Below are 57,671 nucleotides of genomic sequence, written 5' to 3' on the forward strand. Positions count from 1 at the left end.
CTCGCGATAAGCTTAAGCGCACAAGCGCATCGCCAGCGCGCGAGTGCGTGCGCTGGTTCACGATTGCAGCGTCGACTGCGTCCTAAGTCCTAAGGTCTACGAACCTTGATGGAGTCGATCGTCTGGCACGAATGATCAGAAGCAGCTCAAAGGCCAGCCCGGCTGCCGCTACCCGCTGAGAGCTGATCAGTTCGAAGTGATGGTTCGATGCTGGGTATCGATAAGCCTTCGTGTCCGTGGGGTTGCCAGGCTTCGAGTCGCTGCCCTTTGCATGCAAGATGTTTAGTTCGCTGAAAGTCAGCGGTTTGAGATGTGCTTAAGCCTGTACTTGTTGCCTGCGATTGCTCTCAGAGCGCGATTTTCAAGAGGGCCGACGTACTTTCAGGTCTCGTTCCGCGGGAGCGTCACGGCGATTGCTGCGAAGCGGGCGCAGCCATTGCCAATCCGGTTTGATCTCAAGTAGTGTCGTGACGGGGATAACTTCTAGGGGATTGCCGTGATCAACGCGGCCTTACGCTTGTGTCTGCTCGCCTGTTTGTTGCTTGGTCTCCCGGCGTGTGGGGGCGGCGGGTCCAGCGGCACGTCCATCAGCATTTCGCCGAAGTCGCTCACGTTCAATGCAGCAGTAGGCCAAGCGGCACCAGCACCGCAGATCGTGGCGGTGCACTTTTCGGGCGACGGCGTGATTGTGGGTTATCCGCCAGGAACAGCCATTCCGGCGTGGCTGATGATTCAGCAGCAGGGAGATGCGTCTGCCTCCGCAGTAAGCTTTGCTTTCTCCGTCGCCGACGTCGGCGTGGCCGGGACTTATTCCACCACGGTGCGCTTCGTTACCGGCCATGAAGATGGCAGCAACCTTAAAACGGTTGACATGCCAGTGACCCTGCAGGTGGTGGTGCCCTTTGATGCGACGGCGCCGGCGATGTCCTTTGGGGCGGTGCGCAAGAGTGCTGAGGTGCCAAGCCCCAGTAGCGGTTATTCGATCAGTATTCAGGGATCAGAAGCCAGTTGGACGGTCTCTGCCTCGCAGCCGTGGCTCAGCGTGTCACCGACGTCCGGCCGGGGTGCGGCGGCCGTCAGCGTGAAGGCGAATACCAGCGACGTTGCGGTGGGGGCAAACCAGGCCACTGTGACGGTGACGGATACCACCTCGGGAGCGAGCCGCGTCTTCGATGTCAGCCTGGATGTGCGCGCTGCCAAACTGGTCGTATCGCCACAGAACTTTGCCTTTTCGGTCGATTCGAAAACCACCAGCCAGGCGATGACCCAGGCTGCGAACTTCTCCGATGAACTCGGTGGCACGCAGACCAGTGAGTCGGTGAACTGGCAGATCACGTCTGTCGACGCGGCTTGGCTCAAGGCCACGCCGACCAGCGGCGGCAGTGCGCCGGCGACGTCGGTCAGCCTCAGTCTGGTGCCAGAGGTCGTGGCGACATTGCCGAACGGTGCTTATCAAGCCGCAGTGACCGTGCGTTATGACAACGACGATGCAAGCGCTCAGACCGTGGTACTGCCCGTCAGCCTGGATCTTCGCTTGCCGAGCGTCAATTATGTGGGTCCGTATCTTGCTCTGGCGGGAAAAGCCGGATCGTTGTACGTGCGGGGTCAGCATTTTGCTGATCAAGGCGGCCCGCTAACGTTGATAATTGGAGCTTCGTCGACGGCTCCGATTGCGCCCGACAGCGATACGCAATTGCGTTCCAGCTATCCGGCCCTTGCGGCGGGGCGCTATCCGGTGACGGTGAACAGCGCATCCGGGCTTCAGCGTGGTCAAGCCGAACTGGTCACCGTTGCCGAGCCGGCCTATGCGTACGCATCGATTCCAGTGGCAGGTATACGCTCGCGGCTGATCTACGATGCCGAGCGCCAGATGTTATGGGCAGTGAATCAGCCTGACAGCGGCTTGGAGCGCTACCAGTATCAAGGCGGGGGATGGACGACTTTGCCGGAATTCATTCTGGCGGGGTTGACCGACGCTGCGGTGGCGCCCGATGGCAAGCGTCTGGTCATGACCACTCGCAATGCGATCCAGACTGCCGATCTCACGGCAGATGTGCTGATCGCCCAAGAAAAGCTCAGCAACCCCGATCCCTTCTGCGGCGGGTACTTTAATCAGCTGGCCGCTCTCAACGACGGCAAGTTCTTCATCGTCTTCGACCTGGCGGACTGCAGTGGTTTTACGCCGTCCTATTTGTACGACGATGTGGACGGCACGCTGGTCAGCAACACCTACTTCGATGGCTATCTGTATAACGGCCTGGCGGCTGCTAGCCGTGATGGCAGCCGCGTCTATGCCGGCAGCAATGGAGTGAGCCCCGCACAATCAGTGTTCTTCATGAATGCCCTTAATAACAGCATCAGCACCGGCTCGGCCAGTGCCAATCTATCTGGGGTAAGTGTGAGCGGGACCGCGTCGAAAGTAGTTCTCCAGAACGCCGATGTTTACAGCGGCTCCTTGAGTCTGCTGGGACATGTGCCAGGCGGGGGTGTGGCTCTGGCGTCGAACAACGGGGCACGCGCTTTTGTTTATGTCCAGGACGATAAAGGCAATGCAGCCATCGAAGTCTATGATCTCAATGGTACGTTGACGCCGGGTGCGGTTTACCCGCTGCTCAAGCGCATCGCGTTGGCAGATCAGGCTAGCGTCTCGTTTAATACTTATACGATCAAAATGGCGTCATCTTTGGATGACAAAACGGTGTTCGTTGCCGGAGATCAGCGGATTCTGGTGGTGCCGATCAACTAACGCTGACTCAGGACCATTCATCAATAGCTACGCGTTCTGCGATTTGGAAAAGCAGGGAGAGGCGAGCCGCAGATCCATAGAGTGGGTCGAACTGCACCCGTATGAGGTGATGTTTATGGAGCAGGTCCCGGCCCTGCCCGGTGACCGAGCGGGGAATCTGAAAAAATCGATTGAGGGCATCAAGAGTCGGGCGGAGAAGGATGCGCAATATCTGGCCGACCCGAAAAATCTTGAGGCTTTGCACCAGGGACGGCTGGAGCGGCATGTAGACGAACAGTTCTGCTGGAAAGAGTAGGGCTGTCGCCGTTCTCGCATCAGCTTTATGCGTAGGGGGGAACACTATGGAACGTCACATCAAGGTTGCGCGTGCGCACCGGGCGCTGTCCTGGTTTTACGGGGTTCTGGTCATCGGTCTGGTGATCGTGATGTTCATCCCGACCGGGAAGCCGGTACCGGCCGCCCTCTGGGGCTTCGTTGGCGTTCTGGTATTGATCGGCTTCGCCCATCACGCGATCGCCCGAGGGGCTAGGGAACGAACGCCGGGCGCGCGAGTCGGTTCGATCCTGATCTCGATCTTGCTGCTGTGCGCTTTTCCCCTGGGCACGCTGATCGGCCTCTACCTGCTCTTCAACACGGCAAGCCCCTGGGAGCCGATGTTTCCAGTGCGTCGCGACGCGAAGGTCGAACCTCAACTCTGAATTCCAAGCGGCGTCGGCCTTCGGCTCACCTCGCGCATCCCTAATGTTTACCGTCTCCGGGCCGCCGTGGCTGCGCCTTCGCATAGGCGCGAGGAATAATTGATGGCACAAAAGAAAGGATGGTGGGGACCGTGGTACGTCGGGGCCGTCACCGTGTACCTATTGATCGCGGGCCTGTGGACATGGTGCGGGGTGTGGTGGGCGGTTCTGATCGATCGCATGCCGTTGATGTGGGCATCCGGCGCAGCGCTCTCCGCGTTGGCTCAAGCCTTGTGCAGCTTCGGAGCGGCCTACGGCGTTTACCGCAAGTCGATTGGCGCGCTGCTCCTGCTCCTCGTCGTCCTGGCACTGCAGTGCCATGCCTTCGCCCAGCTATATCCGACCGAGATGAATCTGCAGGATCGGAGTTTCGATCTGGACTATCTGCGCGGGCTTCCTCGCCAGCTTCAGCTGAGCATCGGCGTGTACCTCGGAATTGGACTCTACCTGCTCATGCTGCGTCGTTTGCGGCGCTTCTGAGACAGCACGGTGCATCAGACTGACCGCAAGAAACACGTCGCGACCGCATCGCCCCGATCCGGTATGGCAGGCGCTGCCACTTGGCTTGTCATCCTCCTGGCGACGGTCAGCGGAAAGGCGGCGGCGACCGCGGATGTCTGGCCATTCGGGGCGGAAGGACGCGAGCACTTCGAGCAGCAGGTCGATACGGCGCAAGCGGCCGCGTATCAGCGAATCGTGGCGGTCTACGACGCGTACCTGCGGGCGCATCCAGACGACGGAATAGCCGCGGTCGAGCGATGTCGCTTCATCGACCGATTCGCTCAGGTGGAAGACCTGACCATTGAATCGGCGCCGGCGGATGCCGAGCGCTGCCGCGAGAGCTTGAGTGTAGGCCGGCTCGCGGGTAATTCGGCGGTGAAGCTCTTCCTGCTCGAGGGGTCGTGGGATGAGGATGCGATTCCGCGCGCTGAACTGCTTCTCAGGGAGGCCACGTCCTGGCCAGTCGATCAACAGGCCAGACTCCATGAGTGGCTATCGCAGCGTTACGCCCGGACGGATCCGCTCAAGTCCGGGGAGCACGCCTTGCGAGCGGTGCAATTGAGTTCAGCGTCCTCACTTCGGTTGTCCGCCGCCAGATATCTTATCCAGATCGGGGCCCCGGCTCAGGCCAGCACGTTGGTACGGCAGATTCCGCCGGAGCAACTGAACGTCTGGACCCTGCGCGGCGCAGTATCGACGCTGCTCGACCTCAATGAACCTAAAGCGGCCTTGGATCTGGCTCGGAGCAAAGATGCCCTGAAGCTCGATGACGGGACGCGGATGCGACTGGCTCGGGCGTTGATTGGCAGCGGATATGCAGAGGACGGCTCCGCTCTGCTCAACGCGCTCCGGGCTGAGCCCGTTGTCTCCTCGAATGCCAACCCTAGCGTGGCCCGGGAGTTGTTCCTGCTTCAACTGAGCCAGGGTAGCCTCGAGGAGGCCGAGGCGGCCTACCGAAAGCTGCAAGGGCAAAACCGAAGAGGCGATCCTTGGGGCTATTTCCGCTTGCGGCTGGCGGTCCGTTACCCCGCCGTGTCGTGGCAGTGGTCTGATATCCGCGGCCTCGCCGCTTTGGGATTGGTGATGTTGACCATCATCCTGTCCCCTGCGCTGATCGTGCTCCCGTTGCACTATGTGATTCTGATTCGGCGCGCTCGTGGGTGGGTGCCGCCGGTTCAACCGAGTTGGGGTTTAGGGCACCTGTGGTACGGACTTACTGCCTTCTTGCTCAGCAGCAGCATCCCGTTTTACCTGCTGTGCTACGGACAGTTCGAGCAGGCGCTTGGCGCGTTCAGCAACGCTCGACCGTCCATCGAGGTTTCCACCGCGAGTGAAGAGACGCTCGCCCAGGCATTCCTGCTGGCGAACGTGCTGGGGTTGATCGCGCTGGTACCTCTCTTCGGCCGTGCGCGATGGCGCCAGTTCTGGACGGGCAGGTGGAGTGTCCCGCAATCAATTTTCACCGGCGCCGCTCTCGGGTTCGCACTTCTGGTGCTGGCCAACGTCATCCAGCGTGCGGCCTCGACAATTGCGGCGCCTGGATTGGCCTTGGGCAGCGACACGATTCGAGCGACCCAAGGGATATATGCGTACTACGGTTGGGGGCCGATGCTGATAGCGACGGCGTTCCTCACGCCGCTGATCGAGGAAGTCATTTTCCGCGGCGTCTTCCTGCAGGCCGGAACGCGCTACTTCGGCTGGCGGACCGCGGCATTGATGCAGGCCGCCGTATTCGTGGTGCTGCACGACCAGCCCGGAGCCTATCTGTTCCTGACCGCGCTCGCTCTGATCGCGGCGTGGCTGGCTCGCCAAAGCGGCGGACTACTGGCGCCGATGGCGCTGCACGTCATCAATAATGTTTTCGCCTGTCTGTCCGTTGTCGGTGTGACCCGCTCGCTGACAGTGACACCTTGATCCATCTCGTGAAATCGTCTGCGACATCAGGTGCGATGCGCGACGTGTTTACATCGAAGGCGTCTTTAGAATGAGCGCGAAATCAAGCGCCCGGTCCGTATCCGAGCCGAGTTTTTGTTTCCCATCCAGGAGAGAACATGATTGCGGCATTCATCACGTGCGGGATTCTCATGATTCTGGTGCGCATCTTCGAGCGCGAGCGCAACCTCGACTTCATGGATGTGTCAGGCATCGTCATCGCACCGCTGCTCGCCTCGCTGGTCGTGGGCGGCATCGCCTATGTGTTGGACGCCGGCCTCTGGGGTCAGTTTGCGAATGCCGCGATCTTCGCCGGCCTTACCTTTTACATGCTTAAGGGGCTTTTGGCGTTGCCGGCCGCGCGCGCGGCGATTTACACCTCGGTGGTGATCGTTGTGAACATCGGGGTTTCGATACTGCTAGCGCTCTTTAGCCATCGGTGATGTTCCTATGATCTTAGCTGGGCCGACAAGTGCCGGTTGTCACAGTGCTGCTTCGGGCGCTTGCGAGGTATGGCGACAATGCCTGCTTATCGGGGGTGGGGAAGGGGGGCTTGTGCCGTTAGACTGCAGCGCAAGTACCTCGGGTTTTTCTACAGCCTCCATCGCCATGCTGATTCGATTCCTGCTCCTGAAACTTCGAAGAGTTGGCGCCTGCGTGCTCGCCACAGGTCTCGCCGCCTGTGGCGGTGGCCAGTCGACCGATACCGATGCGGCGCCGGTAACGCCCCCGCTGCCTCCGGTGACAGTGGCGCTGACTTCGTCCGCGGCGCGCATCACCAGTGGACAGTCGGTTCACCTAGTCTGGACCTCCCAGAATGCCGAACTTTGTACGGCCAGCGGCGCATGGTCTGGCGCCCTGGAGACTAGCGGCGAGCGGACGGTCGGACCCTTGACCGCGACGGGCACCTATACGATCACCTGCAGCAATGCCGCGTCGGGTAGCAGCAGCACGTCGGTCGCCGTGGCAGTAGTTGCGGTGTCGGACCGTTACGCCTTTGAGGTTTCCGACAACGCGGTCAACGATGCGGCTTGGGACTCTCGCGCGCAGGTGCTTTATCTGGCGGTGGGCTCCGATGCGCCGGTGGGTCCCAATTCGATCCTGGCCTTCGATCCGGTGAGCGGCGCAATCACGGCCGACATTTGGGCGGGCAGCGAGCCCAGTTCGGTCGCGATTTCGGACGACGGACAATACCTATACGTGGGCTTTAGCGGCAGCGATGTCGTAAAGCGCTACCGCCTGCCGGGGCTGCTGCTCGAGGCCACATATCCCGTGAATTCGCAATTGCGCAGCAGTCACGACGGTAAGCCGGCCTTTGCGCTGCAGATGTCAGCGGCGCCCGGAGCTCCGCTGACGCTGGGGGTTGCGACGATCAGCTACCGGACTCTACCTCCGACGACGCAATTGCGCGTTTTCGACGGGGCGTCCCCTCGAACACTCACCAGCAGCCCGTACTACACTTTTGATAGCTACAACGTTGCCTGGAGCGACGATTCTGGAACACTGTTCACTTCGGTCTTCGGGGGCGCGGTCAACCGTCTGGCGCTGACCACTCCGTACGCTCAAGTCAGCGCTGCGAGCCAGCCGAGCGGAACCATCTCGGCCGACACCGTCTACTGGACCGCCTACGACGGTAGCCGCGTCTACGATTCCCTGGGCGGAGTTTTCGATGCCACCACGCTGGAGCGCATTGCTACGCTGCCGACCAGCGGAACTGTCACCGTCGATCGAGCGAACCGGCAGTTCTTTGTCGTGAGCCTGGGCGACAGCGGGAACGCCGTGATCACCGCCTACGACCTCGACACGCTGGCACCGCGCGAGACCATTGACGTGCAGCGCGAGGACATTGAAAACCAGATATCCATCGTGCCCGGCCTGGTCCGGCGGATGGTGCGCTTCGGTGACGACGGTCTTGCCCTGGTCGGCGCATCCGGGCGGCTCACGACGCTGCGGGGTCCTTTCGTCGCGCCAGGAGGACGCACGGCACCGATCGCCAGCATTCCCACCGACGCCTGCTGCCAGGCCCACGTTGTACGGTATACCCCCACGATGACGCCGACGGCGGTGGTGGCGAACGACATCGTCTGGGACAAGACGCATGGGCTGCTGCTGGCTTCGATCTCCATGGAGGCGCCTGAATACCCAAGTACGATCGCGGTGATCGACCCAAGCACCGCCGCAGTAGTTTCCCATGTGCCCACCGAGCCCGAGCCCGGCGCGTTGGCGGTTTCGGACGGCGGGCAATATTTGTATGTCGCCACGTCCCGCAAGCTGCAGCGTTTCCGGTTGCCTTCCCTGGCGCTGGAGGCCACAGCCGATCTACCAGGCAACGATTCGACGCCGCCAGTGGCTGGATCAGCTCCGAAAAGCCTGGCCGCGCGGCCAGGCGACCCCGCCACGGTTGCGATCGACGGAGTGTTCCTGATGCGTGACATGGCACTGCTGTCCGGTGCCGGCGATAGCGCATCCTGGTCGCGCTGGAGCGAGGACGGCGGCGCGCTGTATGGCTTCAATGCCCAAAGCACGGGTATGACTTTGTGGCGCTGGCCATTCAATTCGTCGAGCGCAGTGACACAACTGGGATCGCCGTTCGACTACGCCTTTCCGGTGAACGCCGGGTATCCATTCGACATCACCTTCGCCGTAGGTGGCGGGCTGCTCTACGCCGATACCGGCGCCGTGTTTGATCCGGCAACGGGTGGATGGCCGGGAACGCTGCCGCTCGCCCGTCTTTCCGGCATCTCCAACCCGCTAGACAATTCCTTCGCGCTGGCCAGCCTATCGATCGAACCGGACCGGCGCCGGGCCTATGCTGCCGTGTGCGAGGCTTACGCCGTCCAGGCTTACTGCGGCAACTCGCTCGTATCGTTCGACCTCGACACCTATCTGCCAGTTGCGACCGGCGAAATGCCTAGTGTTCAGGGCTGGGCCTATCGCATCGAGCACATCGACGCTCAGACCTTCGCGATTCTGCAGGCGGACCGCCGCGTGGTGCTGGTCAGCGCACCGGAGTTGCAATACTGAAGCGCTGCTTCGGCTCGGCCGCCACATGGAGGCAACGATTTGGACTCGCCGAGAAATGGATGACGTACTGGTGCTACGCGCCGGCGAGCGATCAGGATCAGCCGCCATAGGCTTCCGGAAATGGCGGCGGCACAGTGTCATTTGATACAAACGTAGTTGGCCGAGCAATACGAGCACTGATCACTGCCAGCACTATACCGGCAAGCCAAAACGCCGGAAAAAATGCAAAGGCCTTGGCGCCGAATGCCAACTTCAGCATCGACCAGTCCTTAATGGCCACCACTAACAGCGAGATAAGGTCGGGGATCGAAATGGCCAACAGGGCGCCAATGGCGAGCTCACCATATGAGAAGCTGTCTATGCAGCGGCGCAGCAGACCTGCTGCGGTAATCCAGCCCAGTACAAGTGGAATGAGATTGATCGCAATCGTGTACCAGTCGATACCCACCAGCACCATACCATCGGGACGATACGGGGGCGTGATGCCCAAGAGCTGCACGACAGCATTGAGCACGAAGGCATACAGCAGTTGTGCACCGAGAAAGGTGAAGATGAAGAGCGTCATCCTCGCAAACGAGAATCTCGGAAATGATACCGCGTAACCTGGATTCTCCTGGGCAATGCGGCGAAAGCGCAGCGTTTCAAACTGCCGGAATATCCCCGTAGCGAGAGCCGTCAGCGCGACACCGGCGACGCCCGCGACCTCCTTGCCCACTAGTGCTCCAAGCGCGGCGACGATGAGAGCGTACAGCAGACCAATTGCGCTCGCGGCGACGACGAACTTTCTGTCGAAAAGTTCACGATCTATCCGATTCGTTGTGTCTACCATGACTATCCTTTTCGCGAAACCTAAGGGCGAACCTTGCGCCCGCCGACTATGATACTTCCCGAGCCATGATGCCCTAAGGCGGGCAGTAGAATATGCTTAGCCATGCAATTCGCTTACATTGACATATGGAGTGGACCCGGTTTTCGAATCAGGTGTTAGGGACTTCGACCTTATCTGTGCTTTATCAAGCATGCTTCGCTGTCGTTCGAGGCACTGCTAGGCGATTTCCAGCCTTTCGGGCTCATGCACATACTCGAACGGACGGACACGAAATTCCCCTGGCTTCGAAACACCGCTCAGCGCTACTAGTAAACCTTTGCGTCGATCGGCCGCATCCGCAGTACACAGCTGCCGCTTACGGTACTGAAGGGCACAACAATTTGCCCTTATCGTGGGTAGCCCGCTCTGCGAGCTTCGGAGTCTGATCTGCTGACGACAAATGAGCTGCCCCTCGAATTTCGTCTTCCAAGGATCGATGCGTAGTATCGATGACTGAGACGAGACGAAATGAAGAAGATACCGAAGCGAGAGTACACGGCGGAGTTCAAGGAGCAGGCCGTGAAGCGGGCTCGGGAAGTGGGCGTAGCGCCTGCTTCGCGAGAGCTGGGGTTGTTGGAGCAGACGCTGCGAAACTGGTCCAAGGCGTCGCAGACGGGCACGTTGGCGGGCGCCGGCAGCGGCAAGCCGGTGACACCCGAGCAGATGGAATTGTCGCGGCTGCGTGCGGAGAACGTCCGGCTGAAGATGCACGTGGAGATCTTAAAAAAAGCGACGGCGTACTTCGCCAAGGATGCGCTGTGAAGTACGCCTGGATGGAGCTGGAGCGCCGGCAGTTTCCGCTGCCCGAGATGTGCAGCGTGCTCGATGTGAGCGTCAGCGGCTACCGCGCCTGGCTCGGGGGCGGCACGCCGGGCTCGGTGCGTCTGAGCGACGTGCAGGCGGTCGTGGTGATCAAGACGATCCATGCCGAAGTCCGCGGCGCCTACGGCTCGCGGCGCATGCATCGCGAGCTGCAGGGTCGGGGCCATCCCGTGGGGCTGAGCCGCGTCGAGCGGCTGATGCGCGACAACGGGGTTCGGGCGCGCCACAAGCGGCGCTACAAGGCCACGACGGATTCCAAGCATGCCCTGCCCGTGGCGGCCAATCTGCTGGACCGCCAGTTCTCGCCGGCGGCGCCGGATCGTGTGTGGACCGGCGATATCACGTACATCGCGACCGACGAAGGCTGGCTGTACTTGGCGGTGGTGCTCGATCTGTTCAATCGCGAAGTGATCGGCTGGTCGATCAAGCCGCGCATGACCGCCGACATCGTCACCGATGCGCTGGCGATGGCCTGGTTCCGGCGTAAACCGGAGCCGGGCGTGATCTTCCACAGCGACCGCGGAAGTCAGTACGCCAGCCACGTCATGCAAGCCAAACTGGCCGATTACGGTATGACCGCGTCGATGAGCCGCAAGGGCAATTGCTGGGGCAACGCGCCCACCGAAAGCTTCTTCAACAGCCTCAAGAACGAACGCGTTTACAGCACTCGGTACGCAACGCGCGAAGCTGCCGCTGCCGATCTATTCGAATACATTGCTGTCTTCTACAACCGGAGACGCCGCCACTCCACGCTGAACTACTGCTCGCCGACTCAGTTCTTGCATGACTGGATCAGTCAGCAGAATCAGCAACCAAAGGCAGCATAAGAGCGCTCCGTTGGAAGACGAAATTCAGAGGGCAGCTCAAAATCATGAAGGCGCTGCCACCAATAATCTAAGCAGAGGCAAGGTAGGAGCAGTCCGTTAGAAGATCCATGACGTCACGCATGCCATCGACATCGATTCCTCGTCGCAGTCCAAGCTTAAAAGTTGCCCGACCTGAATAAAAGATATCGAGATGGTGCAACGGATGTAGATGCCCGTTCTGGCGCTCACCATCACACTCGTATCGTAAATACCCATCGTCGTACGTAAGGAGATCGAAAAATAGAGGCCACAGTGCTGTATCCCCGGCGACCTCTTCCTCAAAGATACCGGCTAAATCAAGTGCACTTGTGCAAGTTAGTACAGTATTTGAAGTAACCAAAGCTAATAGAATAGAAGTCACGCGACTATCAATATCTCCATACAATTGGCTACGAAAGAAGACGCCTTCTTCATTCGTTTCCGTAAAAAATGGAAAGGCTAGCGAGATAATCTTGCTTTCGCACGAAAAAAATAGCCTGCTCATTTTTGACACAGAGAGCACTAGCTCGCCTGCTACAAAATCATCTGGAGGAGGCCGATTCACGATCATCAGTTTTATCGCGTTCATTAAAAGAGTAATCACGTCGCCGCGACGGCGGACGGGTGAAAATATCCATTCCGCCTGTACTGTGTCGTATGGGAAGCGAAATAGCTTCACTTCTCTCGCTCCAGTAGCTTTTTGTAATTAAATGCGACAATTTCACTCACGTTTTCTCTATCGAAATCCTCGCCCACGAGCTTCTTTACCAGATCTGTCATTGCCTCCCTGTGGACGGGAAGGACATTTATCTCGTTGAATATTCCGTTAAGAAAGTCAAAGAATGATTCAGCCGCGGTCGCGTATTTGATGCCGGTCTTGATTTGTGCTCGCTCATTTTCACTGGGAACAGCTACTTCGATATAACCACGTCCGTTAATTGTCTGAAGTCCCGGCTCGATAAACGGAAATAGCGATGCGTTGGAGTCTCCGGAAAGCACAAGATATGTCTGTACAAATGATCGAGTGAGGGTCATGTACAGGGCGTTACGATACGAAGGTGAGAACTGTATTCGTGCACAGACACAAATTACAAAAGGGAACTCAAGTCCTTTCACATTGTTCCGGTTGCTGATGAATAGCGTACCTTTTTCGCGGCGCTTCGATTCATAAGCCTTATTGACGTCAAAACCGAACTCGCGTGGAACGACCTGTTCAAGTTCGTCCGCCACCCGATAGACAGCCTGCCCGGAATCGAGAAATATCACACCGATATCGTCCGGGAATACCGTCGGATTATTTTCACGAATCTGCCTGATGAGTCGAACGATTTCGGCGGTCGCCTCGGTGTAGAACGGCGTTGGAACCTTTACAAGCTCGACACTGGAGACGTTCTCCCTATCGATGTCCTCAAATCTTCTTAATGGCTCTCGCTTAAGTCGGTAGGTACCTCCGCTATTGACTTTCTCAACGATGTACCCGCAGGCTTTCCATTGATCATCGTCCAGCCAGCGGAGCTTGCGAGGTTCAAACAAGCCCATGCCAAGCGCGTGAGCAAACATCAGAGTTTTTGGATCAGTTCTATAGCATTTGCTCAGAAGATAGTCCGAGTCTACAGTTCTCGGCGCGTCGTCGAATATGCTCTGAAAAATATCTCCCGCGATGTAAACAGTGTCGTGAGTTACTTTGCAACACAGATCAAAAAATGATTCTGGGAAATCCTGGCTTTCGTCTATCAGCATGAAATCGAAAGCGTATTCGTCGCTGGATTTAAAGCTAATGGCTTCTAAAGCCGCTTTGCATGCGGCGTCGAAGCTACCAACTGCTCCAAAAGGAAAAAATTGGATTCCATAAAAGTGGCAAATATAACGGTATGTTCCCGAGTGTATATTGGAGAAGCCGCCCCACGCATGCATGCACCATAAGTTTTCCTCCCATGCAATCTGTTGTTCAACCTTCATAAAGTTGAAAAAATCGGGAATTCTCCGTCGCATGCTGTCGGCGAGAATTCTGTTATGACAGGTAAATGCAATACGAGAGGCCGTGGTGCCTACATACAGATCTTTAAGCTTGTGAAGGAGAAGTTCGGTCTTTCCTGTACCAGACAGTCCTTGGATACGGATAGGGGAGTGCTCTGGCCGTTGATAAATGAAGCGCGTTTGATCTCCGTCAAATAGAAGGATCTTCTGCTTGACTCTATCAAGCAATGTGTCAGGGATATCGGCTTTTACCTTTTCCACATCGTTGATGCTTCCGGTAAGTAGAGAAATTAGCAGTTCACACACTCTCTGACGTCGAGAGTCAACTATTCCAGTCTCGGCTATGAGGTCTCCGACGGAAACAGAGGTGGCATACTTTGCAATGAGATCATCTCTCCAACTTCTGGGGCGGCCGATGACGTCTTTGTACTTGTATTTATCGGAAAGCGACCCCAGATCTTCGAGGAAATCATCTACAAACTCGTCGAAGATCGAAGATTCACCTGCGAAATCGATAAAGCTAATTTTCTGCTGTGGCATCAATACGACAATAGAGTCGCGTTGAGCGTAGTTATATCTTGTATCACCCAAAGGGCGGCTCACGACATAAGCCTGCTTCTTTTTTGAATTGCAATACGCTTCTAATTCTTTTAAGAAGGAGTGGTTACGCGCGGTTTCTTCCGCCTCCAGGTAAAAAAAACTACTCATCCCGAGATCCTCTATTTGCTTACGACCGGACGCTCTGCAAGGAGCGCGACTTCACTTTCGAACAGTTCCCCCGACCGGTAATACCCCATTACCGTTCCAGCCTGACGATGCTCCGTCAGCGCCATAATGTCACCAAGCGGTATTTTCCTGCGACCGGCCTCCGTTACAAAGCCAGATCTCAAGCTGTGTCCTGCCCAGTCGCCTTCAATCCCAGCGCGCGCCGCGCGCCGCTTCACGATATCGGCGACCGCGGCGGGCGTGATGCCGATTCCAACGCGATCCTTCCACAGGCGTCGGAATAATGGCCCGTCCTTGATCCCGGCGGCAGCCAACCACGCACTCATCGCTTCGGCAGCCTTCCCGCGAAGCGGTTTATCGCTGGTTTCCTTGCCGGACTGGTTCGTTTTCGAGCGATGCATTCGATAGAGGTAGAGATCGTCAGCAACTTTTCGCAATTGCTCCACGGTAGCTTCGGCCACCTCCGAACGACGGCGCCCGCCACTGGCCCAGGCAAAGAGGAGTAGAGCCCGGTCACGGATTCCTTGCAGTGATCCATCGCACGTTGCGAGCATCATTTCGAGCGGTTCCCGAGTTGCTGCAGTTTTTTTGGTCGGCATTTCGCCACGCTTCGCGGCAGCTCGCTTAGCCCGCGAGATCAGATGCCGAACGTCAGCGTCGTCGCAGGGGTTGGCTACGTGTTTGAGCTGATGAAGTTTCGATAGCGTGTACAGGCGATGCGTCACGGTGGCCATCTTCAATGGCCCCAAAGCACCTTTGAATCCGGCCTCGACGAGTCGCTCGTCGATCTCCTGTGGCAGCTCGATCACGGTTTCACCGGCCTTGGTCCGAGCGGTGTGATCGACGATGAACTGCACCACAACTGGCACTGAAACGGGCAGGGTGAGCGGCATCCCATATCGAGCCTGGATCCAGGCCGCCCAGTACCGCAGCGCACTGCGGTAGCTCTTGAGGGTGTTCTCGGCCTGGCCGGCCAGCAAAATTTCCTCGGCCGCCTTTCGCGCCTGCGCACCGAGTTCGGTCGCCGACAGCGGCGTCGACGTCAGAGCAGGGGAGATGGCCGACGGCTTCTGAGGTTTGACGACTTTGCGAGCGGAGGCCATATCGACATAATTCATATGTACGACGTACTAAATATAACAGAATTTTGCGTTGACCGACGATAACCAACAATTATCGTGGGTAGAGTAGGGCATACCCTAAATCGGAATCAGGAGGTCTGCAATGCCACGCGGAATCACGGAACAGGACGTCTTTCAGGCGGCCGACCTCCTTCTGGAGCGCGGCGATCGGCCCACCATCGAACGCGTTCGCCAGGAACTCGGAACGGGCTCGCCGAATACCGTTAACCGACACCTCGACGCCTGGTGGTCAACGCTGGCGAAGCGAATGGCCGGCAAATTAGATGCCGAGAACTTGCCGGCGGCGTTGGCGGACCTGTGCCGCAAGCTCTACGACGGCATCCGCCAACAAGCAGGTCGGGATGCCCAGGAGGCGTTGGTCCCGGATCGCGATGCCCTCGCGCGTGACCGGGAAAGGCTTGCGGCCGAACGGCTGGACCTGGCCCATGAGAGATCCAGCGTCTCCGCCCTGATTGAAACTCTGAGGACCGATTTGGCCCACGTTTCAGCTCAGAACTCGACCTCGGCCGGCCGGATCGCGGCTCTCGAAACCACCCTGGACGCCGAGAAAGCCCGCACCCGGGAGGCCGAATTAAGGGCCCAGACCCTGTCTACCGAATGGGCTCATTCTAAGGATCAGTCGGCTCGGGAGATCGAGCGCATCCGTGGGCAGTGGGAAGGCAACGAGCGCCGTTGGTTGGCCGAAATTGATGAACTGAGGACGGCGGCAAAGCGCGCGGCCGCTGAGAAGGAGAAAGAGTTCAAGCTGCTTCGGGCGACGATCGACACGTCCGCGAAGGATCTGGCGAACAAAGACGTGCGGCTGGCCTCCCTTCAAGCCAGTATGAAGGGGCTAGAGATAGACTTGGCACGAGAACGTGAGAGTCGTATCGTCGCTGAGGGTGAACTAGTCGGCCTTCGCCGATCCTTCGATGGACGATCCGGCCCGGCCAAGCGGCAGAACCGGGGAATTCAGAAGCGAGCTCGCGTGTAGTTTCGCAATAGTTAACCAAACACGCATTTTTCAGACTGGGAGAACTGGATGGAGTCTGTGACTGCGAACGAAGACGAACCACCGCCGCCTCCATCGGGCTATGAGAGCTGGCTGGATTACGCCGTTGAGAATTTCGATACCCGTGATATTTGGCTGGAGTCGATGTTCTCCGACAATAGCGCAACGTACGAACGAACGAAGATGCGGGACGCTGCGCGTTCTGAGCTTCGGGATTTGCGGGCTGCGGCACTTGCTAGGAAATAGGTTTGGCTGAACAACTTAGAACCCGGGATCATTTCACTAGAGGCGTCGCCGGTCGTCAGTGAGATGGTTAGCGAAATAGCGACGTCTTTTGAGACGCGTCGACAATTGCGTACTCACCGCTCGGTGCGATGAGCCTGGACGCCCGACGATCTACAACCAACGGGACGAGGTCCGATTCCTAAGCCGAAAGGCGCCGAAGACCATCATCTGGCGCGCCCAGATCATGACAGCGAAGAAGTGCTTCTGGGACACCGCGGAACGCATCGCATCAGATCAGGCTTGGTCGATGTTGTCCGACGCCGAAATCGCTGCGCGACCCAAGATCCGACTCGAGGTGTGCGAGAGGTCGCCGACCGGAAAAGCGCTGAGCTACACGATTGCCGCCCGCTCCGATCCACCCTATGAACGCTTCGAAGGCCGGACACTTGCCGAGGAGACGCAGCGCCTCGAGGGCGAGATTTGCCGCTCTGGCGAATTGATGACCTTTGAGGAGTTTTCGGTCGATCGGGGATTCGAGGGAGCGATCGGCCTGCATGCGGTCGTCGACGCGCCGAGCCTCACGCGGGACGTGGTGAGCGGCTTGATTGAGAGATTCCTGGCCTTGGGTGAAGTGAGCTGGCGTGCCGAACAACCCGTACCGAGGAACAGGTTGCCGGAGACAACGTACGAGCAGGCGCTTCGTTCGGGCGAGGAGGAGGAGTCGACGTCTCGGGCTTTAACGGCGCGTAGATGAGCGCGGAGGTTGAGCCGATACGGCGTAAATTCCGCATCGATCGGCGCGGATATTGAGCAGGCGATGCAGTGCAAGGGACTGAAACCGCGGAGCCTCTGAACTTTCGGCCCATCCGAAATTCAGCTTCGTTGTTCGATGCAGTACACAAGCAGGAGAAGAAATTTGTTCCCGTGGCCTGCAATTCCGCGGCAGGTAGGTCAGAGGCCCATCGAACAACAGGTACATCAGGACCGGGGCAATCCGCCATGGGGTGAATGTCGAAGACGATGCAGTTGTTTGAGCAGTGATCTCGGGTGCGTCGAGGCCGCAGTCCGGAAGATTTGTCTGACTAGGCTGCTGTCGACCGCTGCAGTTGATTTTCCGGATTCTGCGCAGAATCAATGAGAAGAGCCCTCACGCTCTACGGTCTAACTCCCGCGTCGGGTGACAGCGCAGACCTTAGTTCGATACCGCGGTCGATGGACCAAAGCGGACACCAGCCGCTCGGCGGCCAGCTCGCGCATCTGCTTAACATCCCAGACGGGTTGGTAGCTTTGGAAGTGCGAGAAGAGGTTTCACCTTGCGTTGAGAGACTTTCAAAATTGGGTGAGCGTTGCCCAAACTTTCCAGGCTCCGTCCGCAAGATTCTCACTTTTATGCGACTTACATCCCACCCAAGAACAACTGAGTGACTTACGCGGATCCTTTGTCCCTAGCCGAATCCATTATTTAACATAATATACAATGCGTCTTATAGAACACGGTGGTGAATACGGCGACTAGCGTTCCCGTCTGCGCTAGCCGCCTAGCTTTTCCCAGCCAGAATTCCTTGTCTTCCGATCGTTGTTCTAGGTTTGCCAGTGCCTCGATGATGTTCGGTAGCAGCGGCTCTTTCAGCTCTGCGGATAGTAGCGCTGCGTGTTTCGCTTGCAGTTTCCGTTTGCCGGTTTTGATCTGTGACATGTACGGACCGCTTACACCCAAAAAATCGGCGACTGCCTGTAACGTTCCAAAGTGAATTACCGCTCGTTCTACTAGGTTCATCCGTCTGTCCCCGAGGTTTTCAGTGTCTGTTCTAAGCATACCCTAGCAACTTGCTATGGTAGGTAGCAGTCTGCTAGGGTCGTCCTCAATCTAGCTGTTAGCTAGCATTGCCTGGGGCGGGTCATGACGTTGCAACTGTTCGATGTCAGCCATTTGGTTGATCCGTTGACTGATCCGCTGCCGCTGGCTCCGATCTTCACGGCCGGTTTCACCCCCTGCGTCAAGTGCGGCGGCTATGGTCTGGTCGACAACGGCGACGCTTTCGAGGTCTGTCAGCGCTGCAACGGTGACGGGGCTGAGACATGAGCCTTGATCAAGCGATTGATCTGGTGTGCCGGTCCGTCGTTGGCCTGGTCGTCGTTTCGATGTTCATCCCGGTGACCCTATGACGCTCCGCGTTGTTCAGGTCACGGCTCAGCTCTGGCATGGCGTCATCGAGGCCTATGGCCGCGAAGTGCGCCGAACCCCTCCCTATCGCTCCCAGGCTATGGCTCAGAGTCACGGCGACCGTCTTCTGCGGCTGTTGGCTCGATGAACATGGCCTCGGGCTTCCTCTCCCTCTCGATTCGTCGTCAAGGCAGCCTTGACGGTAAAAGCCGGCGTCGTGTGGTCGAGAACAGCGACTACCGGCAGATGGTCGGCCGCATGCTTCAGTCTCTCGGTCGGCGTGTCGGCGGTGGCGATCCAGAGGATCTGGCTTTGTTGGCCTCGCTCGCTCGTGAGGTCGACGAGCTGCTACGGCAAGCGATCGATGCGCAGCGCCAGCGCGGTGAAGTCAGTTGGTCTCAGATCGCTTCCGAGCTGGGCGTCAGCAAGCAAGCAGCTCAGCAGCGCTTCGGCAGGAAGCTATGAGCCTCCGCCCGGATTGTCTCTGCAACGACTGCCTCGCTGGCTTCGTCGGCATCGTCGATTCAAACGGTGTCATAGCGTGTCCGCAGTGCGGCGGCGAAAGCTGCGATTGCGAGGGCTGCCAGCTGACACTTCACCGGCTGCGAGCTGGCGAGCGTGACCGCAAGGCGCTCGGCCTGCGCTATCCGGGTAATGAGGTCACGAATTGGACCGAAGTGGAAGGTTGCATGCCGCTACGTCAGGGGGCTGAGTCATGAGGCCCGCCTACTCTGGCGTCGGCTTTGGTGAATCCGGCTTCGCTGCGGCTCGAGCCCGGGCTCGGATGGCCTCTCGCGATTTCTTCGATCGGGAAGCGCCTTCGGAACCCGTCCAGCCTCCCGACTACTTCGCGCCGGCCGGCATCGTCTGTCCGGCCTGCCCGCGTAACGCCGACTGCTGCCAAGCGCCGCCGCGAGTCTCTGACCGGCCGGTGGTCCTGGCCGTCATCGCGGATATCGAGGCCCCTGCCCTTGCCCGTCGTCAAGCCCATCTGGATGAACTCGCAACATACGCTTGGGAGTCAGAATGAACGGTCGCCGGCCTAGCGAAGAGCGAGGAGGAACGACGAGCGAGGAGCGTAGCCGGTGGCCGTTTCGGCTTTACGTGTCAGTTACACGTAAAGTTAGTCCCAATATCGGGACTGGGACCGATCCGAGGCCCGTCTCATGACCGGCCAAGTCCTGGACTTCCCGATCCGCTACAAGGCGGAAGTCCAGGGTGTCGTTCCCGAGCTTGAGAACGAGTGGCCGATGTTCGTCGACTGGCTGACGATCCGGCAGGCCTACCCGGGCGGTGGGCTCCCGCTGGTCGCTGAAGGCTTTGCGACTCATACCGATCTGTTGGATGAAGTCCAGTTTCGGACCGTCAAGCGCTTCCAGTGCGAAGGCTCGTTTGACAGCACCATGTATATCCGGTGCGACGGGAACGTCGTCGAGTTCCACGGCAACATTGCCCGTTGGTCGCGCCAAGACAACGTTTTCGGCTACGGCTGGGACGAAACCATCCGGCGGGTAAACCGGGTGCTCGGTACGCATCAGCTCCCGCCCTTCGTCGCTGGCGAACGTTGCCGCTTTCACGATACCGGCGTGGTCTGGACCGGCGCTCGAGTGTCGCGCGTCGACATCACCACGAACTACATGACCGGCAGTGAAGCCGACGCGCAGCGCGTCATTCACCTGCTTGGCCAACACCATGTCGGCCGGCAGCGCGGATCGGTCACGCCTGACGGTGCAACGGTGATTTTCGGCACCGGCTCAAAGTTCGTCTACGGCAAGGTCTACTTGAAGCACGTCGAGTTGATCAATCACCGAAAAACCAAACACGGCAAACATGTCGATCAGGAAGTGATCGATTGGTGTCGTGACTTGGGATTGGTGCGCGAAGAAATCGAATTGAAATCGCGCTTCCTCACACAGAACGAGCTGTGTTGGCTCGGCGAAATATCCGTTGATCGCTTGCATCGGATTTATCGCGAAAGGAGTCAGTTCAAGCGATTGCGAGAGTTAGAAGTGAAAGACACGTCGAATTTGAGTGCGGGCGCTCGCGGTGTTTTGGCGCGCTATGAACAGGGTGAGCCGCACGGGGTCAGTCGGTCGGCTTATTACCGGTATCGCCGCGAAATCTTGCAGACCAGCGGCATCGACATTTCAGTTCCGCGCAACGTCGAAAAGGTCGTCTTGCCCGTGCGTGTAATTGAGATACAAGCCTTAGTCGCACCGGAGTGGTACCGCCGCAAATACGGCTGAATTTTTCAACGGCTCCGAGTGCGGCCGATCTCGGGTAAAGCCTCAACGGGCCATGAAAGGAGCAGCAGATGGATAAAGTAAAAGTGAGCGGTGTCAGGTGGTTTCTCGGCAACATCGATGGCAAGGACTTCAACACCGGCACGGTGTTCGTCGAAGAACGTCTCGACGATCGTCGTGGCACCGCCAAGGGCAAAGCGTCGACGCCGTACAAGCTCGCCAACAGCGCCGCCGCAATCGCGCTTTCGAAGCGTGAATTTCCGTTGACGTGCGAAGTCGAGTTCGAGCGCGTGACCAACGGCAAGGGTGAAAGCGAAACCTTCATCGTCGATATCCGCCCGATGGAACCGGCGGCCGGTGACAAGTTTCTGGACGGCAGCAAAGCGCCGTTGGCCGCGGTCAAGTAATGAAAGGCCTTCCCCGCTACGTCGTCTATCGCGTGATTGGCGCCCTTGCCGTAGCGGGCGCCTTCTACCTCTTGCGTCACCTCGTTTGAGGCGACGATGAATCAAAAAATCAACATGAGCTACCGGCGACTCGTGGGGGTGTTGTTCGTGGTAATCGCCGGATATTTGCCCGTACCCGCGTTAGCGGTCACGTGTGCAGCGGCAACCGAAACAGGTGCGGTGACGACAACCAGCGAAAGCCCGTCACAGTGCGCTGAAAGCGTGTTGCTGTCCCAGTCTGATTACGACGCGCTGCGAAATCCGTTCGGGTTAGACCCAGATTTCAGCGTCGTCTACTGGTCAGCGGGACAAACGTTGCTCCTGTGGGTGATTGGCGTGGGTGCGGGTGCCATCTTCAATGTTGTGAGAAAAGGAAAGTGAAATGAACCAGTACAGCAAGAAGTTCCTGAAGTACTCCGGCGTCGGTGCTCTGATGCTGGCCGCCGGTCAGGCGATGGCAGATTCGGGCGCAATCTCTGCCGCTGCCGTGACTGCTGCCGGCGATACGGCAGGTGACGTGTCCACGGTTGCGGTGGCAATCGTGGCTGTTGTCGCGCTGATCGCGGCCGCGAGCTTCATCTTCTCGATGCTGCGCAATTAATACCGCGCCGTGTTCGAGTATCTGCTTGGCGCCATCTGGATCATGGCGTTCATCAATGGGGTTGATGTCGCCAGCAGGTGGTGAACTTAAAGGCCCGAGAAATCGGGCCTTTTTTCGGGGGCTAAAGTGAATCGTGCGCTGATATTCTTTTTATTATTTTTTTCGATGGCCGGTGCTGTGCATGCATCGGCGCCGGTGAAAATGTGGGAAGTAACATCTTCGTCTGCGGCGTCTACTAATAAGCTGTATGGAACGCTGCCGTCAGTTGGGACGCGTTATTCGACATCGGCGGCTTACCAGTCGGCTGCGACGGCGGTCGCTCCTATAGGGAGTGAGTGCCGCGATGGTTGGAGCGGCTATTACTACGCTCAGTCGGGCTCTCAACCTCCAGATTTGTCTACAGCATCCGTTGCCCAAACTTTCAACTTGGTGATTGGTAATTCGACTTGTGGAAACGTACAAGTTGGGGCAAAGGTTATTGTCGACTGTCCAGCTGGCACTACGAATGTCGGTGGTGTGTGTATGTGTCCTAGTGGGCAGGCTGCACAGTCAGATGGCTCATGTCCCGTTCCCTGCACGCATCCGCAGGACGAGGTTCTAGGGTTGGTTAAGGCGAATTCAACGGCGGGTGATTCCGCTTGTGTGCAGAGCTGTTTAGCAAATAAGTTTCTGACGTTCACCGCGAGCATTGCAACGGGGGCTATGAGTCAGTCGGCATATGAATGGCATTCGACGGGGGCCGTGTGTCCTGCACCGGGCATGTCGCAACCGACAGATGGAAGTCAGACATTAGTCGGGACCTATACGGTTCAAGCCGGCAATTATTTGTCTGCCACTGTCGAGGGTTGGGGCCAAACCTACGCGGCAGTCATGGCGGCTTACAAGCAATCGTATGCAGTGACACGGACATCGGTTGCTCAGACGAGTGGTTCGCCTGCACCGAAGCCAGATACAGGGTCGTCAGCGTCGATCACCTACGTCGCTGGCGGTGGCAACACCGTCGTGAACTATCTGAGTCTCAGTCCGACTGTCGTAACAACGGTGACGACGCCAGTGTCCACGACGACCAGGCCCGATGGCAGCAGCACAACTTCCAATGGTCCGGTGACGACCTCTACAACGACGAATTCGACGACGCCTACTAATACGACTGTAACGACGACCAACACGACGACGAACACAGACGGGTCCACGACGACGACCGTTACGAACTACAACACGACAGTGAACAACAATACGAATTACGTGACAAATAATTCGGGGGGACCTGCAGGTGGCGGCGGCAACAACACGACTCCCGCGCCAGACACTCCAGACAATCCACCGGGTGGTCCTGCTGTCGACGATGGCGGCGACGATGGTGGCGGCGATTGCGTCGATGATCCGGCGACCTCTGCCGATGAGTGCGGTGCCGGTGGCGATAGTTTGGGTGACTGCCCTGCTGGTCAAGATTGCGGTTTCCACGCGCCGACACCCGGTGCCGGTTTCGCCGAGCTGGGCACCGATATCGATGCGGCTCAGTCAGCGCTAGCCGCGAAGTTTGCAGAGATTCGGGCCGAGCTGGCGCAAATGACCGGCACCGGCATCGACGGCAGTGGAGCCGGTTCATCCTTGCCCTGTACCTCGTTCACGATCTGGGGCCATGAAATCCCGTTCTGTTTCACACAATATCAAGCGCCTCTAGCTATCCTCGGCTTGGTCGTCTTCGCTATCTGTGTCTTTCTTGCTGCAATGATCATCATGGGGGCATGACAATGGGCACTCGATTTTTCTCAATCGTGCTACTGATCGTTCTCGGGTTCAGTGCGTCCGCTTTTTATACGACATCCAGTTTCGGAATTGAAAATTGCGGCATCGTCGATGGCCAGACGGTATGCACTAGTGGCCCTGGCCACAATCCGTGCGATATCGTGAACGGTGAAATGATCTGCATCGATCCGCCCGGCTGCGGCTACGTCAATGGTGTCTACAACTGCGGTTCCGCAACTGCATTTGTGCCGACGCCTGCATCAGCGGCGGGTTCGACTCTGAAGCCGGCGGTCTATGACGCGGCAATCCGCGACGGGACTCAGTGGATGGCCAATTACGTCAATTCCCTGAGTACAGAGGGTGAAACCGGCCCGTTGGGTCGTTTCGGTCGTTGGCTTATCCAGAAAGCCATGACGGGTTACCTGAGTATGAAGCTGCAGGCGTTGACGATGGCCTGGGGCATTGCGAAAGGTATCCTCGAAGATTTCAGCATCTTTCAGCAGTTGGCTAGCGCCTGGTCTGGGTTGCCGTCTGATTTTCTGGCCGTCGCGAATTTTTTTAAACTTCCGGCCGGCCTCAACCTGCTGATCAACGCGGCCGCGACGCGGTTCGTGCTCAAGTTCATGCCGAGCTGGTAGCCATGCCCGTCAAAATTTACTGGGGACCGCCCGGCAGTTACAAAACATCGTCGGCGGTGATGGATGATGTCGCCACCTGCGCAGCAGACGGCCGCGTGCTGATTACGAACGTTCGTGGCTTAAGCGAGGCTCTGATCCGCGAGCACGCGCCCAAAGTCGCCAGCGGCTTTGAGGTCATCCACCTACGCAACGACATACCCGAACAGCTCGAGCGTCTCCGGCGTTGGTGGCACTGGGCGCCGCCCGGGGCCTTCATCGTTTTGGATGAAGTACAGGCGGTGTATCCGCCCGATTGGTCCAGGTCTGATCTTCGTCAGCTCGACATGAAAGAGGATCGGGTCATCAACGGCAACATTCTACCCAAGGATGTTGCGTTGATATTCGACATGCACCGGCATGGCAACTGGGATCTGACGTTCACTACTCCGAGTATAAAAAAGGTCCGGCCCGAAATTCGAGCCGCGAGCGAGTGCGCTTACAAGCACAAAAACATGGCAATCCACGGCGCAATTTTCCGTGGAAAATTTCGGCAAATGCAGCACCTGGCAGAAGATAATGGCAATCCAAGTGACATCTACGTCCAGCGAACCAGGGTCATTAAGCCCTGGGTCTTTAAGTGTTACCAGTCCACCGCAACCGGCACAGTCTCCGACACGAAAGTTGGGCTATCCCTTTTGGCGAGCCCTAAGTTACTGGGGTTGGTTGTCGTGGTCGTATGTGCGATTAGTGCTCTCGTTGTTGTGGGGCGGCCTAAAGCCCTTGGTGGTGGCAAGCATAAAAGTGATTCAGTGGCTGCTGAAAAAGCTGATTCTGCGGGTAGTAATGCTGCTGTTGGTAACAAAGCTAATGGGGTTTCTGCTGCGCAGTCTGGTCCTGTGAAGCCGAAGGAAACCGACTACCGGGTTATCGGTGCTTACCAGTCGGCGACCGCGCGCGGCTACGCGGTGCTGTACAGCGAAGGCACCGGGGATTTGCGCGTGCCGATCGGCAAATGCCGACGCGACGACTATGCCGGGTGGTGGTGCCAGTTCGAGGGCGCTCTGGTTACTGAGCGCAGTGGAAAGGCACCGCCGCATATCGAGCCGAAAGAGTTTTTGGCTGTTGTTTCGACGGCTGCAAGTTGATGCGGTATCGGGGTGATTCAGGGTGTTGGTTTTTTGAGTGCGTCAGCGAAGTTGGTCGCCGTTGGTGGGAGCTGCTGTGTAGCTCCGACGCCGATTTGTACCATCGCCTTCGGAAGTTGCTGGGCTACAATTTTCCCGAAATTTGGCCGGGTTTGGGTGTGTCGGGTTGTCGCCAATGTCGGGGCACCGGGTTCGGTGGTCCGTAACGTTCCAGCCTCGAGGCCTTGTTCGCACGGTTGATCTTGAAAAGCCTTTTCCTTGGTCCCTGGTTGTTTACACACGTAGATCGTGTCGGCTAGCGCCGGCATCGCTAGAATTGATCCAACCACAATAAGAACGTGTCGCATAAAGCCTCCAATTGAAAAGGGCCGCATCATGCGGCCCTTTTTCATTCTGCGATCTCTAGCCGTCGCTCGATGCGTTCCATTCTTTCGTTCATCCGGTCGAGTCGGCTTTCGAAGTGTGCGGCGCCTTCTGCGTCGGCGGCCTGATCACGGCGGAGCCCGGCCATCGCAGCCTCGATGCGGGTCAGTCGGTACCCGTGGTCTTTTTGGGTTTCGCGCATCGCGGCTACGTCGCTGCGGATGGCCCGCAGATGTTCTAGCACCAGGTTGTCGGTTTCAGCCATGTCAAGCTCTCCGTGAGGGTTTCAGTGTAGACCAGGACGGTGGGACCTGGTCAATGTGGCTGAGCGTTAGGGCCGGCCGGGGCCGATCCTAAATTTTCTGAATTAGGATCGGTGCTGAGCATCTAGGCTCCTCGCAGGATTGCAAAGCTAAAAGGCCGATCCTTTCGGACCGGCCTCTCTGCTAAGCCAGAAACCTAGACGATCACTGGTTCCTGTCTGGGCCAGTATTGAAACACGATCATCATCCCGTTGGCCCCGTCGACTGTCTTGGTGAGCACCCGACCCTCGGGCCGCTCTCCGCTGTCCTTAGCCGGCATCTCGATTTTGATCCAGTCAGCTTCTTCCACGATCACCATTACCGTCTTGCCGTGTGCGCCGATCCATCCGTTCATGTGACTGCTCCCGATAACCAGCCGTCACCCGTTGTTGGGCTCTTCGCTGTACGCGGAGCTGCTGGGGGTACGGGGGATAACGGGCGATGTGTGCCTGCCCCGAAGGGGTTCGACGAAGGAGAACTCGTCGGATTCGGGGGTATGAATCCGTCGAGCGGGCATGCAGCGCTCGTTCTCCCCCGTAAACTGACCCTACCTGCGAAGAGCCCAAAAAAACCCGCGGAGCGGCATTTGTCGGACCCGAGTCCGACACGCTTCATTGGAGCGGAGCGACTCATCGTACTGGCAGCTTGAAACCGGCCCGGAATGCGCGGTTGCGGGTCCAGATTCGGCCGCGGCGCTTGCTCTCTGCGTCACGGGCCTTGCAGCGGCGCCTGTGGGCCTCGATGACGGCTTCCTCAAGGTCGGGGCGCCAGTCCCAGCGAACCGCGCTTCGGCCTTCGCTCAAGCGCCCGCAAAGGGCGGTGCCGTGGGCTACCTGGTCGATGAGTGCGCAAGCGTGCGGCGGGACCGCTCCGAGCCGCTTCCATCGCCTCACGGTGCAGATGGAAACGCCTGCCGCGATTGCCGCGAGGTCGGTGCGTTGGTAGTGGTGGGCCATCCACCAGGTGAGAGCGTCTGCCGGCGTCATCATCGCGCTTCCCTGCGTCGAGTGAACCGGCATTCTGCCGCGAGGATTAAACGGAAACCGTGATTTCCGTCACGGTAGAAAGGCGATTTTTATCAGCGGCCTATAAGCTCTGCTTAATCCATTTTATACAATGCGTCCAATTAGTCGCCAGACCGGTCAGCGCGGCTACGCCGACCAGCGCGCCGGTCTGCGCTAGCCGGCCGGCTTTTCCCAGCCAGTAATCTCGGTCTTCTTGCAGTGGTTCCAGTCCGGCTAGGATCGGGAGAACATGGTCAATCCAGCGCATTCCGAGTTTTTCGGCTAGTCGTGCTGCCTGGATTGCTTGAAGCGGCCTGCCGCCTTCTTCTCGTTCCGGACCTTTCATCAGCTTTGTCATTTGTCCATCGGATACACCTAGAAAGACGCCGACCGCGCGCTGAGAGCCGAATTCTTTGACTGCTTTTTTAAGTAGTTCTACCTGTTCCTCGTTTTTCACGTTGACTTCCTCAATTGTTACCGCTTGTCAGCTCGTAGTGTGATCTGGTGTTGTCCCAATTGACAACTATGATCCCAACGGGACAACCTGCCGTCTGTTATCCCAATGGGACATTCAGGGGCGGTTCATGGCGGACAGATCAGCGGAAGTCTTTTTCCAGTGGCATTCGTTGCGCCCGGCAAAGGTCTTCGGGGGTGCAACGAAGGAACGTGAAAGCTGCGCAACGCAGGTATTCCTCGTTGATCGTCCGGCCGGTTTGCGCAAAGCAGAAAGCTGTTCCCTGGGATTGTTTGTAAGCCCTCTCGTAGTGCGCGATCTGCGGGGCTTCGATCTGCGGTTGTGGATGGCTGGACGGGACGGTCGTTTCAATTGCCGGGAAACGCATCGGTGTGCGTTTCGACATCGCCGCAATGGTTCCGGCTGCAAGCGCACAACTTCCGGCCCACAAAATGAACGCGCCTAGGACTATGCCTGTGGCGATCACCAGAATCACGGTTGATGGGCTTTCGTACCACTTCGATCGAATCGGATTCATAGGCGGTTCTCGACATAACGAGCCGCATGATTCCGGTTCATCGGATGTGCAGGTTTCCTCTTGCGCCGGACGATGTGCCTCGAGTGACCAGCGGCCCGCGCCGTCGTTCTTCTCAGCCAACTTCACGCCGTGCCATCGCTGCGGCGGCTACGGCCTGGTCGACAACGGCGACGCTTTCGAGGTTTGTCAGCGCTGCAACGGCGATGGGGCCGAGGTATGAGCCGCTTCTCCTGGGTTCTGGACGTTTTGTACCTCTTGTAGCTCTGTGGGTTGCTGCTTGAAACCGGGCCGGAATTCGCGGTTGCGCCGCCTGATTCTGCCGCGGCGGATGATCGGGCTGACAGTTGGGCTGAGACATGACGCTCCGCGTTGTTCAGGTCACGGCTCAGCTCTGGCACGGCGTCATCGAGGCCTACGGCCGCGAAGTGCGCCGCACCCCTCCCTATCGGTCGGCGGCGATGGCTCAGAGCCACGGTGACCGCTTGTTGCGGCTGCTGGCTCGATGAGCGCTCCGGCAGTTGGTCAAGCCTTGCAGGCCTGGTCGTCGTATTACGACCATTTCCGGGTCGACCACATTCTTCAGCGCAAAGCGGCCGACATCGCCTATACGGCGCGGTGCTGCCTCGAAGAGGGCGAGCTTGGTCCTCTGCGTCCAGTATGGAGACCAATACGTCGCCGCGGCTGTCCTGCTCTTCGAGTACCTTTTGCCGGATCGCGATCTCGTGGAGACGCATCTCCTCCTCGAGAAGCCGAAAGTCCTGCGATAAAGAAGCCGCAAGCGTGTAGAGATGCCGGACGCGCTCACGCTTCTGAGTGCGGGTGAGTTCTTCGACATGGCCTTCTAGCAAGCGCTTTTTCGCCTTCTCGAGGGCGTCGATCTGTTCCTCGAGGAGCCGCGAACGTTCGCCGATGTCGGGGCTCAGCTCGACTAGCAAGCGCCCCATCTCTTGGTTGACCGTCTCCAAGTGTGATGCGGTGACCATCATATCGCGCCGGCCGATGCTTTCCACGAACTGGAGCGCAGTCTGCGTGACCGAGGTCATGGTGAGCTTCTGCGACTGCTCACGCAGGTAATTCGCGTTTACCCATTGATTGATGAACGAGCGGGCCGCAACAGCCGGCCCTGCTTCACCTGAGCCATGTTTGGAAAGATAAATCTCTAGCTCGGTCTTGGCCCGATCTATCGACACTTCAGTGACCTCGGAAAATAACTCACCGAGAAAGGCCAAGATCAGCGGTGCAGTATCCGCGCGTAGCAGGCGCCATGCGGTCCGATCATCCCGCAACCACTGGTAATGACGATGGCGCTCCTGAACCTTGAGCATGCGTTAAACGATCTTCCTGACGGGAAGGCACAGCAACAGGTGGACCGAGGTCTGGACATGCTTGTTAGTCCGGGTATTCGGCAGCGTCGCGATGCGTCTGATTCGATCAGCTTTCATTTCGAGAACGCCCCCTTTATTCATTGCTCGTCCAGGCGTTCCCAGCGTCCAGGGGTCGATGCTGCCTAGGCCAACCGGGGGAAGCAAGACCGCCGCCTCAACTGACCGACCGCTATGGGCTGTCTGAGACGGTCGGCCCCTGCTCTACCGACGATAACGGCAGATTGTCGTCGCGTTTATATGCCGATGTCCGGATTACTTCCAATGCTTAGAGTAAGCGGGACTGTTTCTGACTAGCGAAACGCAAAGCTGACGGAAGTGCCAGGGCGTGAGATCAAGCGCCGGCGGCTTCGGCGCATCGATCACGAAATCGTACCGATCACGGTGCCGACCACGGCCGTTTCACCGGCCGCGATCGCGATCTTGAGCGTGCCGGCAACCGGAGCCGCGATCTCCTGCACCGATTTCTCGGACTCCAGCGAATACAGCGGCGCGCCCTGCTCAACGGTCGCGCCGTCGGCCACCAGCCATTCGGCGATGGTGCCTTCGTTCATCGAGAAACCCAGTTTCGGCAGCAGGATATCGGTGCTCATGTGGTCTTTGCTCAGCAGAATTAGGCGAGGGTCTTGCGGATCGCGGCTTCGATATCCGCGTGGCTATACAGGAATGCGGCTTCCAGCGGCGGCGCATACGGCACCGGGCTGTCGTTGCTGGCGACGCGCTGCACGGGGGCTTTGAGTTCCTTGAACAGGCTCTCGTGGATACGCGACGACACTTCGGCGCCGACGCCGAAAGATTTGACGGCTTCATGCACGACGACACAGCGGCCGGTTTTCTTCACCGAGGTCAGGATCGTGTCCATGTCCAGCGGGCTGACCGTGCGCAGGTCGATCACCTCGACGCTGATGCCTTCCTTCGCAAGCTTCTCGGCCACCGGCGGAATGTCGAGCATCGAGCGGCTGTAGCCGATCACGGTTACATCGGTGCCGGCCCCGTGGATGCGCGCCTTACCCAGCGGGATTTTCTCGCCGCGCGTCGGCGGTGCGCTCGGCGTCCAGTAGTTGTTGAGATAGTCGACGAACAGCACCGGGTCCGGATCGTCGATCGCGGAACGCAGCAGGCCGTAGGCGTCGGCGGCATTGCTCGGCATCACCACCTTGATGCCCGGCGTGTGGCAGAACCAGGCTTCGAGAAAATCCGAATGCTGGCCGCCGTTCTGGAAGCCCGAGCCGGTCATCGTGCGGATCACCATCGGCACGCTGGTCTGGCCGCCGGACATGAATCTGAGTTTCGCAGCATGGTTGGTGATCTGGTCCATGCAGACCGCGACGAAATTCATCAGCATGATTTCGACGACCGGCTTCATGCCGGCCACCGCGGCGCCGACCGCGGCGCCCATGAAACCCATCTCGGAGATCGGCGTCGAGCGCACGCGGCTGCCGAACTTGGTCGACAGCCCCGCACTGATCTTGACGATGCCGCCGCCTTCCGGATCGGCGATCTCCTCGCCGAACAGGATCACGTTGTCGTCGGCTTCCATCGCATCGTGCAGCGCCCAGTTCAGGGACTGGATCATGTTCACATTGCTCATGCTCATTCCCCTTTTAGGCGATTTCGTAGGCGTAGACGTCGCGCTTTACTTCGCGTGCGTCCGGCGGCGGGCTGTTCATCGCGAAGGCTTCGGCCTCGTCGATTTCGGCCTTGATTTCAGCGTCGATCGCGTCGAGTTCGGCGGCGGTCGCGTGGTTCTCGGCGACCAGCTTGGTACGGAATTTCGGGTACGGATCGGCAGCCACCGCGGCAGCGTAGACATCCTTGGGAATGTATTCGCCCATGTCGCCGATCAGGTGGGGGATGCGTCTGACCCTGTTCGGCCGCAACATATTCGACAAGAAATACACGGCGGGCTCGTTACCAACCGACTTCGGCAATCTCGTCACGCTCGCGCCTCCGATAACCTACGGGATGCAGATCAATTGGGATTTCTGAGACAGGCACCGATACCGAACGAACGCACCTTTTTCTGTCGAAAATCTGGTGTTCGTCGGTGGAACGACGGTGGCATAAGAGGAAGACTCGTTTCGTGTTCACAAAAATAGAAATGTCGATGTATATCGTCGACCTTATGGCCTGAAACGCCAGCAGAATGTTTACCAGCGTGCAAGTGAAAATCTACGCTAAGCGATCCTCAGGTACGACGAGCACGGCGCGAAATTCTTTCAACTAAGCATTGATCCGGATCGGATATGAACAGTAATGAAGATCAGACGTTGGATGAGAACCCGGCAGAGAATGTGGGTGATCCGTGTGCATATGAACGCCTACTAGGGCGCGAAACGGTGCCGGTGCCGGCGTATCTGAGGCAGCATCGCCTGCCGGATCTGGGTGGTGAGGACAGCTGTTGATAGTGCTCATTGCTGAGCAGGACGTATTTTGCTTCGCCTTGTTGCGCCGGTCCTTGCCCGACAGGCGGGCGTACTCGGCCTTGCGCACCTGGTCGAGGGCATCGCCCGGATGCCGCATAACGTGAAACTTGTCGAACAGGATCGCGGCCTGCGGCGCAGACGTATTCGTCGCCTTGCGAAACGGCTTCCACATGTCAATGACAGCCAGGCGAATCCACTTGGTTATCCGGGGCCCGAGCCAGTCGTAGAACATCGCCATGCTGGCTTCGGACCGATCCTTGCCGCCGAACCAGATCGGTCGTCCCCGAATCAGATCGCTGACGACGATGCGATAGGTATGGCCTCCTTGCGGATCGAGATCGCGTCGATGCCGATGGCCTTGGGCCGGGCATGCCGGCACGGGCCAACTGGGCACGCATGTACCGCTTGTCCAACTCCTTGGCGCCGTCCCAGTCGAGGTTCAGTTCCTGGGCGATGTCCTTGATCATGGCACTGCGACACCGTCGGCCGACGTAGTAGTCGAAGCGTTTGATGTAGTGAGCATTGTCCGCTAGAAAATCCAGACGCTCGCGCTTTCCCAAGCCGCAGCTCCGACAGCGGACCCGTCGAATCTCCAAATCCAGAACGATCCGGTGATCGGCAACTCCCAGATCCCGCACCTGCCGCCGAGTATCGCGGACCCTCTACTGCGATGTCGTTATACAGAACGATCAGCGGGTACCGACTGATGCACCAGAGCGCCACAACCCGGCGATTTACCGACAAGCGGTAGCAATGTGCAACGTCGAAGGCGACCACAAGTATCTGCAGTACGAGCTTCTAAGCGAGCTCTTTTTTTCAAAATACAATATTTGACTTTTGTATCATCTCGTTTTAGCTTTCACCCCATGCGCGATGGGAGTCGCGACGGGTTCATGCAGCCGGTCAAGAGACCGCAGAAAGTCCGTTCCCTCCCCCGCGGCATTGCCGGCAGGCGCCGCTCATGGCGCGCCAAAAAAATAAAAGAATTGCGCCCGAACACGGGTGCAAACCGCGAGAGGAGAGAGAGAACCGATGAACCCTGTACCCGCGTTTCAGCGCACGAGCTTCGCGCTTGCATTGATTTGCTTCGCTATACCCGGTACTGGCCGAGCCCAGGACCGTGTGGCTGCGAGTGTCTCGCCGCCTGCGGGCGAAGCGGTGCAACAGGCACCTGTGACGGGTTCGACCGCTCCCGATGCAGCCTCTCAAGCGCCAGCTTCCCCAGTGCACGAAGCCACGGCCCCGACCTCATCGATAGAGGAAATCATCGTCACCTCACAGCATCGCGAGGAGAAGTTGCAGGACGTGCCGATCGCGATCACGGCGATGACCGCCGATCAGATGCAGGCCCAGGGCGTGGTCAACGCCTTTGACATCGGCAAGATCACGCCGGGCTTCAGCACCAACCGCGTCGTCGGCTTCGGAACTCCGTTCATGCGCGGCGTTGGTACGACCAACGTGCTTGCCGGGGACGAGCCCAGCGTCGCGACCTACATCGACGGCTTTTACCAGGGCCTTGGCATCGCCGCACAGCTTCCATTCAACAATGTGGAGCGCATCGAGGTACTCAAGGGTCCGCAGGGCACACTGTATGGCCGCAACGCGGTAGGCGGCCTGGTCAACATCATCACGCGCGCGCCTCAGAGCGAGTTCGGCGTCAATGGCTCTGCCGGCTACAGCAACTACGACACTTGGACAGGGAACGCCTACATCACCGGCGGACTGTCTGACAGCGTGGCGGCCGATCTTGCCGTCACTACGCAGGACCAGGGCAAGGGTTTCAACAAGAACATATTGAACGGAAAGCACTACGGCACCAACGATTACCTTGCCGTCCGGTCCAAGGTTGCGATCGATCTCGGCGACAACGACAAGCTGACGCTCGGGGCCGAATACGCGGACTCGAAAAACAACCTTGCCAACGTAAACAGCGTAGCTCCCGGCACGACTCCGCTCGCCCACGGCAACGGCGAAATCTATAGCGACCAGCCCCATGAGTTCGCCGGTAACATCGATCCTCGCTTCGATGTCGAACAGTACGGCGTCAATGCCAAGCTCGATCTCGACGTCGACTTCGCCAACTTCGTTTCGCTGACGCAGTATCGGCATCTGATCAACCACAACGCAGTGGAAGGCGACGGCACCAGTTCCGACGGCGTCTTGGTCGGCATGCAGGACGACGCCACCGGTACGCCGCAGTTGGTCATCCCGGTGTCTTTTTTCTACGTGGACAAACAGGCGATCCGTTTCGCCACGCAGGAGTTCCAGCTCATCTCGAAGTCCGGCGGCCCGTTCAAGTGGATCACCGGCACCTTCTTCCAGACCTCCAAGGACGGCTACGAGCCGCTCAACATCAACTTCTACACAGCGGCGCCGCCGCTGGCGATCATCGAGCGCTGGCAGAAGACCCTGGCGGTGGCCGCATTCGCGCAAGGCACTTATACCTTCGAGAACGGGCTATCAATCACCGAGGGCGTGCGCTACAGCGCCGAGAAGAAGAGCATCGGCGGCGACATCAGCCAGTTGAATGCCGAGGGCGGATACGACGTAGCCTCTGGCGACCAGTCCACGTGGTTCCGCTCGTTCACTTTCCGGCTCGCCGCGGACTATCACATCAACGACAGGCTGATGGTCTACGCGACCGCGAACAAGGGCTTCAAGAGCGGCCTGTTCAACGAACAGAACATCGACAATCCCGCGGTAAAGCCAGAGACGCTGTACGCCTACGAAATCGGCTTCAAGGCCGACCCGCTCGACTACCTGCGCGTGGATGGCTCGGTCTATTACTACGATTACCGCGGCATCCAGACCTTCATTACGGCTCCCAGCGGACTCACGTTTTTGCAGAACGCGGGCTCGGCTGAGATGTATGGCGCCGAACTATCGCTCGAAGTCACTCCCGCAAAGGGTTTTAGCGTGCGCAGCGGCATCGGCCTCGAAAATGCCACTTACGACAAATTCCCACAGGCGCAGGTCTACATGGCTTCGGACAGTGGTGGCAATTATCCGACGGCGATGGATGTCAGCAGCAACGACGTTATCCGTACGCCCAAGGTCACCGCGAACCTGGGCGCGAGCTATGTCTTCGAGGTCGGCGCCGCCGGCAACGTCGCGCTCAATGCCAGTGTCGCCTACAGCGACAGCTTCTACTGGGATCTCGCCAACGAGTTCAAGCAGGACGCCTACGCGCTGGTCGACCTATCCGCCATGTACACCACGCCGAACGATCGCTGGAGCCTGACGGTCTGGGGCAAGAACGTGACCGACAAGGACTACCTGATCTACTACAACCCGCAGCAGCGTTACGACGCGGTTGCATGGGGTGATCCTGCGACCTATGGCGCGACCGTCGGTTTCAAGTTCTGAAGCCTCGGCGAGGCGGTTCAACCGGACCTGATCACGGAGGAAAGCTCATGGCGACGAGCAAACACACGTTCTGCCGAATCTGCGAGCCGCTGTGTCCGCTGGTGGCCGAACTCGACGACAGCGGGGCCGTAATCCGGCTCCGCCCCGATCGCGAACATCCGGTCACCAGGGGATTTGCTTGCCATAAGGGTCTTTCCTACCTCGATGTGCACGATGATCCGGATCGCCTGGACTATCCATTGCGGCGCACGAATCCGCGTTCCGAGCCTGTTGGCAAGTTCGAGCGCGTAACCTGGGACGAGGCGCTGGCCGACATCGGCCAGCGGCTGCGCGGGCTCCGCGACCAACACGGGCCAAACGCGATCGGCACCTACTACGGCAATCCGGTCGCGTTCAATACCAAGGGTTTTCTACCCGCCCTGACCCTGCCCGCGAGAATCGGCACGCGCCACAGCTTCGGCGCCGGCACTCAGGACATGGCCAACAAACCGGCGGCGCTGGAAGCGATATTCGGCTCGTCACAGTGGTCGATTCCGGACTTCTACAACACGCATTATCTGCTGTGTTTCGGCTCCAATCCGAAAGTCTCGCACTGGACGACGCTGTCGACCCACAAGCCGATGCACGTACTACACGACATAACATCGCGCGGCGGCAAGGTGCGCTTCGTTAATCCGCGGCGCATCGAGTCCGTCGGCGAATCGACCGGCGAATTGATACCGATCAGGCCGGACACCGATGTCTACCTGATGGCGGCGATGCTGCACGAGATCGACACTACTGTCGGCTTCGATGCCCAGGTGATCCACCGTTACGGCAAGCATGTCGCGGAGCTGCGCGCGTTCGTCGCGCGCTATCCGGCCGAGCGGGTGGCGCGGGTGACGGGAATCGCGGCTGACGTCATTCGCCGGCTCGCCAGCGAATTCGGCGAAGCGAAGTCGGCATCGGTGTACATGGCCACCGGCGTCAACCAGGGCCGGCAGGGCACGCTGGCGTACTGGCTGCTCAACATGCTGAGTTTCGTGACCGGCAATCTCGGCCGCAGCGGCGGCAACTACCACGCCCGAGGCTTCAGCCCGACGACCACCGGCGCGCCGCCTCCGGCGGTCGAGTATTTCGATACGCCACTCGGCAAGATGCGTCACTGCTTTTTCTCGCTGCCGGGCAATCTGTTGTCCGACTTCATCGAAGTGGAGCAGGACCCGATACGCGCGCTACTCGTGCTCTCGGGCAATCCGCTGCTGTCGATGAGTGGCGAAGAGCGCTTGCGCAAGGCCTTGCCCAAGCTCGACCTCGTGGTCTGCATCGATCTCTACCGCAATGCGACCGGCGAGTACGCGGACTACATCCTGCCGGCCAGCGACTGGCTCGAACGCGAAGACCTCACGCACACTTCCAACGGCTCGCAGCCCAATCCCTATGTGCAATACACCGACGCCGTCGTGCCACCCAAGGGCGAGCGCCGGAGTGACTGGTGGATCATCGCGCGGTTGGAGCGTGAACTGGGTTTGGACAACATGCTGGACGGCGATCCGCCGCAGCATCTGGGCTTTCTCGATATCGTGCTCGGCGCCTCGAAGCTGACGGTCGACGCACTGCGCATGATGCCGCACCAGACCGCGGTGCTTCCGCAGGCGCCGCGCGAGGCGTTCTACGACGATCTGCTGACCTCGGAAGACAAAAAGGTCGACTGCTGTCCCGAACTATTCGCCGAGGCGCTCAACCGCTGCGAGACGATCTTCGAGGAACTTGCGCATGAGGATCCGCATCAGCTGAAAGTCATCTCGCTGCGCACCAACTACATGCACAACGGCAACCTCGCCAACATGAAAGCGCTCAAGTCGGAACGCCACGGGCTGAACCCGCTGCACATTCATCCCGACGATGCAGGACGCCGGGGCCTTGTGGAAGGCGATGTGGCACGGGTGTTCAACGACAACGGCAGTGTGACCACACACATCACTTATGACGACACGCTGATGCCCGGTGTGGTCGCATTGAGTCATGGCTACGGGCACCAGCAGGCGCCGGGCATCACCAAGGCCTACGCACTTCCGGGCGTGAACACCAATCGCCTGATGCCGGCCGGCCCCGGCAGTTACGACAAGCTCAGTAACATGTCACACATGACCGGCGTTGCAGTGGAGGTTGAGAAGTCGCAGTAACCCGACCCCTGGATTCCCGCCGGTATTGCGAACAGTTCGAGGTGCGCGCGTCGGATCGCCACTCAAGCGTAGCGCTTGTCCGCCGACAGGCGACGAATCCTTTGTATTGCGAAGCGCGTCTCTTGATCAACTCGCTGTTCGTCCGCAGGAAATTCGTCGCGGACGGCCGTAAACGGAACCAGCTTGGTATCCAGCTTCTTAGGCGGTCTGCCGCTGACGAGCCTTTGCAGGCGAACAAACAGAAAGCCGCTCTCCAGACCTGCAGTGTCCAGCCAGTTGTACACGCCGGGATCCTTCGGGCTGATAACGAACCTGAAAAGCCCGTCGCTGGAGACGCGGGACTGTGTCGCGTTGAGGCTGGACTGAACGTTCCGATAGTGAATGCTGTTGAACCAGTGCGGATGCGCCAGGGCCAGGCTTTGATACAGCGCGGTCGAGGGCTCCATGGTGATGATCAGTGCCTGGTCGGCATGCACCTTGAACCTACACTTGGTATTGAACTGGCCGGGAAAATATCCGGCGTCTGCCGGGCCCACTGCGGGAGCCTGCAACTCGTTCAAAGGCAGAATCTGCGCCCAGTTGAGCGAGAAATCATTCATGAATCTGACCTGGTGGACCAACTCGGTGGCGGCTTGCACGAACAAGGCCTGTACCTCGTCAGGTGAAGGTCGCCTGAAGGGCAGCTTGGCCCTGCCCTCTCCCAGGCGTTCGATGAGCATCGGCGTCGGCTGCTCGCGCGTCCAGTCATTCACGGTTTGACGAACGAACACGGTCCGGGCCTTAGCTCCGGCTTTCATCCAGTTTCCACTTCGCGGCGAACCACCGACGAACAGCTCGAAGCGACCATCCGCGTCGGTCTGCAATCGGCCGGTCTCGAGCGCGTCGATTCTGTCGCCGACAACGCCATCGTCGCCGGCCAATCCGCTGAGAATCTCGAAGCAGTAGTCGACGGTATTGCCGCGGTTGCCGATGATCCGGTACTCCCCCATGCCGTCGATCTGGGCGGAGAAGTAATGGTGATCGGGCGTTGGCAGGCCCCAGGTTCGGATCTGATCCATATCCCGCACGAAGCACGGCCGGTCGAGATCGTAGCCCTTGAATACCCGCTCCAGATGAAAATTCCACATGCCGGCCAGGTATAGATAACCATCCGCCAGATCCAGATCGGTGGTGTCCGGACGAGCGCGGATGATCGCCTCGACCTCGCGCGCCGCGCCGAGAAAGGATTCATAGCCCGCCGTCAAAGTGCCGCGTGCCGCTTCGATATCGTTTTGCGCTTGCACGTTGATGCCCCTGTCGTTGCCCACGTCGCTCAGACAAAGAGCGTCTGCTCGTGCTCGCCGAATGCCGCGTCGACCTGCTCCGGTGACAGGCCATAGCGTTCCAGCGTGTAGACGTTCTTGCCGTGTTTGTCGGCGGGGTTGTCCGCAATCCAGGCGCGGATCGCAGCCGCACCTTCTGCCGTCAACTCGGTACCGGCACGCCGATAGAATTGCCCAATGTGGTGAATCGGATCGGCGAGCAAGTCGCGATACTCGACTTCCACCAAGTTGAGATGGCTCCCCAGGCGTCGGCGGGTCCGATGAAAACCCAGCATCTCCACTTGCCAGAAATCCAGCGCGATCGACCCGATTTCAGCGGGACCGATTTCCATGGATGAGCCCAGGCTGCTTTCGAGCGCATGGCAGAAGGAGGCCATGACGGTGCGAAAGTCGCGGCGCGGATAGATCAGCGTTGCGCGCGGATGCACGCTCAGCAACTCGTCCAGGCAACCGATGTGGACCGGGCTCTTCAGGACCCAGCGGCGTCCGCGCTTTCCACCATCCTGCCACTGCAGATAGCGCAGCAGATCGGCGACGTATCGATAAGTCGGGAGTCGCGGCAGGGATCGCAGGTAGGCCAGGTACTCCGGCGCGACGAGGCCGGCGAACACATTGCCGACGTGCTGGAACGCGAGGTGATGTAGAAACCAGTCTTCCTCGGCATCGTTCGCAATCGTTGGATGCGCGGCGAACAGCGCGGGATTGTAGGTGCGGATCGCGTTCTCGACCGCCTCTGCCGCAGCCACCCGGCCGACCGGCTGCCCGATGCTCTCGCCTGGAAACGGAGCGGGATTGAGCGTGCGCCAGAACCGCAGGCTCTGCATCGCCGGATCGGCAGAGATCATCCGTTGCAGCACCGTGGTACCGCTTCTGGGAAACCCGAGCACGACGATGGGATCGGAGACATCCTCATCGCGAATTTCAGGATGCCGCGACAGGTCGTCGGCAAAGCGAAGCCGGTTCACCAGGCAACGCTGTATCAGCTGCCGTTGTGCCTCCCGCCCCTCGCGGGTCATTCGCGAGGCACGCATCAGCCGCAAATACACGGCTAAAGGCTCCCTGAAATCTTCGGGGCCGAAGTCGGAAAGGTTGGTCTTGCGACGCGCATCGCCGAGTGCCAGTTCCAGGTCTTCCGATGTCATCGTGTGCCCCTCAATGTTGAGACCAGCCGCCATCGACGCTTAGCGTGGCGCCGGTGACGAAGCTGGACTGGCCGGAACACAGCCACAACGCAGCAGCGGCCAGTTCGTGCGGCTGACCGAGACGTCCCATCGGCGTCATCGCGGTCGCCAGCTCGGCATTCGCGCGATTGTTGGCAAAGCCCTGCTCCAGCATCGGGGTGAGGATGGTGCCGGGGCAGATGGTGTTGACGCGGATACCCTGCTTGGCGAATTCGACGGAAGCGGCCTTGGTCAGGCCCATTACACCGTGCTTGGCGGCGACATAGGGCGCGTGCAGCGGAAAACCGATCAGGCCGGCAACCGATGAGATGTTGACGATCGCTCCACCGCCTTGCTCGAGCATCGCTGTGATTTCGTTCTTCATGCACAGCCAGACGCCCTTCAGGTTGATATCGACCATCTCGTCCCATTCCGCCTCGGTCCAGTCGAGAAAGCCCTTCTGGCCCTCCACGGCCGCATTGTTGATGGCGCAGTCGAGACGCCCATAGCGGTCGATGGTTTTCCGAAGCAGCTCGCTGACGTCCGCCGACTTCGAGACATCTGTTTTCACGTACAGGCATTCACCGCCGGCCTGCCCGATGAATCGGGCCACCTCGTTGCCCTTATCGGCATTTCGGGCTGCAATGACGAGCTTCGCACCAGCCTCGGCGAAAGCGATGGCGATCGCACGCCCGATGCCGGTACTGCCGCCCGTCACCAAGACCACTTTGTTGCTCAAACCCAAATTCATGAGGGTCCCGGAGGTGCCAAGCTTGCGTGGCTCACAAGCTTTTCTGGTGTTGCGGAAAGTTAGACGCTCGCTCGCCGCAAGGCATGAATAATCCTGCTGGCATTGAAGTATCCTGCTGGAATATTGCGACAGACTTTTCGGGCATCGTGCTGAATTGACTTCGAGCGAAAGGAGACGAATATGCAGACGATACGAGCACTGGGCAGCGAGATCCGCTTTCACAGGCGCGAACCCCGGCGCCTCGTTCCCGCGCTGGCCCATGCACGCATCGCTGCCTCATCCGAGGGACTCGGATGGTCGGGGATGTTTCTGGAGGTCGGCACCAACTACGGGTGTGAAGTCGATGAGCTGATGGTCGACGGACATTACGTCGGCATCCAGTTGAACGAGGAAGCGATCCGCATCCTCACCCGCGGCGTCGGCGACTGGAAGACGTTATTGATGCCTTCGCGCAGTCTGTGGATTCATCCCGAGGGAACGCCCTTCTCGGTGCGGCACTCGCTGCGTAGCCGGTGGGCCGGCGCGGTCATCGATGGCCGCTTCCTCGATTCTGTCTTAGGCCACCATCACCAACTGCGTGCCGGCTACGTCGTCGAGGACGAACTGCTGTCGCACCTGCTGCTCGCTCTGATCGGCCAGCTCGATGCAGGCGCACCGCAAGCCGCCGGCGACACGGCGCTATCGGCCTCGCTGATCCACAGCTTCGTGCTCGCGCTGGGCAAGCGCCATGGCATACCGGCACCGCCGCTGCCGATCAATGGCGGCATCGCCCCGTATCAGCTCAAGGCCCTGCTGTCGTGGGTGCAAGCCCATATCAGCAGCGCGTTGACTGTTGAAGCGATGGCGGCGCGTGTCGGCTTGTCTGTTGCGCATTTTGCCCGCGAGTTCAAGCGCTCCATGGGATCGACGCCATGGGCCTACGTTTTGGAACAGCGTCTGATCATGGCGCGTGATCTCCTGCTGCAGGGAACAGCGCCGGGCACCGTGGCGCATCAGTGCGGTTTCGCCGACCAGTCGCATCTTTGCAGGGCCGTGAAAACGCGTTTCGGCCTTACTCCTGGCGCGATGCTCAATCGCTCCGATACCCTGCCCGATTGCAGTAGCACGAGCTAGACGCCATCAGGCCTTGCACAGAGTCGCTTGAGGCGAGCGGCGCAGTATCGCAACCAGATAACCCCCTATCAGTCTTGCAACGACCCTCGCGCCGACACCGGCGGTCACTCCTACGAGCACTTCAACCATCGGGTCTTGCATTGGATCGATATGGCTCAGGCCATTACCGGCTCGGTCAACGAGGCCGACTGCGCCTGCTTCAGTGAGAAACCCAGCGCCTCCAGCTCTACCGGCACGCCGCTCTGTCGCGGCATGCGGTTGCCGGTCTGCAGGTAGTGATGCATGGAGATCAGCCGGCCGGTATGACCGCCGCGCAGCCCCCAGGGGTCGGGCTTGGCACCCGCGCCCCAGCAATGGGTCATCGATACCACGCCTTGACGCATGCTCGCATCCTTGCGCACATAGCCGATGATCTCGCCAAACTCCGAACGCACGCGTACCGCGTCGTCGTCCGATGCGCCGATCGCGGCAAGATCGTCCGGATGAGCATACAGCCGGTTGGTGCCGTGCCGGCCGATGGTGATCGAGTGGCCGTGGAAGCTGCTGTTGAAGCTCTCGATCACTCTGCGCGACGACAGTAGATAAGTCGCCGTGGGCGGTGCCGACATCGCTTTCTCGACCTGGACAATTTCGTCGAACACATCCAGCGGACACAGATCGAGCCTGGCGCCGCTGTCCTCGTCCGGCACTCGCAAGTACTTGTCCTCCATCGGTACGCGATAGCCGCTAGGATTTGCCTTGAGCGTGTCGAAGCTGACCGGCGTGTGCGACACCATCCATTCGATGAGTGCTTCACGGCTGGGCATGTTCTCCATGTCGATCGGGAGCCCGAGCGGCCAGGCGTCGAAATCCATGCCCCAGGGCGCGTTCTTCAGCGTCAGCTGGATGCCGAGCTTCTTTGCCAGCAGCCAGAAGAATTCCTGCTCGCCCAGGGTTTGCGGCGGCGGCGCCACCGACGCCGGCGCGTACTGGATGAACGGGAAATGGAACACCACTTCGGTGAAGGTGGTGACTTCGGAGCGCTCGAACTGCAGTGTCGGCGCGATGATGTAGTGCGACAGCTGGGCCGTCGCACTGTCTTCGCGCGGATCGAAGCTGACCAGCAGTTCGAGCTTCCTGAGCGCCTCATGGGTGCGTTCGGGTTCGCTCAGGCACATCGCCGGATTGGCGCCGGTGACGAACACCGCGCGAATCGACTTGTCGCCGCCGGCCAGTACTTCGTCGGGGAAGATCGACGCGGGGAATTCGCCCATGAGCTTGCCGAAAGCCGCATCGCTGGCGCACTTGGGTTCCTGCTCCCAGCTGCGGTTGGGCGGGATCACCAGCTCCATCGCGGGCCTTTGCATGAACACGCCCGGATTCGGAATCCGCTCACCGGCGCGCAGGTAGCCGCCGACCAGACCGGTCAGCGCTTCGACCAGATGTTCGGCGGTGTTTGAGAACGCGGCCATGTTGTGACCGGTGCCGGTACCCAGTCCGGGCTTCTTCGCCTCGCCCAGCATCCACGCCGCCTGTTCGAGCAACGGCGCCTCGATACCTGCAGACGCAGCGACACGCTCGGGCGTGAACGGCTCCACCGCCTCGCGCAGGCGATCGAGATTGATCGTCCAGCGCTCGACGAAAGCCTTGTCCTCCCAGCCGTTGACCAGCACCAGGCGCAGCAGCGCGGCGAAGATCTCGGCATCGTGACCGGGCTTGGGCTGGATGAAGATGTCCGCGTAGCGCGCGGTCTCGGTCTGGCGCGGATCAATCACGATGAATTTGGCGCCGCGCTTCTTGGCCGCGCGCATGTGGCCCGCGGTGTTGGTGCAGGGCACCGGTAGCATCGGATAGCCCTGATGCGATATCGGCGGATTGCTGCCGGCGATCAGGATCACGTCGGTGTCGTCGGAGGTCGGCTTGCCGTTGGCCCAGATGCCCATGCGTGCGGCCGTTACCCATTTCGACGCCTGGTCGACGGTCATCGACGAGAAGATCGCCGGTGCGCCGATCTCGCTCATCAGGCTCTTGAGAAACGGCTTGCCGACGCAGTCCGAATACGAGGTCGTGCCGAAGAACGCAGCGAGCGAACGCGGCCCATGCCGGTCCAGGATCCCGCGCAGCTTCTCGGCGATTTCGTCGACCGCCTGGTACTTGTCGATCGCGTGATAGCGCCCATCCTCGCCGCGCTTCAGACACTGCGTGAGGCGCGGCTCGTCGCCGTTGTGCAGATCCGCGGCCATGCGTCCCTTGATACAGGCATAGCCTTCGGACACGGGGTTGCTGCGATCGGTCAGCACCGAGGTGATGCGCTCGTTCTCGACTTCCAGCAGCAGTCCGCAGTTGCCTGCGCAGTTGCGGCAATAGGTGATCTTCTGCACGGTGATTCTCCTCCGCTGTATAGGTTCCGCTGAGTCCGGGGAACTGCGCTTGCGATCTGGGCCGCTGCTGCTTCATCTATTTAAGCAACAATTATCGTTTTTTGTAAACTGTCTCATTGCCGATCTTGGCGGGCGTCTCGCATCCAGCTTCAGTACCGAGAAAGCCTGCCGTATAAAACTCCACCAGGCGATCGATGGTGGTCTGGTGATCCGACAAGCTGGACAGGCCGCGGGTCTCCCGGTCGAGCAGGCAGGAGGCGGTGACGATATGGACGAACGCGGCTTCGACGAAATAGAAGGCCCAGTTGAGCTTGTCCTTGCTCAGGGTCGGCACCGCGCGGCGCAACTGTTCGATGTAGGCGCGCGTCACCGGCGTGTAGCGCTCGCGGTACGGCACTAGCAAGGCCTCCTGGCCGGGAATGGCACCGATCTGCGCCAGTAGCTGCACGTAGGCGCGCGACTTCGCGTCGCGCCCCAGCCAGGACATGATCGGCGTGGCAAGCGCGCGTAGAAGATCGTCGACGCGCGCCGGCGCGCCAGCGGTGGCGGCCATCACCTGATCCAGCGAGGCCTGCACGTCGTTGACGTAGGCACCGGCGCGACGATTCAGTACCGCGCGGAAGAGTTCTTCCTTGGAGCCGAAGTGGTGTGTCGCCAGCGATTTCTGCACACCGGCGTGGCCAGTGATGTCGCTGATCGAAACGCCGTTGTAGCCATGGCCGGCAAACAGGCTTTCGGCGGAGTCGAGAATCGCCTCACGCGTGCTCATCGATATCGGCCGGCCGCGTCCTCGCGTCGATGTGGCACTGCTTGCATCGCGCTTGTCATGAAGCGGGTTTTCCACGCGAGAGGCTCCTGAAGAGTGGGATTTATTTTTCGCGATCCCGACGCGATAGATCGAAACCGCTTGCAAGATAGCCTGATCTGATTATATTGACCATACGGATGATCAATTACAAAGACCGCGCCCTTACAGGCCACGGTCGATGCAGGCGGCGCCACGTACGCACGGTGCCTCTGCCTGCGATGCCGCCAGCGAGCGGCGAGGAGACGACGCGATGGTCCCCAGTCACCAAGCCCGGCCCGTGGCCGAACCCAATCCGCCGGTCGGCGCCGATGGCGACCACGCTACGTTCTGCCGGATGTGCGAGGCCCATTGCGGCATGCTCGCCACCGTGCGCGAAGGGCGGGTGGTGAAAATGGCGCCGGACCGCAAGAACCCACATTCGCTGGGTCACGTCTGCCTCAAGGGCATGGCCGCCGCGGACCTGGCCTACGACCCCGATCGCGTGCTGCGGCCGCTGAAGCGCGTCGGCGCCGCCGGCGAGTTCGTGTCGGTGAGCTGGGATGAAGCGCTCGACGACATCGCCGCCCGACTCAAGGCCCTACGCAAGGCCCATGGCCCCGAGGCCATCGCCTCCTATCTCGGCAACCCGACTTCGTTCGCGAGCGAGAACTTCGTCACCCAGCTCGAACTGATGGCGTCGATGGGCAGCACACGCCAGTACGGCGCCAGTTCGCAGGACACCAATGCGCGCCTGCTCGCCAACTATCTCGCCTACGGCGCGCCGTGGACGACGGGCATTCCCGACCTGCCCAGCTGCGACTACCTGATCGTGATGGGCGGCAACCCGATGGTGTCCAACGGCTCGCTGATGTGGGCGCCGCGCGTCAGCCACGACTTCGACGCGATCGCCAAGCGTGGGCGGGTGCTGGTCGTGGACCCGCGCCGCTCCGAAACTGCCGCGCGCTACGAGCACCTGCCGATACGGCCCAACGGCGATGTGTGGATGCTGCTCGGTATGTTGCGCGTGCTGGTCGACGAAAACCTGATCGAGCCGCAGCTGGTGTCGACCGACGTGGCCGGTTGGGACAGCCTGCGCGAACAGATCCTGCTGCACGACGTCGAGGCCTGCGCCGCGAACTGCGACGTACCCGCCGCGACGATACGCGAAGTCACGCGTGGCTTCGTGAGCGCCAGACGCGCGACGCTCTACAGCCGCATCGGCATCTGCCGCGGGCCCTACGCCACGCTGACCAATTTCCTGATCACAGCGTTCAACGCACTGACCGGAACCTACAGTCTTGAAGGCGGCACGATGTTCGGCCGCGAAGTGTTTCCGGCGCAGAACGCCAAAGTCGGCGGCTATGGCGAGGCGAAGAGCCGCATCGGCGCTGTGCCGACCGTCGCCGGCTTTCTGCCGAGCGCAACGATGCCGGACGACATCCTGATCGATGGCCCAGACAAGGTCCGGGCGCTGCTGATCAGCTGCGGCAATCCGCTGCTCAGCGCGCCGGGCGGCGAGCGCCTCGAAGAGGCCCTGAAAACCCTGGACCTGCTGGTGTCCTTCGATCTCTACGTCAACGAGACCAATCGCCACGCGCACTACATCCTGCCGGGGACGACTCTCCTCGAACGCCCCGACGTTCCGCTGATCGGTTTCGCCTTCATGATCCGCCCCTTCCTGCAATACACCGACGCGGTGATCCCGCCGCTGGGCGAGTGCCGTGACGAATTCGACACCTATCTCGCGATCGTGCGCCGCATGGGCCTGGGCGCGCCGTCGGCCTCGAAGTTCAAGCGCTTCATCGGCAAGCTCGGCATCGTGCCGCGTCCGCTGACGATGATCGACATCGGCCTGCGGCTGGGCCCGGTCGGCGACCGCTTCGGCCTGCGCCCCCGCGGCTGGTCCCTGAAAAAACTGCGCCAGCACCCGCATGGCGTGATGGTCGACCTGCCGCACAGCATGCCGACATGGAGAAAGCGCATCGCGTATCCGGACCGCAAGATCCACGTCTGGCACGAACTGATGCAGGGCGAGTTCGCTCGCCTGTTCGCGGAGCGCGCGCCGCAGTGGCGATTCAGGCTGCTGAGCGTGCGCGAAATGCGCTCGCTGAACTCCTGGCTACACAACCTCGACCGGCTCGTGCGCTCGCAAAAACCGGCGCTGACGATCCATCCGCTGGATGCGGCCGATCTCGGCGTCGCCACTGGCGACTTCGTGTTCATCAGCACCGACGCCGATTGCCTGAAAGTTCCGGTCCGGCTCTCGGACGAAGTGGTCCGTGGCGCTGTCTGCTATCCGCATGGCTGGGGGCACGCGGGTGGCAGTTGGCAGGCCGCCAACGGCACTGGCGGCGTCAACATCAACCGGCTGCTGGGACTCGGGCTGCAAGCCATCGAATTTGTATCCGGCACGTCGTTGATCGATGGCCTCGAAGTATCGCTGGAACGGGTTCCGGCGAGCGAACCCGATTCGACCCAAGCAGTGACGGCACCGGTCGCGGCCACTGCCTAGTGTCGTGAGTCAGAAGTTCCGTGATGAATTCGCCAGTGGCTTTTCGAGTCTGGCAAGGCGTGACGACGAGTCATAGTCGCACTATGGCGAGGAGGAGCAACGCAGCCAGGCGCGAAAAGACACGGCGAATTCGCATGCGAACTTCTGACTCACCACACTAGCAACGGACACCAACAGCAACAATCGGAGGTAGCACATGGCGGCAATGGGTAGCGAGCAGGTCATCGGCGTGCGGCACTGGAACGACTCGTTGTTCTCGTTTACGACCACGCGCGATCCCGCGCTGCGCTTCGAGAATGGCCACTTCGTGATGATGGGGCTGGAGGTCGATGGCCGACCGCTGCTGCGCGCCTACAGCATCGCCAGCGCGAACTACGAAGAGAATCTCGAGTTCTTCAGCATCAAGGTCGAGAACGGGCCGCTGACCTCACGCCTGCAGCACATCAGGCCGGGCGACCGCATCCTGGTGAGCCGCAAGCCTACCGGCACATTGTTGCTGCACGATCTGCGGCCGGGCCGGAATCTCTACATGCTCGCCACGGGCACCGGGCTCGCGCCCTTCCTGTCGCTAGTCAAGGACCCCGAAACCTACGAGCGTTTCGAGAAAGTGGTCCTGGTACACGGCGTGCGCCGGGTCGAGGACTTCGCGTACTACGATTATCTTTCGCAGGATCTGCAGCGCCACGATCTGCTCGGAGATTCAGTGCGCGAAAAACTCGTCTATTACCCGACCGCGACGCGTGAGCCATTCCGCAACAACGGTCGCCTGACCGACCTGCTTGCCGATGGAAGGCTCAGCCGCGACATCGGCCTGCCGCCATTGAGTCCAGAGAGCGATCGCTTCATGCTGTGCGGATCGCCGGGCATGCTCAAGGATACCGCCGCGCTGCTGGATTCCAGAGGTTTCACGATATCGCCGCACATCGGCACACCCGGCGATTACGTGATCGAACGGGCGTTCGTCGAAAAGTGAGGAGCTGACATATGGCCGATGGCCGCAGTCCGGCACCGGGATGGCTGGTCGATCAACATGGCCGGCGCAAGCGCAAGCTGCGCCTGTCGCTGACCGACCGCTGCAATCTGCGCTGCGCCTACTGCATGCCGCAGAACCCCGTATGGCTGCCGCGAAAGGACGTGCTCGATATCGACGAACTGCTGGCGGTGGCGCGGCTGTTCGTCACCGAGCTCGGCATCACCCATATCCGCCTCACTGGCGGTGAGCCCACGCTGCGGGGCGGGCTCGATCAGCTGGTCCTCGGCCTGCAGCCTCTGCGCGCATTGGGTTTGCAGCGCCTTTCGATGACCACCAACGGCACCCGGCTGAGGCCGCTTGCGCGGCTGTTAAGGGAATCCGGGCTCGACGATCTGAATATCAGCATCGACGCGCGCGATCCGGCGCTGTTCCGCAAACTCACGCGCGGCTCGATTGAGCCGGTTCTGGACGGCATTGCTGCGGCCAAAGAAGCCGGCCTGCCATTCAAGCTCAATGCCGTCGTGATCCGCGACTACAACGACGGCGAAATCGCAGCGCTTGCCGACTGGGCGTTCGCGCAGCAGCTGACGCTGCGCTTCATCGAATTCATGCCGCTCGACAATCAGCAGCAATGGAGCCGCGAGCGCGTGGTGACCGAACCCGAGATCCTGGCGCGGCTGTCGCATTACGCGCTCGAGAAGATTCCGCGCAGCGGCGCCGATCCGGCCACCGAGTACCTGCTCGACGGCCGTCATCGGCTCGGCATCATCACCACGGTTTCCAATCCGTTCTGCGGCAGCTGCGATCGGGTGCGGCTAACTGCCACCGGCGAAATCTTTCCGTGCCTGTTCTCGCAGAAGGGCGTCAGCCTGCGCGATGCGCTGCGCCGCGGCGACAACGATGCCCGGCTGGCCGCGCTGATCCGCGACGCGGTGTGGCACAAGGACCGCGGTTTCGCGGCGCCCGGCGGCTACGTCGAACGGCTGGTTTCGATGCACCACCTGGGCGGATGAACAGTCCGGGCCAGCCGTGCATGGATGGAGATGCGCCGATGCGAATCGAAGCGCAGTTCTGGGGTGTGACCGCACGGCTTGCCGGCTGCGACAAACGGCATCTCCGACTGCGCGCTCAGGCCAGCGTCGCCGACGCGATTGCCGCTCTGACCGCCGACCCCGCACTCGGCGCCGACCTTCCACGCTGCGACTATGCCATCGGTGCCGACATCGTCGCGCCGAACCATCCTCTGCACGACGGCGACGCGCTGTCGGTGCTGCCGCCCGTCTCCGGCGGCTGATCGGGAGCCTTCACATGAAATCCGAATCGTTACGCCAGTCCTGCATCCAGACCGGTCCGCTGCAGCTGGAACCGCTGCTGACCGAGACCGATAGTCCGGAGTGCGGCGCGCTCGCGATCTTCGCCGGTGCGGTGCGCAATCATCACGAAGGCCGGGCCGTCGCCAAACTGATTTATACCGCGCATGCGGCGCTGTGCGACAAGATCGTCGCCGGCATCGAGCAGGAAACGCGCGAGCGGTTCGCTGTGCAGGCATGCCGTGTGGTGCATCGCATCGGCGAATCGGTGGACGACCATGACCATGTTCCGAAGCTCGCCGAGGCCTATGCAACGTAGCAGCTGCGGTGGAAAGTGGCTCAGAAGCCGGGCATGCCGGTGTTCGCCGCCCGGCGCGACGACGCCCTACTGCTCGAGCTACCTTGCACCCGCTTGGAGTTCAGACTGCTTGCCGCGGAATCGGATTGAAGTACGGAGAAAGGAATGATCAGGACCGTCTTTACCCACTGCCACTATTGCGTCTGCCTCTGTGGCGTCAAGGTCACCGTCGACAACGACGAAGTGACGTCGATCGAGCCCGACCGCGACAATCCGTATACCTGGAGCGACTTCTGCCGCAAAGGCAAGACCGCGGCCGAAACCCGCAAGCATCCACAGCGGCTGATGTCACCGATGAAGCGTGTCGGCGAGCGCTACGTGGCCGCGACCTACGAGGAGGCCATCGCCGACATCGCGTCGCGGCTCAAACGCATCATCGCCGAGCACGGCGCTGATGCGGTCGGCACCTATCACGGCAATCCGCTGGGCTTCAGTTTCGCCGGCTCGATCTTCTTCGCCGGCTTGCTCGATGCCCTCGGCACGGGCAACCGCTACTGGGTCGGCTCGGTCGACCAGAACAACACCCACGTCGTGCAGCAGGCCATGTACGGCTCCGAGCTGATCGCGATGCCGCCCGACATCGACGAGTGCAAGTGCTTTCTGCTGGTGGGCATGGACCCCGCGCAGAGCAAATTCGGCTGGACCGAGGTCGTGCCCAACGGCTGGACGCGCGTACTGAATGCACAGGCCGGCGGAGCAGATGTGATCGTGGTCGATCCGCGGCGTTCGAACAGCGCCGAGCGTGCGAACACTCACCTCGCCGTACTGCCGGGCCAGGACTGGGCGTTGCTGCTCGGCCTGCTGCATGTGACCTTCGAAGAAAGGCTCGAGCGGCCGGCAACGGCGGTACCGCTGAGCGGCGTCGGGACGCTGCGCTCCTTGGCGCTGGAAGCCGATCTCGAAGACCTGTCGGCCCGCTGCGGCATACCGGTGCCGGTCATCCGCGACGTCGCCCGCCGCTTCGCCAAAGCGCCACGAGCAATGTGCGTGATGCATACCGGCGTCGCCCACAACCTCACCGGCACTATCGCCGAGTGGCTCGGCAATGCGCTCAACGCCGTGACCGACCGCCTCGACACGCCCGGCGGCCGGCGCTTCGAAAGTGGCTACATGGATTTGGTCAAGATCTTCGCCGGCTTCGCGCCGCCGACCACGCATCGCACCCGGCTGCGGAACCTTCCGGCAATTGCCGGCTTTCACGCGCTGGCCGAACTAGCCGACGAGATCATCACACCGGGCAAGGGACAGATTCGCGCGATGATCGTGGCGGCCGGCAATCCGGTGGTCTCCGGCCCGGACAGCGCCGCACTCGACCAGGCTTTTGCCGGTCTCGACCTGTTGGTAGCGGTCGATACCGTGCAGCGCGAAAGCCACCGCCACGCGCACTGGCTGATCCCGGGCACGCACTGGCTCGAACGTGAAGGCCTGCACGCACTGTTCGCCGGCATCATGGACAAGCCTTTCGCGCAATACGCCAACCAGGCGCTGCCGCCGCCGGCCGGCATTCGCGAGGAGTGGTCGTTCTTCACCGACCTTGCGCTGGCGATGGACAGGCCGATGTTCGGCAAGCGCGGCGTCAATGGCTTCATCCGTGCCACGCGCTGGCTGGCACACGTGACCGGCCGGCCTCAGCTGGCGATGAATCCGCGCTGGGTCGAATGGCTGCTGGTCGCCAGCGGCCGGCAGCTCAAGTACGGCGACATCCGCAAACATCCCCACGGCTGGCTCTACCGCGAGAAACGCTATGGCGATCTCGCCGCCGCCATCCGCACGCCGGACAAGACCGTGCACTGCGCACCGCCGGCGTTCGTCGACGAATGCCGGCGCCATCTCGCCGAGCCACGCAGCCTCGCCAACCCGGAGTTTCCACTGATGATGATCAATCGCCGCACGCGCGAATCGATGAACTCCTGGCTCAACGAGACTCCGGGATTGTTCGAGCAGCTGCGCAGCAACAGCGTCGAGATCCACCCTCAGGATGCCGCGACGCTGCAGTTGGAAGATGGCGCCTGGACGCGCGTGATCTCCGCCACCGGCGCAATCGAGCTGCCGGTCACAATCAGCCCGGGCGCGCGGCCCGGCGTGATCACGATTGCGCACGGCTGGGGTTCGCGTATCTTCGATCCCGGCGAAACACTCAAGGCACAGAGCTTTGGCGCCAACCGCAACAAGCTGGTCGCCAGAACGCTACTCGACCCGCTGTCCCAGACGCCGGCCTTCAACACCACCCGCGTGCGTCTGGAACCGCTGCATGCCTCGGCGCAAGTCACGATGCATGCCTCGACATCCGAAGAGGCAGCGGTCTCATGAGCTACGTGATCACCGGCACCTGCGTCAACGACGGCGCCTGCGTCGACGTCTGCCCGGTCGACTGTATCCACCCGACGCCGGCCGAGCCCGGCTTCCTCGGTGCCGACATGCTCTACATCGACCCCGACGTGTGCGTGAGCTGCAACGCCTGCGCGGAGGCCTGTCCGGTGGGCGCGGTGATGGACGAGAAATCGCTGCCGCCCGAGCTGCTGCGCTATCGCGATATCAACGCCGAGTTCTCGCGACTGAGGAAAGACTCTTGAGTGCGCCGCTGCGCGTCGCCATCGTCGGCTCCGGGCCTGCCGGCTTCTATGCCGCCAACGATCTGCTCAAGCGCGATCCGGCGTCACGCGTGGAGCTGTTCGATCGCCTGCCGACGCCGGGTGGCCTGGTGCGATCCGGCGTCTCGCCCGATCACGCCGCCAGGCGCGAAGTCATCGCGACCTACGAGCGCCTGGCCATGGCAAGCCATCGTTTCCGCTTCCACGGCAACATCGAGATCGGCCGGCAACTGACGCACGAGGACCTGCTGCGCTGCCATCACGCGGTGATTTACGCCTGCGGTTCGGCCGGCGACCGGCGCCTGGGCATTCCCGGCGAAGACCTGCCGGGCAGTCACGCCGCCACGAGCTTTGTCAGCTGGTACAACGGGCATCCCGATTTCGCCGCCCAATCGTTCGATCTCAGCTGTGAGCGCGCCATCGTGATCGGCAACGGCAACGTGGCGCTCGACGTCGCGCGCATGCTGCTGCTGGGCCACGACCGGCTGCACCCGACCGACGTCGCCGATCACGCGCTGCGCGCGTTCGCGGAGAGCCGCATCCGTGAAGTCGTCGTGCTCGGCCGCCGCGGCGCGGCACAATGTGCCTTCACGACGCCGGAACTGCTGGAACTCGGCCATCACGACCTCGATGTCCGTGTGGAGCACGCGGCATCGGCTGGGGCGAAGCCCGCGGGCCGCGACGCTCGCGCCTACGCGGTGCAGCTCAAGCTGCGGCTGCTCGACGAGTATGCCGCGCGTGCCGCATTACCCGACGCCCGGCGACTGGTGTTGCGCTTTTTGAACTCGCCGCTTGCCATTGTGGGACGCGATCGCGTCGAGACCTTGCGCGTCGTGCGCAACCGTCTGGTCTCCGGCGGGCGCGGCGATCTGGTCGCCGAGTCCACCGGCGAGATTTCCGAGATCACCGCCGGACTGGTGCTGCGCGCGGTCGGTTATCGCGGGCTACCCGTCGTGGGCCTGCCTTTCGATGCGGCCCGGGGCATCGTTCCCAACGTGGGCGGCCGAATCGTCGGCGAAAACCGGCGGCCGATGCGCGGCGCCTACGTCGCTGGCTGGCTCAAGCGCGGCCCCAGCGGCGTGATCGGCACCAACAAGGGCTGTTCGCAGGAGACCGTCGCGTGCCTGCTGCAGGACTTCGCCGGCGACCGACTTCCGATCCCCGACATCGACGATCAGGGCACGCAGCGCTTGTTGACCGAGCGCTGCCCGGATCGGGTCGACTATCTCGGCTGGAAGAAGATCGACCGCCACGAACGCCTTGGCGGCATGGATCAGCAGCGCCTGCGGGTGAAGCTGGTCGATCTGCAACGCATGACAGCCGTGGCATCAGGCAGGTTCTGAGCTGGACCGCAAAAATACTGGAGCAAGTCGATGGCAATGACCAAGCACACGTTCTGTCGCATCTGCGAGCCGCTATGCCCGCTGGTCGCCGATCTCGACGACGACGGCGCCGTGACCCGGCTGCGTCCGGATCGTGAGCATCCGGTCACCCGGGGATTTGCCTGCCACAAGGGTCTGTCGTACCTGGACGTGCACCTCGATCCGGATCGCGTCGACTATCCGCTACGCCGCACCAATCCCAAATCCGAGCCGATCGGCCAGTTCGAGCGCGTGAGCTGGGATGAGGCCTTGGCCGATATCGGGCAGCGCCTGCGCGAGATCCGCGATCGCCACGGGCCCGACGCCATCAGCTGCTACTACGGCAACCCGATCGCGTTCGACACCAAGGCCTTCATGCCGGCAATCGGCCTGGCATCGAAGATCGGCACGCGCCACAACTTCGGCGCCGGCACGCAGGACATGTGCAACAAGCCCGCCGCGCTGGAAGCAGTTTTCGGTTCGTCGCAGTGGACCATCCCGGACTTCTACAACACCCAGTACCTGCTGTGCTTCGGCGCCAATCCAAAAGTGTCGCACTGGACCACGGTGTCGACGCACAAGCCGATGCACGTCTGCCAGGACATCGTCGCGCGCGGCGGCAAGGTGCGCTTCGTCAATCCGCGGCGCATCGAGTCGATCGGCGACACCACCGGCGAACTGGTGCAGATCAAGCCGGACACCGATGTGTACTTGATGGCGGCACTGCTCCACGAGATCGATCGCAACAAGGGTTTCGACGAAGCGGCGGTCGCCCGGCATGGCCGGCGTGTCGCCGAGCTGCGCGCGTTCGTCGCGCGCTATCCGGCCGAGCGCGTCGCCAGCGTGACCGGCATCGATGCCGATACCATCCGCAGGATCGCAGGCGAATTCATCCAGGCGAAGTCGGCCGCTGTCTACATGTCGACCGGCGTCAACCAAGGCCGGCAAGGCACGCTCGCCTACTGGCTGCTCAACATGCTGAGCTTCGTGACCGGCAACCTGGGCGCCCGCGGCGGCAACTACTACGCCAAGGGCTTTGCGCCGGTCAGCGCGACCGAGCCCGCGCAGGCAAAATATTTCGATACTCCGCTGGGCGAAATGCGCCACGTGTTCTTCGCGCTGCCCGCCAATCTGATGGCGGACTTCATCGAGGTCGAACCGGATCCGGTTCGTGCATTGCTGGTGCTGTCCGGCAATCCCCTGCTTTCCGTCAGCGGCGAGGATCGCCTGAGGCAGGCTTTGCCGAAACTCGATCTGATCGTCTGCCTGGATCTGTACCGGAATGCGACCGGCGAATACGCCGACTACATCCTGCCCGCGACCGACTGGTTGGAGCGCGAGGACATCACGCACATCTCCAACGGCGTGCAGCCAACGCCCTACGTGCAGTATAGCGACGCAGTCGTGGCACCAAGGGGCGAGCGCAAAGGCGATTGGTGGATCATCGCGCGGATCGAACGCGAACTTGGCCTGCCCAACATGCTCGACGGCGATCCGCCGCAGCACGCCGTCTGGCTCGACGGCATGCTGGCCGCGTCGGGCCTCACGGTAGACGCGCTGCGCGTGATGCCGCACCAGACCGCGTTGCTTCCGCAGCCGGCGCGCGAAGCCTTCTTCGACGATCTGGTGGCCTGGCCGGACAAGAAGGTCAACTGCTGCCCGGAAATCTTCGACGAGGCGCTGCTCCGCTGTGAAACGATATTCAGTGAACTGGATAGCGAAGACCCGCAGCAGCTCAAAATGATCTCATTGCGCACCCACTACATGCACAACAGCAACCTGGCGAACATGAAGGCGCTCAAGACCGCGAAGCACGGCCTCAATCCCCTGCATATCCATCCAGACGACGCGGCTCGCAGGGGACTGGCCGAAGGCGACAACGCACGCATCTTCAATCTCAACGGCAGTGTGACGACCAATATCAGCTTCGACGACACGCTGATGCCCGGCGTGATCGCTCTCAGTCATGGCTACGGACACGGGGCCGCACCCGGCGTTACGCGAGCCCACGCTCTGCCCGGCGTCAACGCCAATCGCCTGATGCCGACAGGGCCGGGCAGCTACGACAAGCTGAGCAACATGTCGCACATGACCGGTATCGCAGTCGAGGTCGAGAAGGCCTGAAGCCGCGCTCGCGCCGCCGGTGACGACGGCGACCCTGCCCTGCAGTCTCGCGCGCATCGGATCAGCGTCCCCGGGCCAATTTCGCGGTCACGCCGCGCACACGCTCGGCCACGTCCGGGCTGAACGAAGTCAGCAACTCGTAGCCGAGCGAGGATTCGAAGATCGGCATCGCCTGCCGCAGCCAGTGGTTGAGCGAGCGCTTGGTGAATTCCAGCGCCAGTTCGGACTGCGACGACAATCCTTCGGCGATCTCCAGCGCGCGCGGTAGCACCTCGACCGCGGGCACCGACTCCGACACCAGGCCGATGCGCTCGGCCTCGCGTCCCTTGATCTTCTTGCAAGTCAGCAGGTAGTACTTGGCCTTGGCCATGCCGCACAGCAGCGGCCAGATCAGCGCTGCGTGATCGCCGGCGGCCAGGCCGATGCGCGTATGCCCGTCGCAGAGCACGGTATCTTCGTTGATGATGGAGATGTCGGCGAGCAGCGCCACCGCGAGCCCTGCACCCGCGGCCGGGCCGTTGATCGCAGAAACGATCGGCTTGCGGCAATCGATCATGCCGGTGACGATCTGCAGCGTCTCGCGCGTCATCGCCAGCTTGCGCGCGTAGTCATCGGCTTCGGAGACGATCGAGTCGTAATCGCCGCCCGCGCTGAAAGCCTTTCCCGCGCCGGTGATCACACCGACCCTTGCCAGCTCGTCGCGGTCCAGCAGTCCCGGCAGCATCGCCAGTTCGCGATGCAGCACGGCATCGGTCGCATTCATGCGATCCGGGCGATTGAGCGTGAATACGACGACGCCCGGCGACGGCCGGTCGATCAGAATTCGCTGAAACGAATAGTGCGGTTCGGTCATGTCGCTCTCCATCCACTGCAATGGCAGCCGGCCATGCGTTCGGAACCGAGCGGGCACGGCGTCGCCGCTCTGACGGCCATCTCAATAGACGACCCGGTTCTTCTTCAGGCGTTCCAGCTCGTCGCCATCGATACCGAGCAGCTTGCCCAGCACTTCGGCCGAGTGCTGCCATTGCGTCGGAGCGAGAGTCGGCGCGAACGTCTGGCCCGGCGTCTTTACCGGCGTCGAAGCCAGACGCAGCTTGCCGATGCCCGGATATTCCACTTCGTAGATGTTGTGGCGCGCAAGAAAATGCGGATCGGTAGCCAGATCCCGCAGCATATTGGCGGGCCCGCCAGGAACGTCGTATTCGAGGAAGATCGCCATCCATTCATCGCGGCGGCGCGTGGCGAAGATGGCGCTGAGTTCCTGGTGAATCTGTTCATCGACCAGGGCAATGTCGTCGCCGGATTCATAACGGGCGGCGAGATCGGGACGTTCGACCACACTGCAGAATCGCTTCCAGAACTTCGGGAAGAAGCCCTGAAAGAAGATGCCGAAGCCGTCCAGCGTCTGGTAGGTGTTGAGACGCGGCCAGCCGGCCATTCTGCCGGCG

50 protein-coding genes and 1 pseudogene (1 of these 51 running past the window's edge) are annotated in these 57,671 nt (G+C 60.6%); 31 read left to right on the forward strand and 20 right to left on the reverse strand.

Features of this window, described 5'->3' with window-relative positions; translation table 11 throughout:
* Positions 1-496: 496 nt before the first annotated feature.
* The 7 genes from JWQ90_RS12875 to JWQ90_RS12905 all read left to right on the forward strand — a co-directional run bounded on the left by JWQ90_RS12875 (position 497) and on the right by JWQ90_RS12905 (position 8,940).
* Positions 497-2,746 (forward strand): hypothetical protein, encoded by a 2,250-nt coding sequence (locus JWQ90_RS12875; protein WP_299694522.1) that lies wholly within the window; start codon positions 497-499, stop codon positions 2,744-2,746.
* A gap of 43 nt (positions 2,747-2,789) precedes the next feature.
* Positions 2,790-3,041: a hypothetical protein gene (locus JWQ90_RS12880; RefSeq protein WP_299694523.1), complete on the forward strand. Its 252-nt coding sequence runs from the start codon at positions 2,790-2,792 to the stop codon at positions 3,039-3,041.
* Between the two features lie 46 nt (positions 3,042-3,087).
* Complete coding sequence (locus JWQ90_RS12885) at positions 3,088-3,444, forward strand: hypothetical protein (RefSeq protein ID WP_299694526.1); 357 nt, start codon at positions 3,088-3,090, stop codon at positions 3,442-3,444.
* A gap of 102 nt (positions 3,445-3,546) precedes the next feature.
* Positions 3,547-3,963, forward strand: coding sequence for a hypothetical protein (locus tag JWQ90_RS12890; RefSeq protein WP_299694528.1), 417 nt, complete (start codon positions 3,547-3,549; stop codon positions 3,961-3,963).
* 9 nt (positions 3,964-3,972) lie between these two features.
* Positions 3,973-5,898, forward strand: a complete 1,926-nt coding sequence (locus JWQ90_RS12895; RefSeq protein ID WP_299694531.1) for a type II CAAX endopeptidase family protein — start codon at positions 3,973-3,975, stop codon at positions 5,896-5,898.
* A gap of 137 nt (positions 5,899-6,035) precedes the next feature.
* On the forward strand, positions 6,036-6,359 hold the full coding sequence (locus JWQ90_RS12900; protein ID WP_299694534.1) for a hypothetical protein: 324 nt from the start codon (positions 6,036-6,038) through the stop codon (positions 6,357-6,359).
* 166 nt (positions 6,360-6,525) lie between these two features.
* Positions 6,526-8,940 carry a hypothetical protein gene (locus JWQ90_RS12905; protein ID WP_299694537.1) on the forward strand — a complete coding sequence of 805 codons (2,415 nt, stop codon included), beginning with the start codon at positions 6,526-6,528 and terminating at the stop codon, positions 8,938-8,940.
* 97 nt (positions 8,941-9,037) lie between these two features.
* Here the strand turns inward: JWQ90_RS12905 and JWQ90_RS12910 are convergent, their stop codons facing one another.
* Positions 9,038-9,769: a hypothetical protein gene (locus JWQ90_RS12910; protein WP_299694540.1), complete on the reverse strand. Its 732-nt coding sequence runs from the start codon at positions 9,767-9,769 to the stop codon at positions 9,038-9,040.
* 507 nt (positions 9,770-10,276) lie between these two features.
* Here JWQ90_RS12910 and JWQ90_RS12915 point away from each other — a divergent pair.
* Positions 10,277-11,457, forward strand: a protein-coding gene (locus tag JWQ90_RS12915; RefSeq protein WP_299694543.1) for an IS3 family transposase whose coding sequence is annotated in 2 segments (ribosomal slippage) — positions 10,277-10,541 and positions 10,541-11,457 — 1,182 coding nt in all. Because the reading frame shifts where the segments join, the coding sequence is not laid out codon by codon here.
* A 67-nt stretch (positions 11,458-11,524) separates the two neighbouring features.
* Here JWQ90_RS12915 and JWQ90_RS12920 read toward each other — a convergent pair.
* The 3 genes from JWQ90_RS12920 to JWQ90_RS12930 are packed head-to-tail and all read right to left on the reverse strand — an operon-like array spanning position 11,525 to position 15,296.
* Complete coding sequence (locus JWQ90_RS12920) at positions 11,525-12,154, reverse strand: hypothetical protein (RefSeq protein ID WP_299694546.1); 630 nt, start codon at positions 12,152-12,154, stop codon at positions 11,525-11,527.
* Positions 12,151-14,160 (reverse strand): ATP-binding domain-containing protein, encoded by a 2,010-nt coding sequence (locus JWQ90_RS12925; RefSeq protein WP_299694549.1) that lies wholly within the window; start codon positions 14,158-14,160, stop codon positions 12,151-12,153. Before JWQ90_RS12925 ends, JWQ90_RS12920 begins: the two co-directional genes overlap by 4 nt.
* Positions 14,161-14,171: 11 nt before the next feature.
* On the reverse strand, positions 14,172-15,296 hold the full coding sequence (locus JWQ90_RS12930) for a site-specific integrase (RefSeq protein ID WP_299694552.1): 1,125 nt from the start codon (positions 15,294-15,296) through the stop codon (positions 14,172-14,174).
* Positions 15,297-15,402: 106 nt separating this feature from the next.
* Between JWQ90_RS12930 and JWQ90_RS12935 the strand changes: the two genes are divergently transcribed.
* The 11 genes from JWQ90_RS12935 (at position 15,403) to JWQ90_RS12985 (ending at position 25,501) form a co-directional block, all read left to right on the forward strand.
* A complete protein-coding gene (locus tag JWQ90_RS12935) occupies positions 15,403-16,293 on the forward strand; it encodes a DNA-binding protein (RefSeq protein ID WP_299694555.1) in 891 nt (296 codons plus the stop codon).
* Between the two features lie 487 nt (positions 16,294-16,780).
* Positions 16,781-17,290, forward strand: a complete 510-nt coding sequence (locus JWQ90_RS12940) for a hypothetical protein (RefSeq protein WP_299694558.1) — start codon at positions 16,781-16,783, stop codon at positions 17,288-17,290.
* 1,146 nt (positions 17,291-18,436) lie between these two features.
* Complete coding sequence (locus tag JWQ90_RS12945) at positions 18,437-18,619, forward strand: hypothetical protein (RefSeq protein WP_299694561.1); 183 nt, start codon at positions 18,437-18,439, stop codon at positions 18,617-18,619.
* Between the two features lie 225 nt (positions 18,620-18,844).
* Positions 18,845-19,165 carry a hypothetical protein gene (locus JWQ90_RS12950; protein WP_299694563.1) on the forward strand — a complete coding sequence of 107 codons (321 nt, stop codon included), beginning with the start codon at positions 18,845-18,847 and terminating at the stop codon, positions 19,163-19,165.
* A gap of 701 nt (positions 19,166-19,866) precedes the next feature.
* Positions 19,867-20,946: a phage/plasmid replication protein gene (locus JWQ90_RS12955; protein ID WP_299694565.1), complete on the forward strand. Its 1,080-nt coding sequence runs from the start codon at positions 19,867-19,869 to the stop codon at positions 20,944-20,946.
* Positions 20,947-21,014: 68 nt separating this feature from the next.
* Positions 21,015-21,350 (forward strand): hypothetical protein, encoded by a 336-nt coding sequence (locus tag JWQ90_RS12960; protein ID WP_299694568.1) that lies wholly within the window; start codon positions 21,015-21,017, stop codon positions 21,348-21,350.
* A 96-nt stretch (positions 21,351-21,446) separates the two neighbouring features.
* The gene (locus JWQ90_RS12965; protein ID WP_299694571.1) at positions 21,447-21,770 is read left to right on the forward strand and encodes a hypothetical protein; all 324 of its coding nucleotides are present in this window, start codon (positions 21,447-21,449) and stop codon (positions 21,768-21,770) included.
* 1 nt (position 21,771) lies between these two features.
* Positions 21,772-21,990 (forward strand): hypothetical protein, encoded by a 219-nt coding sequence (locus tag JWQ90_RS12970; protein WP_299694574.1) that lies wholly within the window; start codon positions 21,772-21,774, stop codon positions 21,988-21,990.
* A gap of 126 nt (positions 21,991-22,116) precedes the next feature.
* Positions 22,117-23,742 carry a hypothetical protein gene (locus JWQ90_RS12975; protein ID WP_299694577.1) on the forward strand — a complete coding sequence of 542 codons (1,626 nt, stop codon included), beginning with the start codon at positions 22,117-22,119 and terminating at the stop codon, positions 23,740-23,742.
* A gap of 26 nt (positions 23,743-23,768) precedes the next feature.
* Positions 23,769-24,377: a DUF2523 family protein gene (locus tag JWQ90_RS12980; protein WP_299694580.1), complete on the forward strand. Its 609-nt coding sequence runs from the start codon at positions 23,769-23,771 to the stop codon at positions 24,375-24,377.
* 2 nt (positions 24,378-24,379) lie between these two features.
* A complete protein-coding gene (locus tag JWQ90_RS12985; RefSeq protein ID WP_299694583.1) occupies positions 24,380-25,501 on the forward strand; it encodes a zonular occludens toxin domain-containing protein in 1,122 nt (373 codons plus the stop codon).
* A gap of 388 nt (positions 25,502-25,889) precedes the next feature.
* Here JWQ90_RS12985 and JWQ90_RS12990 read toward each other — a convergent pair whose 3' ends face one another.
* From JWQ90_RS12990 to JWQ90_RS13025, 8 genes are all read right to left on the reverse strand, one after another.
* Positions 25,890-26,129: a hypothetical protein gene (locus JWQ90_RS12990; RefSeq protein ID WP_299694586.1), complete on the reverse strand. Its 240-nt coding sequence runs from the start codon at positions 26,127-26,129 to the stop codon at positions 25,890-25,892.
* 194 nt (positions 26,130-26,323) lie between these two features.
* Positions 26,324-26,521: a hypothetical protein gene (locus tag JWQ90_RS12995; RefSeq protein WP_299694589.1), complete on the reverse strand. Its 198-nt coding sequence runs from the start codon at positions 26,519-26,521 to the stop codon at positions 26,324-26,326.
* A 731-nt stretch (positions 26,522-27,252) separates the two neighbouring features.
* Positions 27,253-27,627: a hypothetical protein gene (locus JWQ90_RS13000; RefSeq protein WP_299694592.1), complete on the reverse strand. Its 375-nt coding sequence runs from the start codon at positions 27,625-27,627 to the stop codon at positions 27,253-27,255.
* Positions 27,628-27,766: 139 nt separating this feature from the next.
* Positions 27,767-28,162 (reverse strand): hypothetical protein, encoded by a 396-nt coding sequence (locus tag JWQ90_RS13005; protein WP_299694595.1) that lies wholly within the window; start codon positions 28,160-28,162, stop codon positions 27,767-27,769.
* 122 nt (positions 28,163-28,284) lie between these two features.
* The gene (locus JWQ90_RS13010) at positions 28,285-29,487 is read right to left on the reverse strand and encodes a DUF3375 family protein (protein ID WP_299694598.1); all 1,203 of its coding nucleotides are present in this window, start codon (positions 29,485-29,487) and stop codon (positions 28,285-28,287) included.
* 419 nt (positions 29,488-29,906) lie between these two features.
* Positions 29,907-30,137, reverse strand: a complete 231-nt coding sequence (locus JWQ90_RS13015) for a lipoyl domain-containing protein (RefSeq protein WP_299694601.1) — start codon at positions 30,135-30,137, stop codon at positions 29,907-29,909.
* Between the two features lie 20 nt (positions 30,138-30,157).
* Entirely contained in the window at positions 30,158-31,141 is a 984-nt protein-coding gene (locus JWQ90_RS13020; RefSeq protein WP_366919507.1) for an alpha-ketoacid dehydrogenase subunit beta, read from the reverse strand.
* 7 nt (positions 31,142-31,148) lie between these two features.
* Positions 31,149-31,379 (reverse strand): thiamine pyrophosphate-dependent enzyme, encoded by a 231-nt coding sequence (locus JWQ90_RS13025; protein WP_299694607.1) that lies wholly within the window; start codon positions 31,377-31,379, stop codon positions 31,149-31,151.
* 19 nt (positions 31,380-31,398) lie between these two features.
* On the opposite strand from JWQ90_RS13025, the gene JWQ90_RS13030 reads away from it, so the two are divergent.
* Positions 31,399-31,533 carry a hypothetical protein gene (locus tag JWQ90_RS13030; RefSeq protein ID WP_299694610.1) on the forward strand — a complete coding sequence of 45 codons (135 nt, stop codon included), beginning with the start codon at positions 31,399-31,401 and terminating at the stop codon, positions 31,531-31,533.
* 234 nt (positions 31,534-31,767) lie between these two features.
* Here the strand turns inward: JWQ90_RS13030 and JWQ90_RS13035 are convergent, their stop codons facing one another.
* Positions 31,768-32,364 carry a transposase gene (locus JWQ90_RS13035; protein ID WP_299694612.1) on the reverse strand — a complete coding sequence of 199 codons (597 nt, stop codon included), beginning with the start codon at positions 32,362-32,364 and terminating at the stop codon, positions 31,768-31,770.
* Between the two features lie 830 nt (positions 32,365-33,194).
* On the opposite strand from JWQ90_RS13035, the gene JWQ90_RS13040 reads away from it, so the two are divergent.
* Entirely contained in the window at positions 33,195-35,336 is a 2,142-nt protein-coding gene (locus tag JWQ90_RS13040) for a TonB-dependent receptor (RefSeq protein ID WP_299694615.1), read from the forward strand.
* A 47-nt stretch (positions 35,337-35,383) separates the two neighbouring features.
* Entirely contained in the window at positions 35,384-37,501 is a 2,118-nt protein-coding gene (locus JWQ90_RS13045; RefSeq protein ID WP_299694618.1) for a molybdopterin-dependent oxidoreductase, read from the forward strand.
* Positions 37,502-37,563: 62 nt separating this feature from the next.
* On the opposite strand, the gene JWQ90_RS13050 is transcribed toward JWQ90_RS13045, so the two are convergent.
* From JWQ90_RS13050 to JWQ90_RS13060, 3 genes are all read right to left on the reverse strand, one after another.
* Positions 37,564-38,628 carry a hypothetical protein gene (locus JWQ90_RS13050; protein ID WP_299694621.1) on the reverse strand — a complete coding sequence of 355 codons (1,065 nt, stop codon included), beginning with the start codon at positions 38,626-38,628 and terminating at the stop codon, positions 37,564-37,566.
* A 185-nt stretch (positions 38,629-38,813) separates the two neighbouring features.
* Positions 38,814-39,965 carry a sulfotransferase gene (locus tag JWQ90_RS13055; protein WP_299694624.1) on the reverse strand — a complete coding sequence of 384 codons (1,152 nt, stop codon included), beginning with the start codon at positions 39,963-39,965 and terminating at the stop codon, positions 38,814-38,816.
* Positions 39,966-39,975: 10 nt separating this feature from the next.
* Positions 39,976-40,956, reverse strand: a complete 981-nt coding sequence (locus tag JWQ90_RS13060; RefSeq protein WP_299694627.1) for a glucose 1-dehydrogenase — start codon at positions 40,954-40,956, stop codon at positions 39,976-39,978.
* Between JWQ90_RS13060 and JWQ90_RS13065 the strand changes: the two genes are divergently transcribed.
* Entirely contained in the window at positions 40,915-41,847 is a 933-nt protein-coding gene (locus JWQ90_RS13065; protein WP_299694630.1) for an AraC family transcriptional regulator, read from the forward strand. The two genes, JWQ90_RS13060 and JWQ90_RS13065, sit on opposite strands and share 42 nt — an antisense overlap.
* A gap of 155 nt (positions 41,848-42,002) precedes the next feature.
* Here the strand turns inward: JWQ90_RS13065 and JWQ90_RS13070 are convergent, their stop codons facing one another.
* Both JWQ90_RS13070 and JWQ90_RS13075 read right to left on the reverse strand, forming a co-directional pair.
* A complete protein-coding gene (locus JWQ90_RS13070) occupies positions 42,003-44,207 on the reverse strand; it encodes a molybdopterin-dependent oxidoreductase (protein WP_299694632.1) in 2,205 nt (734 codons plus the stop codon).
* 91 nt (positions 44,208-44,298) lie between these two features.
* A complete protein-coding gene (locus JWQ90_RS13075; protein WP_299694634.1) occupies positions 44,299-45,051 on the reverse strand; it encodes a TetR/AcrR family transcriptional regulator in 753 nt (250 codons plus the stop codon).
* A 214-nt stretch (positions 45,052-45,265) separates the two neighbouring features.
* Here JWQ90_RS13075 and JWQ90_RS13080 point away from each other — a divergent pair, with 214 nt between their 5' ends.
* From JWQ90_RS13080 to JWQ90_RS13120, 8 genes and pseudogenes are all read left to right on the forward strand, one after another.
* Positions 45,266-47,506 (forward strand): molybdopterin-dependent oxidoreductase, encoded by a 2,241-nt coding sequence (locus tag JWQ90_RS13080; RefSeq protein WP_299694636.1) that lies wholly within the window; start codon positions 45,266-45,268, stop codon positions 47,504-47,506.
* Positions 47,507-47,702: 196 nt separating this feature from the next.
* Complete coding sequence (locus JWQ90_RS13085) at positions 47,703-48,479, forward strand: ferredoxin--NADP reductase (protein ID WP_299694638.1); 777 nt, start codon at positions 47,703-47,705, stop codon at positions 48,477-48,479.
* Between the two features lie 11 nt (positions 48,480-48,490).
* Complete coding sequence (gene moaA, locus JWQ90_RS13090) at positions 48,491-49,492, forward strand: GTP 3',8-cyclase MoaA (protein ID WP_299694640.1); 1,002 nt, start codon at positions 48,491-48,493, stop codon at positions 49,490-49,492.
* Positions 49,493-49,530: 38 nt separating this feature from the next.
* Positions 49,531-49,773 (forward strand): MoaD/ThiS family protein, encoded by a 243-nt coding sequence (locus JWQ90_RS13095; protein WP_299694642.1) that lies wholly within the window; start codon positions 49,531-49,533, stop codon positions 49,771-49,773.
* A gap of 14 nt (positions 49,774-49,787) precedes the next feature.
* Positions 49,788-50,108 (forward strand): molybdenum cofactor biosynthesis protein MoaE, encoded by a 321-nt coding sequence (locus JWQ90_RS13100; protein ID WP_299694644.1) that lies wholly within the window; start codon positions 49,788-49,790, stop codon positions 50,106-50,108.
* Between the two features lie 144 nt (positions 50,109-50,252).
* Positions 50,253-52,457 (forward strand): molybdopterin-dependent oxidoreductase, encoded by a 2,205-nt coding sequence (locus tag JWQ90_RS13105; protein WP_299694646.1) that lies wholly within the window; start codon positions 50,253-50,255, stop codon positions 52,455-52,457.
* A pseudogene (locus JWQ90_RS13115) lies at positions 52,454-54,081 on the forward strand (4Fe-4S binding protein). Before JWQ90_RS13105 ends, JWQ90_RS13115 begins: the two are co-directional and overlap by 4 nt.
* A gap of 30 nt (positions 54,082-54,111) precedes the next feature.
* Positions 54,112-56,223 carry a molybdopterin-dependent oxidoreductase gene (locus JWQ90_RS13120; RefSeq protein WP_299694655.1) on the forward strand — a complete coding sequence of 704 codons (2,112 nt, stop codon included), beginning with the start codon at positions 54,112-54,114 and terminating at the stop codon, positions 56,221-56,223.
* Positions 56,224-56,284: 61 nt separating this feature from the next.
* On the opposite strand, the gene JWQ90_RS13125 is transcribed toward JWQ90_RS13120, so the two are convergent.
* On the reverse strand, positions 56,285-57,076 hold the full coding sequence (locus JWQ90_RS13125; protein WP_299694658.1) for an enoyl-CoA hydratase/isomerase family protein: 792 nt from the start codon (positions 57,074-57,076) through the stop codon (positions 56,285-56,287).
* 81 nt (positions 57,077-57,157) lie between these two features.
* A protein-coding gene (locus JWQ90_RS13130; RefSeq protein ID WP_299694661.1) for a CoA transferase crosses the window boundary here: on the reverse strand, positions 57,158-57,671 show its 3' portion. 707 nt of this gene lie beyond the right edge of the window; 514 of the gene's 1,221 nt are visible here — the last part of the coding sequence; the start codon falls outside the window, past its right edge; its stop codon occupies positions 57,158-57,160.

Origin of the sequence: Hydrocarboniphaga sp. (assembly GCF_028291725.1) — a bacterium.
Taxonomy (GTDB): Bacteria; Pseudomonadota; Gammaproteobacteria; order Nevskiales; family Nevskiaceae; genus Hydrocarboniphaga.

Coding starts and splice junctions, on each gene's coding strand:
- JWQ90_RS12945 (WP_299694561.1), top strand. CDS start 18,437: ATGACGTTGCAACTGTTCGATGTCAGCCATTTGGTTGATCCGTTGACT.
- JWQ90_RS13030 (WP_299694610.1), top strand. CDS start 31,399: ATGCGTCTGACCCTGTTCGGCCGCAACATATTCGACAAGAAATACACG.
- JWQ90_RS12950 (WP_299694563.1), top strand. CDS start 18,845: ATGAACATGGCCTCGGGCTTCCTCTCCCTCTCGATTCGTCGTCAAGGC.
- JWQ90_RS12935 (WP_299694555.1), top strand. CDS start 15,403: ATGCCACGCGGAATCACGGAACAGGACGTCTTTCAGGCGGCCGACCTC.
- JWQ90_RS12910 (WP_299694540.1), bottom strand. CDS start 9,769: ATGGTAGACACAACGAATCGGATAGATCGTGAACTTTTCGACAGAAAG.
- JWQ90_RS12930 (WP_299694552.1), bottom strand. CDS start 15,296: ATGAATTATGTCGATATGGCCTCCGCTCGCAAAGTCGTCAAACCTCAG.
- JWQ90_RS12885 (WP_299694526.1), top strand. CDS start 3,088: ATGGAACGTCACATCAAGGTTGCGCGTGCGCACCGGGCGCTGTCCTGG.
- JWQ90_RS12905 (WP_299694537.1), top strand. CDS start 6,526: ATGCTGATTCGATTCCTGCTCCTGAAACTTCGAAGAGTTGGCGCCTGC.
- JWQ90_RS12925 (WP_299694549.1), bottom strand. CDS start 14,160: ATGAGTAGTTTTTTTTACCTGGAGGCGGAAGAAACCGCGCGTAACCAC.
- JWQ90_RS13095 (WP_299694642.1), top strand. CDS start 49,531: ATGCGAATCGAAGCGCAGTTCTGGGGTGTGACCGCACGGCTTGCCGGC.
- JWQ90_RS12940 (WP_299694558.1), top strand. CDS start 16,781: ATGACAGCGAAGAAGTGCTTCTGGGACACCGCGGAACGCATCGCATCA.
- moaA (WP_299694640.1), top strand. CDS start 48,491: ATGGCCGATGGCCGCAGTCCGGCACCGGGATGGCTGGTCGATCAACAT.
- JWQ90_RS13065 (WP_299694630.1), top strand. CDS start 40,915: ATGCAGACGATACGAGCACTGGGCAGCGAGATCCGCTTTCACAGGCGC.
- JWQ90_RS12990 (WP_299694586.1), bottom strand. CDS start 26,129: ATGGCTGAAACCGACAACCTGGTGCTAGAACATCTGCGGGCCATCCGC.
- JWQ90_RS13105 (WP_299694646.1), top strand. CDS start 50,253: ATGATCAGGACCGTCTTTACCCACTGCCACTATTGCGTCTGCCTCTGT.
- JWQ90_RS12985 (WP_299694583.1), top strand. CDS start 24,380: ATGCCCGTCAAAATTTACTGGGGACCGCCCGGCAGTTACAAAACATCG.
- JWQ90_RS12970 (WP_299694574.1), top strand. CDS start 21,772: ATGAACCAGTACAGCAAGAAGTTCCTGAAGTACTCCGGCGTCGGTGCT.
- JWQ90_RS12995 (WP_299694589.1), bottom strand. CDS start 26,521: ATGAACGGATGGATCGGCGCACACGGCAAGACGGTAATGGTGATCGTG.
- JWQ90_RS12965 (WP_299694571.1), top strand. CDS start 21,447: ATGAATCAAAAAATCAACATGAGCTACCGGCGACTCGTGGGGGTGTTG.
- JWQ90_RS13125 (WP_299694658.1), bottom strand. CDS start 57,076: ATGACCGAACCGCACTATTCGTTTCAGCGAATTCTGATCGACCGGCCG.
- JWQ90_RS12900 (WP_299694534.1), top strand. CDS start 6,036: ATGATTGCGGCATTCATCACGTGCGGGATTCTCATGATTCTGGTGCGC.
- JWQ90_RS12960 (WP_299694568.1), top strand. CDS start 21,015: ATGGATAAAGTAAAAGTGAGCGGTGTCAGGTGGTTTCTCGGCAACATC.
- JWQ90_RS13010 (WP_299694598.1), bottom strand. CDS start 29,487: ATGCTCAAGGTTCAGGAGCGCCATCGTCATTACCAGTGGTTGCGGGAT.
- JWQ90_RS13050 (WP_299694621.1), bottom strand. CDS start 38,628: ATGTGGAATTTTCATCTGGAGCGGGTATTCAAGGGCTACGATCTCGAC.
- JWQ90_RS13045 (WP_299694618.1), top strand. CDS start 35,384: ATGGCGACGAGCAAACACACGTTCTGCCGAATCTGCGAGCCGCTGTGT.
- JWQ90_RS13020 (WP_366919507.1), bottom strand. CDS start 31,141: ATGAGCATGAGCAATGTGAACATGATCCAGTCCCTGAACTGGGCGCTG.
- JWQ90_RS13100 (WP_299694644.1), top strand. CDS start 49,788: ATGAAATCCGAATCGTTACGCCAGTCCTGCATCCAGACCGGTCCGCTG.
- JWQ90_RS13080 (WP_299694636.1), top strand. CDS start 45,266: ATGGTCCCCAGTCACCAAGCCCGGCCCGTGGCCGAACCCAATCCGCCG.
- JWQ90_RS13055 (WP_299694624.1), bottom strand. CDS start 39,965: ATGACATCGGAAGACCTGGAACTGGCACTCGGCGATGCGCGTCGCAAG.
- JWQ90_RS13085 (WP_299694638.1), top strand. CDS start 47,703: ATGGCGGCAATGGGTAGCGAGCAGGTCATCGGCGTGCGGCACTGGAAC.
- JWQ90_RS12890 (WP_299694528.1), top strand. CDS start 3,547: ATGGCACAAAAGAAAGGATGGTGGGGACCGTGGTACGTCGGGGCCGTC.
- JWQ90_RS13015 (WP_299694601.1), bottom strand. CDS start 30,137: ATGAGCACCGATATCCTGCTGCCGAAACTGGGTTTCTCGATGAACGAA.
- JWQ90_RS13025 (WP_299694607.1), bottom strand. CDS start 31,379: ATGGGCGAATACATTCCCAAGGATGTCTACGCTGCCGCGGTGGCTGCC.
- JWQ90_RS13005 (WP_299694595.1), bottom strand. CDS start 28,162: ATGAATCCGATTCGATCGAAGTGGTACGAAAGCCCATCAACCGTGATT.
- JWQ90_RS13120 (WP_299694655.1), top strand. CDS start 54,112: ATGGCAATGACCAAGCACACGTTCTGTCGCATCTGCGAGCCGCTATGC.
- JWQ90_RS12955 (WP_299694565.1), top strand. CDS start 19,867: ATGACCGGCCAAGTCCTGGACTTCCCGATCCGCTACAAGGCGGAAGTC.